The 57,671-nt window shown below is 39.9% G+C and carries 38 protein-coding genes and 1 pseudogene (1 of these 39 running past the window's edge); 30 read left to right on the top strand and 9 right to left on the bottom strand.

Annotated elements, in window-relative coordinates:
* A protein-coding gene (locus MTBBW1_RS25165; RefSeq protein ID WP_080809157.1) for a motility associated factor glycosyltransferase family protein crosses the window boundary here: on the bottom strand, positions 1 to 263 show its 5' portion. The gene continues 1,936 nt to the left of window position 1, outside the view; the window shows 263 of its 2,199 coding nt (coding positions 1–263); it begins with the start codon at positions 261 to 263; its stop codon lies off the left edge, out of view.
* 585 nt (positions 264 to 848) lie between these two features.
* Here MTBBW1_RS25165 and MTBBW1_RS25155 point away from each other — a divergent pair.
* From MTBBW1_RS25155 to MTBBW1_RS25120, 9 genes are all read left to right on the top strand, one after another.
* Positions 849 to 5,108 (top strand): glycosyltransferase, encoded by a 4,260-nt coding sequence (locus tag MTBBW1_RS25155; protein WP_080809153.1) that lies wholly within the window; start codon positions 849 to 851, stop codon positions 5,106 to 5,108.
* 8 nt (positions 5,109 to 5,116) lie between these two features.
* Entirely contained in the window at positions 5,117 to 6,124 is a 1,008-nt protein-coding gene (locus MTBBW1_RS25150) for an NAD-dependent epimerase/dehydratase family protein (protein ID WP_080809151.1), read from the top strand.
* Complete coding sequence (locus tag MTBBW1_RS25145; RefSeq protein ID WP_080809148.1) at positions 6,121 to 7,236, top strand: DegT/DnrJ/EryC1/StrS family aminotransferase; 1,116 nt, start codon at positions 6,121 to 6,123, stop codon at positions 7,234 to 7,236. The genes MTBBW1_RS25150 and MTBBW1_RS25145 overlap by 4 nt, the downstream gene beginning before the upstream one ends.
* A gap of 47 nt (positions 7,237 to 7,283) precedes the next feature.
* Positions 7,284 to 7,793 (top strand): asparagine synthetase B family protein, encoded by a 510-nt coding sequence (locus tag MTBBW1_RS29265; protein WP_222424167.1) that lies wholly within the window; start codon positions 7,284 to 7,286, stop codon positions 7,791 to 7,793.
* Positions 7,747 to 9,147: an asparagine synthetase B family protein gene (locus MTBBW1_RS25140; RefSeq protein WP_222424166.1), complete on the top strand. Its 1,401-nt coding sequence runs from the start codon at positions 7,747 to 7,749 to the stop codon at positions 9,145 to 9,147. Before MTBBW1_RS29265 ends, MTBBW1_RS25140 begins: the two co-directional genes overlap by 47 nt.
* A gap of 235 nt (positions 9,148 to 9,382) precedes the next feature.
* Positions 9,383 to 9,937: an acyltransferase gene (locus MTBBW1_RS25135; RefSeq protein ID WP_080809146.1), complete on the top strand. Its 555-nt coding sequence runs from the start codon at positions 9,383 to 9,385 to the stop codon at positions 9,935 to 9,937.
* Between the two features lie 315 nt (positions 9,938 to 10,252).
* Entirely contained in the window at positions 10,253 to 11,356 is a 1,104-nt protein-coding gene (locus tag MTBBW1_RS25130; protein WP_139786900.1) for a hypothetical protein, read from the top strand.
* A gap of 2 nt (positions 11,357 to 11,358) precedes the next feature.
* Complete coding sequence (locus MTBBW1_RS25125) at positions 11,359 to 11,925, top strand: Uma2 family endonuclease (protein WP_080809139.1); 567 nt, start codon at positions 11,359 to 11,361, stop codon at positions 11,923 to 11,925.
* A 25-nt stretch (positions 11,926 to 11,950) separates the two neighbouring features.
* On the top strand, positions 11,951 to 14,551 hold the full coding sequence (locus MTBBW1_RS25120) for a tetratricopeptide repeat protein (protein WP_342743971.1): 2,601 nt from the start codon (positions 11,951 to 11,953) through the stop codon (positions 14,549 to 14,551).
* A 151-nt stretch (positions 14,552 to 14,702) separates the two neighbouring features.
* On the opposite strand, the gene MTBBW1_RS25115 is transcribed toward MTBBW1_RS25120, so the two are convergent.
* The 4 genes from MTBBW1_RS25115 to MTBBW1_RS25100 all read right to left on the bottom strand — a co-directional run bounded on the left by MTBBW1_RS25115 (position 14,703) and on the right by MTBBW1_RS25100 (position 22,742).
* Entirely contained in the window at positions 14,703 to 18,035 is a 3,333-nt protein-coding gene (locus MTBBW1_RS25115; protein WP_139786899.1) for a coiled-coil domain-containing protein, read from the bottom strand.
* Positions 17,938 to 20,049 carry a hypothetical protein gene (locus MTBBW1_RS25110; RefSeq protein WP_080809131.1) on the bottom strand — a complete coding sequence of 704 codons (2,112 nt, stop codon included), beginning with the start codon at positions 20,047 to 20,049 and terminating at the stop codon, positions 17,938 to 17,940. The genes MTBBW1_RS25115 and MTBBW1_RS25110 overlap by 98 nt, the downstream gene beginning before the upstream one ends.
* Positions 20,050 to 20,055: 6 nt before the next feature.
* Positions 20,056 to 21,120 carry a hypothetical protein gene (locus MTBBW1_RS25105; protein WP_080809128.1) on the bottom strand — a complete coding sequence of 355 codons (1,065 nt, stop codon included), beginning with the start codon at positions 21,118 to 21,120 and terminating at the stop codon, positions 20,056 to 20,058.
* Positions 21,121 to 21,260: 140 nt separating this feature from the next.
* The gene (locus MTBBW1_RS25100) at positions 21,261 to 22,742 is read right to left on the bottom strand and encodes a hypothetical protein (RefSeq protein ID WP_080809125.1); all 1,482 of its coding nucleotides are present in this window, start codon (positions 22,740 to 22,742) and stop codon (positions 21,261 to 21,263) included.
* A 190-nt stretch (positions 22,743 to 22,932) separates the two neighbouring features.
* Between MTBBW1_RS25100 and MTBBW1_RS30245 the strand changes: the two are divergent.
* Positions 22,933 to 23,961, top strand: a pseudogene (locus MTBBW1_RS30245) (ABC transporter substrate-binding protein); the annotation flags it as partial.
* 152 nt (positions 23,962 to 24,113) lie between these two features.
* Positions 24,114 to 26,150, top strand: coding sequence for a PAS domain-containing hybrid sensor histidine kinase/response regulator (locus MTBBW1_RS25090; RefSeq protein ID WP_080809118.1), 2,037 nt, complete (start codon positions 24,114 to 24,116; stop codon positions 26,148 to 26,150).
* 322 nt (positions 26,151 to 26,472) lie between these two features.
* Here the strand turns inward: MTBBW1_RS25090 and recC are convergent, their stop codons facing one another.
* On the bottom strand, positions 26,473 to 30,261 hold the full coding sequence (gene recC / locus MTBBW1_RS25080; RefSeq protein ID WP_080809112.1) for an exodeoxyribonuclease V subunit gamma: 3,789 nt from the start codon (positions 30,259 to 30,261) through the stop codon (positions 26,473 to 26,475).
* 878 nt (positions 30,262 to 31,139) lie between these two features.
* Between recC and MTBBW1_RS25075 the strand changes: the two genes are divergently transcribed.
* Together MTBBW1_RS25075 and MTBBW1_RS25070 are read left to right on the top strand one after the other, a co-directional pair.
* Positions 31,140 to 31,406, top strand: coding sequence for a UPF0175 family protein (locus MTBBW1_RS25075; protein ID WP_080809109.1), 267 nt, complete (start codon positions 31,140 to 31,142; stop codon positions 31,404 to 31,406).
* A complete protein-coding gene (locus MTBBW1_RS25070; RefSeq protein WP_080809104.1) occupies positions 31,403 to 31,882 on the top strand; it encodes a PIN domain-containing protein in 480 nt (159 codons plus the stop codon). The genes MTBBW1_RS25075 and MTBBW1_RS25070 overlap by 4 nt, the downstream gene beginning before the upstream one ends.
* A gap of 387 nt (positions 31,883 to 32,269) precedes the next feature.
* Here the strand turns inward: MTBBW1_RS25070 and MTBBW1_RS25065 are convergent, their stop codons facing one another.
* Both MTBBW1_RS25065 and MTBBW1_RS25060 read right to left on the bottom strand, forming a co-directional pair.
* Positions 32,270 to 32,713 (bottom strand): ATP-binding protein, encoded by a 444-nt coding sequence (locus MTBBW1_RS25065; protein ID WP_080809101.1) that lies wholly within the window; start codon positions 32,711 to 32,713, stop codon positions 32,270 to 32,272.
* 2 nt (positions 32,714 to 32,715) lie between these two features.
* The gene (locus tag MTBBW1_RS25060) at positions 32,716 to 33,837 is read right to left on the bottom strand and encodes a PP2C family protein-serine/threonine phosphatase (protein WP_080809099.1); all 1,122 of its coding nucleotides are present in this window, start codon (positions 33,835 to 33,837) and stop codon (positions 32,716 to 32,718) included.
* Positions 33,838 to 34,640: 803 nt separating this feature from the next.
* Between MTBBW1_RS25060 and mraZ the strand changes: the two genes are divergently transcribed.
* The 15 genes from mraZ to MTBBW1_RS24985 all read left to right on the top strand — a co-directional run bounded on the left by mraZ (position 34,641) and on the right by MTBBW1_RS24985 (position 55,297).
* Positions 34,641 to 35,081 (top strand): division/cell wall cluster transcriptional repressor MraZ, encoded by a 441-nt coding sequence (mraZ, locus tag MTBBW1_RS25055; protein ID WP_080809096.1) that lies wholly within the window; start codon positions 34,641 to 34,643, stop codon positions 35,079 to 35,081.
* A 53-nt stretch (positions 35,082 to 35,134) separates the two neighbouring features.
* Positions 35,135 to 36,079 (top strand): 16S rRNA (cytosine(1402)-N(4))-methyltransferase RsmH, encoded by a 945-nt coding sequence (rsmH, locus tag MTBBW1_RS25050; RefSeq protein WP_080809092.1) that lies wholly within the window; start codon positions 35,135 to 35,137, stop codon positions 36,077 to 36,079.
* 122 nt (positions 36,080 to 36,201) lie between these two features.
* Positions 36,202 to 36,528 (top strand): FtsB/FtsL family cell division protein, encoded by a 327-nt coding sequence (locus tag MTBBW1_RS25045; RefSeq protein WP_080809087.1) that lies wholly within the window; start codon positions 36,202 to 36,204, stop codon positions 36,526 to 36,528.
* Positions 36,529 to 36,539: 11 nt separating this feature from the next.
* Positions 36,540 to 38,279: a peptidoglycan D,D-transpeptidase FtsI family protein gene (locus MTBBW1_RS25040; protein ID WP_080809084.1), complete on the top strand. Its 1,740-nt coding sequence runs from the start codon at positions 36,540 to 36,542 to the stop codon at positions 38,277 to 38,279.
* The gene (murF, locus tag MTBBW1_RS25035; RefSeq protein ID WP_080809081.1) at positions 38,276 to 41,668 is read left to right on the top strand and encodes a UDP-N-acetylmuramoyl-tripeptide--D-alanyl-D-alanine ligase; all 3,393 of its coding nucleotides are present in this window, start codon (positions 38,276 to 38,278) and stop codon (positions 41,666 to 41,668) included. Before MTBBW1_RS25040 ends, murF begins: the two co-directional genes overlap by 4 nt.
* Before the next feature lie 54 nt (positions 41,669 to 41,722).
* Entirely contained in the window at positions 41,723 to 42,799 is a 1,077-nt protein-coding gene (gene mraY / locus MTBBW1_RS25030) for a phospho-N-acetylmuramoyl-pentapeptide-transferase (RefSeq protein WP_080809079.1), read from the top strand.
* Between the two features lie 189 nt (positions 42,800 to 42,988).
* Positions 42,989 to 44,377, top strand: a complete 1,389-nt coding sequence (gene murD, locus MTBBW1_RS25025; RefSeq protein WP_080809076.1) for a UDP-N-acetylmuramoyl-L-alanine--D-glutamate ligase — start codon at positions 42,989 to 42,991, stop codon at positions 44,375 to 44,377.
* Position 44,378: 1 nt separating this feature from the next.
* Complete coding sequence (gene ftsW, locus MTBBW1_RS25020) at positions 44,379 to 45,500, top strand: putative lipid II flippase FtsW (RefSeq protein ID WP_080809073.1); 1,122 nt, start codon at positions 44,379 to 44,381, stop codon at positions 45,498 to 45,500.
* Positions 45,501 to 45,825: 325 nt separating this feature from the next.
* Positions 45,826 to 47,199, top strand: a complete 1,374-nt coding sequence (locus MTBBW1_RS25015) for a UDP-N-acetylglucosamine--N-acetylmuramyl-(pentapeptide) pyrophosphoryl-undecaprenol N-acetylglucosamine transferase (protein WP_186441705.1) — start codon at positions 45,826 to 45,828, stop codon at positions 47,197 to 47,199.
* A 20-nt stretch (positions 47,200 to 47,219) separates the two neighbouring features.
* A complete protein-coding gene (gene murC, locus MTBBW1_RS25010) occupies positions 47,220 to 48,659 on the top strand; it encodes a UDP-N-acetylmuramate--L-alanine ligase (RefSeq protein WP_080809068.1) in 1,440 nt (479 codons plus the stop codon).
* Positions 48,646 to 49,614, top strand: a complete 969-nt coding sequence (gene murB / locus MTBBW1_RS25005; protein WP_186441704.1) for a UDP-N-acetylmuramate dehydrogenase — start codon at positions 48,646 to 48,648, stop codon at positions 49,612 to 49,614. Before murC ends, murB begins: the two co-directional genes overlap by 14 nt.
* A 32-nt stretch (positions 49,615 to 49,646) precedes the next feature.
* Entirely contained in the window at positions 49,647 to 50,585 is a 939-nt protein-coding gene (locus MTBBW1_RS25000; protein ID WP_080809063.1) for a cell division protein FtsQ/DivIB, read from the top strand.
* A gap of 16 nt (positions 50,586 to 50,601) precedes the next feature.
* Complete coding sequence (ftsA, locus tag MTBBW1_RS24995; protein ID WP_080809060.1) at positions 50,602 to 51,828, top strand: cell division protein FtsA; 1,227 nt, start codon at positions 50,602 to 50,604, stop codon at positions 51,826 to 51,828.
* Positions 51,829 to 52,039: 211 nt separating this feature from the next.
* A complete protein-coding gene (gene ftsZ / locus MTBBW1_RS24990) occupies positions 52,040 to 53,257 on the top strand; it encodes a cell division protein FtsZ (protein ID WP_080809057.1) in 1,218 nt (405 codons plus the stop codon).
* 45 nt (positions 53,258 to 53,302) lie between these two features.
* Positions 53,303 to 55,297: a radical SAM protein gene (locus MTBBW1_RS24985; RefSeq protein ID WP_080809055.1), complete on the top strand. Its 1,995-nt coding sequence runs from the start codon at positions 53,303 to 53,305 to the stop codon at positions 55,295 to 55,297.
* A gap of 83 nt (positions 55,298 to 55,380) precedes the next feature.
* Here MTBBW1_RS24985 and MTBBW1_RS24980 read toward each other — a convergent pair whose 3' ends face one another.
* Positions 55,381 to 56,028, bottom strand: coding sequence for a hypothetical protein (locus MTBBW1_RS24980; RefSeq protein WP_186441703.1), 648 nt, complete (start codon positions 56,026 to 56,028; stop codon positions 55,381 to 55,383).
* 305 nt (positions 56,029 to 56,333) lie between these two features.
* On the opposite strand from MTBBW1_RS24980, the gene MTBBW1_RS24975 reads away from it, so the two are divergent.
* Positions 56,334 to 57,269 (top strand): FliH/SctL family protein, encoded by a 936-nt coding sequence (locus MTBBW1_RS24975; protein ID WP_139786897.1) that lies wholly within the window; start codon positions 56,334 to 56,336, stop codon positions 57,267 to 57,269.
* Positions 57,270 to 57,438: 169 nt separating this feature from the next.
* A partial coding sequence (locus MTBBW1_RS28010; RefSeq protein WP_222424165.1) for a hypothetical protein occupies positions 57,439 to 57,671 on the top strand: 233 nt, incomplete at its 3' end.

Below are 57,671 nucleotides of genomic sequence, written 5' to 3'. Positions count from 1 at the left end.
ATACCAGTGAAAATGCATACGGTCTCATTGAGATTATTTTTATTTTTAAGTACTGGAAGCTTTTGTTCAATATTACTTAAAGGATCAACAGGATCATATGCATAGGTATATTTTTTTCCAGGAGTTCTAAAACGAAGGGTAGGCAAAGTGGATGTTTCAATAATATCTCCGATATCAGAAGGAGTGAAAGAAAGTACACTATTACAAAGTTTTTGATCCTTTTGACGAAGAAGTTCAATGTTTTTATCCCAGAAATTATGCACTTTTTTCTCCTTATAACAAACTTTGATGGTCTCATAATGTTGTCCATACTGAATTAAAAAATTCAAATGGGCACTAAAAAAACTTTCAGAAAATAGAGTTAACCATTAAGCGGAAACATCCAAAACCGCTCCTCCATATTTAATAACAATCTTATCCACAGTGAGCAGGCTCATTCCTTCACTTTCAGCCTGGGCAATTAATATACGATCAAAGGGATCTTGATGGAGTTTTTATAATAATAACCAATAAATGCAAAATAACAGCAATATATGACCGAATTGATTCTGTGAGATCTTCACGGCGTACAAATTGCTTTCCCTTAAAAATAAATTCTGGTAAGTTATTGAAATCTTTGAGCAGCATATTCTCTCCTGTATCAGTGTTTTTTTTTGTATATTACAAAGATACATCAAAAGGGAATCTGCTCACAACTTTTTTTAAAAAAAAGTGGCCCTTGCCCCCAAAAAAAAATTTTATTTCAGCTAAGTGTCAACTGAAGAATGAAGGATGCCCAACATTGATGCAAAATTGCACCAACAAATAAAACGTCAAGCCTAACCTCATAAAATCATCGGAAAATATTTATGAAAAAAAAGAAAACAACAAATATAAAACTATCTGCCTGCATGATCGTAAAAAATGAGGAAGCAATGCTTGAGCGATGCCTCAACAGCATTAAACATCTTGTGGACGAGATTATCATTGTTGATACAGGATCAACAGACAGAACAGTTAAAATTGCACAATCTTTTAATACAAGAATATTCCACCATCCCTGGGAAGATGATTTCAGCAGACACAGAAATCAGTCGATCAGCTATGCAACCGGAGACTGGATACTTGTCATAGATGCTGATGAAGAACTGGATGCAACTGCTATTACAAAAAACAAATTAAAAGAGACATTAAAGAAAAAATCTAAAAATGAAAATGCATTGTTTATTCCTGTTCTGGAAAAAAACATAGCTGGTGAAGTTACCAATACAATCAAGCGTGTACGCTTTTTCAGAAATAATGCGGATTTTATTTACAGAGGAACTGTGCATAATACGCCTGAATACAAAGGGGGTGCTGGTGAACTTGATCTAAATCTTTTCCACTATGGATATGCACTGCCTGAAGAGAAGATGCAGGAGAGATATAAAAGGACATCCTATCTTCTGCATCGCAGAGTGGAACAAAATACTGATGATTATCATGCATATTTTTATCTGAGTCAGCTATGTATGCAGATGAACGAGGAGGATAAAGGCATTGAGTATGCAAAAAGATGTCTTGATTTGCTTAAAACCGTACAAGAGAAAGATGCCGATATCCATTTTTATTACTCAATCTATCACATACTGTCTATAACTTTAATAGATAAAGAAGATTATGATACTGCTCTTGAGATTGTACAGGAGGGACTTGAGAAACTTCCTGATGAAACAGATCTTCTTTATGATCTTGCCTGTACAGGATACTTCCTCAATCATCATAATATTGTCATTGAAGGCGGGGAAGCCTTTATCCGGTCTGTTGATCAACAGAAAAACAGATCCTCAGCTAAAGATTCTGTTTCTGAAAAGATTATACAGGTTAACAATACCTGTCTGGTCTCCACCACAACTTCCGATGCAGTATCTGCACTTGAATTCTGGCTAATGAGTGCCTACATAGCACTAAAAAGATTTGATGATTATGAAAAATTATGGAACAGGTGTCAGGAAGCGTTTCTCAAAAACACCGAACTTCACGAACCTCTTCTATCAGCTCTTGAGAGGGCAGATAGATGGGATCTTCTTGAAAAAGTAATCTATGCTCTTTCAAATCGCCAGAACACATACTCGGAAGAGTTTGAAACAGCAATGCTTGAATATAAAATTTTTCTGGAAAGAAAAAAAGATGCATTCCAATCCCTCGAAGCTGTTATTACAAAATTTCTGGATCTGACTAAAGATTACGAAACAATGAATCTTGCAACTCTTGTAATTATTGCCGAGTATATGCTCAAGGTAAACAATGGAAAATCATTTCTTCAAATAACAGCCGTCATATTGAACAATTATCTTGAGCATGAACTTGATAACGTAAAAAATACCAAAAAGCTGGCATTGGCATATAACATGGTCGCCCAGCAGCAAGAGAGCACAATAAAAGGCAACATTACAGCATTGGCCTGTCTGAATATTGCCTGGATTCTGTCTGATGACCAATGCTATCTTGATTCTATCAAAAACTTGAAAAAAGGCGGAATTTTCCAGCCTGGCAATATTGCAATATCCGAAAATATTACAATAAAAGAACCTGTCAACGAACCTGTTAAAGACTCCAATACCCATTCATTAAAGATACATATAGATAACATCAAAAGGCCAGTTGTATCTGAATCAGATTCTCCTGCCTGTTTCCACACTTCGTTTGGAGATTTCAATATAACACCAAAGGTATCAGATGAAAATCCGGTTTTTCTTCAGGGCATTATAGGAGAAGATAGAAAAGCAATTGGAGTGGGCTCTCCTCTGAGAATGCAGCTTCTTTTAATTGAAGATGAAAGCCAGACAAAAATCCTGTTTGTTGCAGCAGATATTTTTGGATTTGGCAGTGAAATGGTGGAAATTATCCGAAATACTGCTTCACAATGGGGAATATCATCAGAGAGAATTATCTTAAATGCATCTCACACCCATTACGGACCAGGAACATTGTCTCATACATTCAGGACGATGGGTCCATATTTTAAAGAGTATGCAACGGAAATTGCGGGTATTGTCGGAAATTCACTATCAATGCTTCATGATAACCTTGAAGAGTCACATATCTACTCAGGCAATACAGATGTCAGTATTGGAGTAAACGTACACGGCATACCTGGAAAAAACGAAAAAATAGAGTTCCAGCCTTATAAGACTGGAATTTATGATCAACACACCCCTTTTCTTCTGTTGGAACTAAAGAAGAGTAACAAGAAAATTATAATGGTCAATCACGGCTGCCAACCAACCGGGCTTGGAATGGAAAACAATATATCTGCTGATTTTCCGGGATATTTCAGGGAAGAGCTTTTAAAAACAGGTAAGGTTGACCATGTCATGTATCTTCAGGGGGCATCCGGTGACATAAAGGAGGCGTCAACACTCAATGGCAAGCAAGTCCTTTCCAGCACATCACAGGATGCCCAAAAAAATGGCAGGATCATGGCACAATGCATTGAAACTGCCCTTGATAATGCTCTATTGAAACCATTGACAGAATCAAGCATTTTCTGCACCAGTCAAACCATGTATTTACGGCTCAAAAAAGTTCCTGATATCAATCGAATTAATCAGCTTAAAAACGACCTGCTATCAGCCCCTGTTATAAGGGAGTGGGCAGCAAGATTATCTGCGACATATCCTTTAGGCGATTTTCCAAACGCTCTTGCTCTTGATGTGTTAGTCTCATCCATTGGAAATAATTCCACATTTATCTGTTTTCCTGCAGGGTCTGTAGCAGAATTGGGGATCAGCCTTAAAAACATTACCAGCTATCCAGAGAACACGTTTGTTCTTGGGTATACCAATGGGATGCTATGTTATCTTCTTGATGATAAAAGTATTGATCGTGGTGGATATGAATCCGAGATATCGCCTTATTACTATATGATTCCTTATCTTCTTGCACAGGGTACAGATGCAGAAATAATTCTAAATGTCAAAGAGTGTTACTCAAAAATCAATACTCTTATTGAAGAGGGCAGTTATCATAAAAAATCTCAATCATTAGAAAAAATTAAAGCGCAAAATAATGATAATGAGCAGAATGTTTTTTCTTCAACTCAAATCAATGATGTTTTTCTAAAACAGATTCCACCGGATCAGTGGCACTTAAAGACAGGCATGAATATATGTATTATTTCTGACTTTAACATAGCAGGCGGACTTACCGGGTTAATGAGAGGAATCAATAAATACTCAGAGCATAAAGCAAGATGTATTATTTGGCATGACGATCATTTTTCTTATGACAAAGATATTATTTTGGATGAATGTGGTAATGATTATGATGAGGCAATTGAAATTGTAAAAAATGCAGATTTTTACCATTTTGGACGATACATTTTTGATTTCCCAGGAATTAAGTTTGATAACTTTGTAACACCACGCAATTGTCTTGTAGCTTATTACGGCTCTGTCCTTAGAGAAAATGGAAAAAAATGCAATGCATGGCATAAAAAAACTGGCATTGCGGCATTGACCGCCAACGACTTTACGATCACTTCACTTCTTGACAAATCTTTTTATCATGTACACCACTACTATTTCAGTAAATATGGAGATATGGATGAAAAAGATATTCCCTGTGCTGAATATCCAGAAGGTATAGTTAAAATTGTAGCAGGCTCTGGAGGTTCCCCATTAAAGGGATATGATTTTTTACAAACTACTGTAAAAAAATTGCAAAAAAAAGGTCTTCCGGTTGATGTGGAAATAATTAAAGGTGTTTCTAATAATGAATGCCTCCATCGCAAACAAAAATGTCATATTACCTTTACTTCTCTACATGGAGGATGGGGATTGAGCGGAGTGGAAAGCATGTTTCTGGGTCACCCTGTGATGTGCTGTCTTGATCCTTTTGTATTATCTCTTTATCCGGATGCCCCCTCTATTGTTGTTGACAGGGAGAGCCTTGAGGCACAGATAATAGATCTTGTGGAAAATCGAGATAAACTTGTAAAAACAGGCATGGAAAGCAGAAAATTTGCACTAAAGTATTTTCGTATTAAGAATATTATAAAAAGCTGTTTGTATACATATGATTTGATAATGAATCATGAAAAGTATCAGCAAGGTAACACTAAAGCATCTAAAATATATACATTTTAAGGAACCCCATGGACATCAATGGAAAGAAATTTCTTGTTATTGGTGGAGCAGGATTTATTGGCTCTCATCTGGTTGACTTACTCACCAAAGAGGATGTTGCAGAAATTCGTATTTTTGACAATTTCACCAGAGGTAGTGAGGAGAACATTGCCCATGCATTAATGGATCCACGGGTAAAAGTCTTTGATCTTGGTGGAGAGTTGCTGCATAGAGACATTCTTGATTCAGCCATGAAAGGCATGGATGGAGTTTTTCATCTGGCTGCCCTGTGGCTGCTGCACTGCTATGATTTCCCACGCTCTGCTTTTGAAGTCAATATGGGAGGTACATTCAATGTCCTTGAAGCTATGCTCAATAATGGCATCAGACGTCTGGTGTACTCCTCCTCGGCAAGTGTTTATGGGGATGCTGTGGAAGAACCCATCACAGAAAATCATCCGTATAACAATACAAATTTTTATGGAGCTACCAAGATTGCAGGAGAGCAGATGTGTCGTGCACTGTATCATCGTTATAAAGATACGGAAAAATATTTCAACTATGCAGGATTACGTTATATGAATGTATACGGTTCAAGACAAGATTATCAGGGCACCTACATCGCAGTTATTATGAAAATTCTTGATAGACTTGATCAGGGTCTGCCACCGGTTGTTTACGGAGACGGTTCCCAGGCATATGATTTCATTTATGTCAAAGACTGTGCCCAGGCAAATATTGATGCTATGAAATCAGATGTAACAGACTCATTTTACAATGTGGGCACAGGAATTAAAACATCAATAAAAGAGCTGGCAGAACTAATTCTTGAAGTGACAAACTCAGATATGCAAATTGAGTATGCTCCCGGTGGATTAACCTTTGTAAAAAACCGTGTTGGCTCTCCTGACATGGCTAAAAAAGAGATCGGGTTTAAAGCAAAAATAGAGCTGAAACAAGGTTTAAAAGAATTGATTAAATGGAGAGACTCCCATAAGGATGCTGTGCAGAAAAGACGGTCAAAGGTGAAAGAATGAAAATTCCACTAATAAAACCTTATATTAATGAAAATATTAAAGAAGAGGTTTTAAAAGTTCTTGAAAGCGGATATTTAACCGAAGGCACTGTTACAAAAAAATTTGAAAGCACAATACAAAAATATCTTGAAGTCAAACATGTTTTAGCCGTATGTAATTGTACTGTAGGGCTTGAGACAGCACTGCGTTCTCTTAACATCACTTCTGGAGACGAAATAATTATACCAGATTATACTTATCCTGCAACGGCATCAGTGGTAAACATTGTCGGAGCAACTGCTGTCATTGTTGATATAGATCCACAAACAATGCTTATTGATAAAAGTGCCATTGAAAACGCAATTACTCCTCGAACAAAAGCAATTATGCCAGTTTCAATATTTGGCAACCCGTTAGATTATAATAGCCTTAATGTAATAAAAAACAGATACAACCTTCATATAATTGAAGATGCAGCCTGTTCATTAGGTTCTGAATATAATTCAGTCAAAACAGGGAATCAAGCAGATATCAGTGTATTCAGTCTTCATCCCAGAAAATTTATTACTACTGGAGAAGGGGGACTTATAACGACAAATAATGATCAGCTTGCACAATGGATGCAATCATATAAACATTTTGGTATGGACATACAAGAGTTAAGATCTACTGCCACTTTCGAACATATCGGAACCAATTATAAAATGAGCAATATTCAAGCAGCAGTGGGTCTGGGGCAGATGATTCATGTCAATGAACTTCTTGTCAGAAGAAGAAAACTTGCAGCACAATATTATGACGTTTTCAAAAAAGTTGATACCATAGGAATCCCAAAAACGCTGACAAATGGAAGACATTCATTTCAATCATGCTGTATTTTTGTGCAAAATAGAAACCAAATTATTTTAAAACTTGCAGAGAAAGGGATTGAAACGCAAATTGGAACATATGCACTGCACATGCATAAAGCATTTTATGACAATCCTCGATGCCGTATAGTTGGAGATATGGATGGTAGTAAATACGCCTATGAACACTGCCTGACTTTGCCAATGTATCACGATATGACTGAAAATGAACAAGCAGAGGTAATAAAAGAGATAAAAAAACTATGTGTGGAATATGTGGAATAATAAATATTACCAAAACAGAGCCGGTCTCGCAGGTCATCTTAAAAAGGATGACAGATGCTATTTCTCACAGAGGACCAGATGGTGAAGGTTTCTATATAGACCGCTTTGCAGGATTAGCTCATAGACGTCTTGCTATCATTGATCTTTCTTCTGCAGGTCATCAACCCATGATTTCAGAAAACGGTCAATTTATTCTTGTATTTAATGGTGAAATTTATAATTTCCAAGAGTTACGCTCTGAATTGGAGCAAGCCGGCCATAGATTTAATTCAAACACTGATTCCGAGGTAATTCTTATTTCATATATAGAGTGGGGTGAAGAATGTGTAATTAGGTTTAATGGTATGTTTGCTTTTGCAATATGGGATAGATTAAATGATACCATGTTTATTGCCAGAGATCGCTATGGAATAAAGCCACTTTATTATACATTAACACCCAAGCTCTTTATTTTTGCCTCCGAACAAAAAGCTATCCTTGAGCATCCAGATGTCAAAAGGAGTGTCGATTTTGAAGGGCTTATTGAATATTTTACCTTCCAGAATTTTTTTTACTGATAAAACTCTTATAAAAGGAATTAAGCTGTTTCCCGCAGCTCACTATGCAACAATAAAAACAAATACTCTTTCAAACAAAAATACGTCATTTTTAGATCTCCGTTATTACTGGGACTATAATTTCAGGGAACCAGATACTCCATCTGCTGACACTCAAGAATACGTTGAAGAGCTTGATCGCCTTTTTTATAAAGCAGTAAAACGTCAATTAGTGAGTGATGTTGAACTTGGAGCGTTCTTGAGTGGAGGCATGGATTCAGGTGCAATTACAGCCATTGCAGCACAACAGCTACCATACATTAAAACCTTTACCTGTGGTTTTGACCTCCACTCTGCTTCAGGCCTTGAACTTGCATTTGACGAACGGGTAATGTCAGAATACATGTCCTACATTTTTAAGACAGAACATTACGAAATGGTTCTTAAAGCGGGTGATATGGAAAGAGTTCTTCCCAAATTAGCCTGGCACCTTGAAGAACCGCGTGTAGGACAAAGTTACCCCAATTTTTATGCCACACAGTTGGCATCAAAATTTGTAAAAGTTGTTTTGTCAGGTACAGGAGGAGACGAATTGTTTGGAGGCTATCCTTGGCGTTACTATAGAGCGGTTGTAAACGACAGTTTTGAAGATTATGTGGATAAATATTATCTGTTCTGGCAACGTTTGATCCCAAATAAGGAGATAAAAAATATATTTTCACCCATCTGGAACAGATGCGGGAACGTCTGGACAAAAGACATTTTTAAGGATGTCTTCAAATACCACCAAAATGAACTCAGAAGACCGGAAGATTACGTTAACAGCTCATTGTATTTTGAAGCCAAGACTTTTTTACATGGTTTACTTCTGGTGGAAGACAAGCTTTCCATGGCACATGGCCTGGAAAGCAGAGTGCCATTTCTTGACAATGAACTGGTTGATTTTGCCATGCAGGTGCCCATCAGTATGAAACTTGGCAATCTTAAAAATGTTGTCAGGCTTGATGAAAATGAACCTGGCAAAACAAAACAATATTTTCAGAAGACCAGAGATGGAAAATTGATTTTAAGAAAAGCAATGCAAAGATACGTACCTAAAAAAATATATACAGCTATAAAGCAAGGGTTCTCAGCACCTGATGCATCCTGGTTTAAAGGTGAGAGTATAGACTATGTAAAAGAGCAACTCTTTAACTCAAAAGCTCGAATATATGATTATATGGATAAAAAAGCAGTTTTATCTCTTGTGAATGAACATTTGACAGGAAAAAAAAACAGGCGGTTGCTGATATGGTCTTTACTCAATTTTGAATGGTGGTTAAAAAATTATATGAATACGGGTAAAAACAATGGCTTTCCAGACAGTAACCAATAAGGTGATTTGCGTAAAACAAAATCCCAGATACCATACCCTGCTTCAAACTCCTGTTATTCAAGCCTTATCTCTTGATAAGTACCGAAACAAAATTAATCCGATAGTTTTTAGACTTTTTTCTATGATTATTTGTGGGTTGGTACTTAATCGGTACATCTATTCATGATAATCACCTAAAAGCTTCAAAGATGCTATCATTATCAACAAGATAAATTTTAATTTAAGTATAAAAATTATGGGTAAAAATAAAAAAAAACTCAATTCATTACACTCTAAAACAAATACTCTACTTAAGCAAATCAAGGCTTTATTAAATACATTAAGACGAAATAAAATGAGCCAATGGAAACGCTGCCTGCCTATAAATGAACTTTTTACGGATCGATGGGAAAAAGCTTCATATCTTGGTTTTGGCGAAGGGACAAGTATCTATGATAGTGCCATTGTTATTGGTGATGTTAAGGTAGGAAGCAATACTTGGATTGGACCATTTTCCTTATTGGATGGATCAGGTGGACTTATAATTGGAAATAATTGTTCTATATCTGCTGGCGTTCAAATATATACACATGATTCTGTTAGATGGGCTATTAGTGGAGGAAAAGATACAATAGAACATGCCCCAACGTCAATTGGCTCTCAATGTTATATTGGACCTAATGCGATCATTGCCAAAGGAGTGACTATTGGAGATAACTGTATAATAGGTGCAAATAGTCTTGTTGTTAATGATATCTCTTCAGGAAAAAAAGCCTTTGGGAATCCTGCAAAAATTATTGTTAATTCTTAAAATCAACCTGAGTTCAGAGATCGGCACATGAAATGTAACTACCTGAAATAGCAGGTGATCTACTTCTCAAAATTTCGTGTGCATTTAGACTTTTTTAAAACACAAGCACCTGATTTTGTTGAGTAAAAAATATTCAATTTAATTATTGTTTTTTAAAGCTTTGCTGTTATGATGAGAATCATGATAGCAAAGCAGATAAAAAAAATCGGTCATTTACGGATTGAGTCTAATCTTCATTTTACAAAAATAAACCATGCAAACAGATTACAATTTGATAATCTTGTTGCTGTGGTTGAAAAATAGTTGGTTTTTGAAATGGATACTATTTATAAAGAATATCATAAAAAAATTATAAAAAATATTATAAAACGATCTTGTCTGTTATCGCTCAAAAATTTTCATGATCCAATACCAATAAATCTTAATGATCAAGTACCAACCACTAATGGAGATAATAGCATAGTTGGGGCATTACCGACATCTGATATTGAAACAGAACCACTTCTTCTTGCAACTGAAAGATCCTCAGAGCAACAACCTTCCCAAATCTATTATTATACTATAGAGCAACAAAACATAGTTTCCAGATATCCTTTAAAGGCGGAAGATAAGAATAGATTACTGACAACTATATATGATACACAGACCACCCAACTTGATCTAAAGACAAAAAAATACAATACTGAAAAGAACAGCAAAACCTCTAATATTCCCGATATTAATTTTTATAGATTACATAAATATAAAGATATCTTTTGTACAATAATACAAAGCTCACTTATCTTTTTTAATAAAAAAATGGAGATAAAACAAACTTTTCAATGCAAATTTATCCAAAGCTGCCAGGATATTTTTATTTCAGGAACCAAAATTTTCATGGTGAGCACTTTATTTGATGCCATTATTGTTTTTGATCTTAAAAGCAATAAATTTATTGAAGGCTACCAGATCAACCACAACAAAACAGCTAACTGCATCTACATAGCTCCATTTGATCCTGTTTTAAATAATTCTGATACTGCTTCATATAATTATCCTCAACCTAACAATGAGATGGGATTATCATCAGCTTTTGTGAAAGGTGATTCTCTCTATTTTTACAGCAATAAATTTAACCTGCTTTTTTATGCCAAGGAGAATGGCTCACTGCATAAATCACTTTCCATTCCAGACGGAACCTGTTTTGTAAAAAATTATAAAAATGGCATTATTATGGAAAATATATCCAATAACTCCATTGAATATATTAATATGGAAGGAGAAATAGTTGAATCTTTTTCACTTGAACCTGCCTCTAAAAAAGAAATTAAGTTATTAAGCACAACTTCTGACGATTTAATTATTGCAGCTTCTTCCCTTTCCCATATATACATATACCAATCTGGAAACAATAAGCCTGTAAATCATTTTGAAGGATAAATATGGCACAACCATCATCTAAAATAATATCTCCTGAAGAGTATTTTTATTCAGAAGAAACATCAGATGTTAAAAATGAATATTTCCACGGTGAAATATTTGCAATGACTGGTGCATCCCTTGCACACAATATTATTGCTTCAAATACCATCATTGAGCTTGGCATGGCATTACAAGGTTCTGAATGCACCGTTTTCACAAGTGACATGAAGGTGGAAATTGATCCGGCACACCATTACACATATCCTGATATAAGTGTTGTCTGCGGTGGGATCAAACTTATACCAAACCGCAATGACGTGATTACAAACCCTGTTGTGATCATAGAAATTTTGTCACAATCCACAATGGATTATGACAGAGGTTCTAAATTCACTGCATATAGAAATATTGATACCTTAAGAGACTATATATTGATAAATCAATATAAATATCATGTTGAATATTTCTCTAAAAATGACTCCAATGCCAAATGGCATCTAAATGAATATAAACAAAAAGAAGATACAATAAACATACAATCAATAGATACCAGACTAACACTTAAACAAATATATAATAAGATATAAATAGCCAAATGAAAAAAAAACAAATATTTCCACCATTCTGCATGACGCAAATCAAGCTTATAAAAAATCAGACTACAAAAAAGCTTTGGAACTATACAGCCAGGCCCTTGAGATACAACCAGACAATGCTGATATAATGAATATGCTCAGTTGTATACTTCATGAGACGGGAAATCATGACGCCAGTATGGAGCTTATCAAAAAAGCCATTGATATCAATCCAGTTTCCCCCATGTACAGAAACAATCTTGGGAATTTTCTTTTCAGCATGGAAAAATATTGTGAAGCTCTTGAAGCTTTTAAAAAGGCAATTGAACTCAAACCATCTTTTATTGATGCCCATTATAACCTTGGACTTACAGCCATGAAACTTGGAGAGAACAATCTGGCTCTGAAAAGTTTTCAGCTATGCGTCAAAAAAAATCCTGATTTTTGCGATGCCCGCACCAACTTGGGTACAATCTATATGGGAATGGGAAAGCCTCAAAAAGCCTTCCAGCATTTTAAAAAAGCCATTGAGCTTAACCCATTGGATTTGGCAACTAACGTCAATTTCAGCATAGCACTTGAAAAGGATGGAAAACGTGACCATGCAAAGAAACTCCTTGAAAATGCACTCACTTTTCTTCCCGATCACCCTGAAATCCTTTTCAATCTTGGGAACTTGTACCAAAAAGATGAAAATATAGAAAAAGCTGTATTATGCTTTACAAAAGCCCTTGAAAAAGCCCCCGGTGACACAAGAATCTTATATAATATTGGCACAACACTTATGGAAGCAAGGGATAGAAAGGGTGCCATGCCATATTTCCAGAAATTACTTGCCATTCTCCCTGATGACCCCAGGGCAAATAACAACATGGGTCTTATACATTACCATATTGGGGAATACTGTAAATCAATGCCGTTTTTTGAAAGGGCAATAAAAAACAGACCAAATTTTTTTAAAGCTTACAACAATTTAGGGCTATCCTATAAATCCCTTGGAAAAATGGATGAAGCTCTTGAAAACTTCAAAGAAGCCACAAAAATCTCCCCGGATTTTGTGGAGGCACTTCACAACCTCGCTGAAAGTGAAAGGGAGGTTGGAGAATATGATTCTTCTGCAAAGCATTTTAGAAGGGCGCTTGACCTCCAGCCTGATCTTGCTGTGGCAAACACACGCTACGCATATCTTTTAAAATGGCAGTGCAACTGGAATGAATTTTCCCGTATATCAAAAAAAATGGACGCTATCATTGAAGGTCAGCTTGCAAAAGGTGACCTTGTGGGTGAAACCCCTTTTATGAATATAATAAGGGTACCAGATCCTGTTATGAACAAAAAAATCGCTGATTCCTTTACACTTATAACACTTGATAATGTAAAACATCTTGATATTAAATTTGATCATCATAAAAGAAAAAAAAATGGACAAAAGAGACAATATCCAATCACCATAGGGTATCTTTCAGCAAATTTTAAAGATCATCCCATGGCACATCTTCTTGCGGATCTATTTAAATTTCATAACAGAAACCAGTTTAGAATAAATGCCTATTCCCTGGGTGAGGATGATAAAAGTCCCTACAGAAAACGATTTATGGAACATGCTGACATATTCAGGGATATAAGGCATTTAAGCTATAGTGAAGCTTCCAGTTTAATATATGATGATGAAGTTGATATCCTTGTGGATTTAATGGGTTATACCCAGGGAGGCCGTCTGGAGATTGCAGCTCTTCGCCCGGCCCCTCTTCAGGTACGCTATATGGGACTTGCCGGTACAACAGGGGGAAATCTCTTTGACTACATCATAGTTGACGAGATTGTGGTGCCACGGGATCAGGAAGAAAATTACGCTGAAAAACCAATCTACATGCCCCACACCTACCAGATAAATGATCGCAACAAGGTTATATCAGACAAACCTGTCAATAGAAAAATGTTCAATCTTCCTGAAAACAGCTTTGTATTTTGTTCCTTTAATCAACCCTATAAAATAGATCCTGAAATTTTCTCAACCTGGCTCAATATCCTCAGAGAAGTTGAGAACAGTGTATTGTGGCTCATGCCGGGAAAAACAGGTGCAGGTGAAAATCTTGCACAATATGCAGAAAAACATGGTATTGACAGAGATCGCCTTGTATTTGCCACTAAATATCCCTTGGATGAACACCTTGCACGTCTCAAGCTGGCTGACTTAGCACTTGATACCCTTGAAATTGGAGGAGCTGCCACAACAAGTGATGCCCTTTATGCCGGAATTCCCGTCATTACCATCACCGGCAACAGATTTGCATCCAGAATGTCTGCAAGTATTCTTACTGCAATAGGTCTTGAAGAACTTGTTACAGACAATCTTGATTCATATTGTGATATTGCAATTAAAATAGCTAAAAATAAAGATTATATGAGAAGCCTGAAAAACAAACTTAAAAACAATACCCATAAAGAACCTCTTTTTGATACCCTTGGCTTTACACTTAATCTTGAAAGGGCATATATTAAAATCTTTGAACGCTATCTATCTGGTAAAACCCCGGAACTTATTGATCTAAAAGAAGATATGTGTAAGTTACACACTTCCCCAGCACTTTTCCCCCATCAATATGACAGTTCCATAAATCATATTGAAATGATGTAGCCCCCACTATTTTTGCGACCTGTAAGGATAGTACACTGTCAAGACTTAATTTTAGGGTTATATGCAACGTAGAGACAATGCATGCCTTGTCTCTACAATTAACCGGACCCTAATTTTTCGCTTTGAAAATGCACTTTCGATGCCAAACATATCACTCGTTCCTCCGGGTTACCATCACTTTCATGAACATCTGTCCCTGTGTCGTGCTCTGTTTTTCAAGTGAGACCCACTTCACTTTGCGTCCCCCTTCTATCTGCTGATGCTGCACTCCCTGAATGAGCACAGGAAAAACCTTGAAGTCATGCTGATGAACATATGTGGGGCTGTGTATAAAGCCAATTATCTGAAAATTTCCCTCTGTGTCCGGCAATGATTTCATGCTAAGGGAGATAAGATTTTCATCAGAAAGCTGGGAAAAAAGCCCGTCAATAAGAAGAAAACTTGAAACCCTGCTTCCATCCTGATGTCTTACACCACGACTGCGGTCTTCATGAAGCTTTCTCTGCACTGCAAAATCTGCAAGAGCCACCACCCACAAAAGAGCAAGGGCTGACTTCTGCCCATTGCTTATGGAGCCATCATTGACAAAAATTGTGGGAACACCATTGCGGATCTCGGGATGTATAAACCTGATCTCAGGATTAAGAAAAATCTGGCGGTAGCAGTCACGGCTTATAAGGGTACGAAGATCTCCGTAATACTCCCTGTCATCCCTCTTCAACCTGGAAGGGCTTTTTTTAATAACCTCACTGTCATTGGAAATATATAGCTCATGCCTTGATTTTATAGTTTTTATAAGCCCTTCAATGGCTTCTTCAATATTATCCCGACCGGCAATGGTTACCCTGACATCAAATGATGCGCCACTTGATTTTCTGTAGTGCTTCAGAATCTTTCTCAAAATAATAAAATTATCGTGTGCCTTATCTGTAAGACGGGTAAGATCCTTTGCAAGCCCCTGCCTTAATGCCTCTTCTGTTTTTGCCACCCTCTCGTAGTTTGCCTTTTCCCTGTTATAAATCTCCAAATATGTTTTTCTGATTTTCAAGAGATATTCAGGATGCTCCATTGTATCCTGAAGGTGCTCCTTCTCATAGTGTCTGAAAGGGATCTCAGGATCTGCAAGCCCTTTTTCAAGGGTTTCTCGATACTGTTTTCTAAAGGAGTCTATCTTTTTTGTCATATTTTTGATTTTGTCGGCAAATGATGCAATACCCACATTATCAAAATGATCATTGAGGGAGTCAATATCGGAAATTATCTCCTGGGTTGAAAAAGAAGAGAGCTTATCTCCTCTGCTTTTTTCAGAAACAATCTCGCCGATCCCACCAAGTTGATACAGCCTATCGACTTTTGTTGCAAGGGATTCCGGAAACTCAAAACCCTTTGGAACTGCCTTTTTATACTGGATGCCGGGTGTGTTAAAATGTGAAACAATGTGACATAAAATTCTGTCATACTGGGGAGAGGCAATGCTTAAGTCTGTCTGCTGGTCTATCAGAAACTGCTTCTTTTTATTGAGTTCATCCATCTTCATGCGGGACTTCTGAAGAAGATGATTTATCTCTTCAATACGCTCTTTTTCACCTGACTCACTTGTGGCAAGGTGATCCACAAAACGCTGTGCTTCATCAAGCCTGAAATTGAGCTTTTTGTTAATCGTGGCAATTTTTTCCCGTATCTTTTCAATCTTTTCTCCAGCTTTGCTCATGAATCCAAAATCATTGCTGTTAACAAAAAGAATAATCTCCTTTAAACTCTGCTTTACCGGGACATTGGCAGTCATGGTATCTGTAAAATGCTCTTCTGCAAGCTCTCTTTCCTTTGCAAGCCTGCCTTCTGTCTCCATCTCCCTGTCTCTTTCAGCCTCAAACTCTTCAAGCTCCATGGTTTTAAAGCGAACAGCTTCAAATAGCCTGGTATATTTTTCAGGGCCTCCGGAGCTGTTGAATTGAATAAGAGAGAGCAATTCACTCTTTTGTGTGTCATATTTGCCTTTATGATCATAAAAAAGACGTTTGGACTTTTTATGTTCATCTTCCATTCTTGCACTTCTGTCGGCAAGCTCCCTCTCATCTGCCTTGAGCTTTTCACGTTGTTCCCCAAGACTTTTTACTGACTCCTGAAGCTCTTCCCAGACCCTGATTCCCCCTTTTTTATGAAACTGTTCTGCTTCCCTGAAAATTGAATATGCTGACTCAGGGTACTTTTCCTCAAAAAGAGATTTTTGGGAAAGAAGGTCAGTTGCATCTTTTTTTGCAACTTCAATGGCCTCCCCTGCCCCCTTTTCAATTGACTCAATGGCCTGAAAAGCAAGGGTTATAACTTCACTGTCAGGCGCAATTTCATCAAGGCGAACCTGAATTGAAGATATTTCACCGCGGGTTAACTCTATTCGCTCCTGAATAGCAATACGCTTTCTGACAATTGCTTCAGGATCGAGAATGCATTCAATAATCTCGTTTTTTCTGCCTGTAAAAAGATGAGATACCACATGGGTTTTATCGCACACAAAAAGCTCTTCTGCCGGAGTGTCACGAAAAAAGGTTACAAGTTCATTTTCAAGAAAAACCGGAACCGGCAATGGCTCTCCATCATATCCGGCAGAACCGACTAAACGTCCTGGCTTGTCGATTGCGGTCACCTGCGCTCCATCATGTCCGGCGGACCCGACAGAAGTATTATCAGTGAAAGCCTTTTCAACAATGAAACCCTTTTCAAAAAGCTCAAGAAGCAAGGCAGCATCATTGGTTGAAGAGACAACAGGCGCAAATAAAAATGAGGAAAAAAGGGATAGATATCTCTCTGTTGTTTTATTATCAATATTATAGTCAATAATAAAAGAGTAGAGAGATTTCCATTTGATATCAGAGGGTATAAGCTCAAAGGCATCTCTAAATATCCTTGCAGGTGCAATTTTTCTGTTCAAAAGAAGCTCATGCTCAACCTCAAGGGATGCAAGGATTCTTGCAAGATCGCTTCGTCTGCTATAGAGTGCTTCCCGCTCTTTTTCAATATCATCAATCCATTTTTGGGGATGAAGTTCCGAAACATCTTTTTTAAAGATCAACTCCTTCTGGTAAAGATTTTCAAGCCTTGCAATCTCTGCATTTATTGACTTAAGTCTGCTTTCAAATGCTGAACGGCTGCCCCTTATCCTGTCCTCAAGCCCTGTGACTTCATCTTCCGGCCATGTTTTCACCATCTGTTCATATGCAGGGTAAAATTCAGACAGTGTCTGGAATTTGCGGTTAACACTTTCATATTCCCGTGAAACCTTTTGCAGGGATTTTTCAACTGCTATTTTCTCATACTTAAGTGTATGAAGGGTCTTTTTGCAATCCTCCATATCAGCCAGCAACGCTCTTTCCTGCTCTGTTATTATATCAAGGATTTTTTTCAGGAGCCTCTTCCGGCCACTTTTCCATGAATTTAAGTTGAATCTGATGCATAGGCTCAAGCCTGGCAAGGGAATTTCGCTCAATCTCAATCTCATCATTGAGTTCATGGATTGTTTTAACAGTATCTGCAATCCTTGACTTGACGGAAAGCGCCTGCTCCTTCAAACGGTTTCTTCGTGCCTTCAGGGCATCTTCCTCTTTTTCAATTCGGGCAAGTGCATCAACAGGGGATTCATGGGGAGAACTCTCCCTGAACCCCTGCCATTTTGCAAAAACAGCCCTGTGAAGGGCCTCACGGCTTACACTGTCTGACAGCTCTGTCTGAAGGCTCTCCTGCTCAACCTTGAGATTTGTCTTACAGGAACCAGGGTGTTCAAGCTCAAGGCTGGAAAAAAGTCCTGATTGTTCCAGATCCAGAAAACATCTCTGATCTGACCTGAAAGTCGCAAGATTGCTCTCTATATCCATCTTGCGTGCCTCATCCCTTCGTATCTGTTCAGCAAGATGCTCAGCAGAGACAGCAATCTCGGCAATCCTTCGCTGTATCTGCTTAAGGGATTTTCTGAAAAAACTTGTATCAACTTTGGATTCAAAATGGTCAAAGGCCCGCTCAACTGCTTTTTTCATTGAATCCCGAATCTCTTCAGACTCATTATCACTGCCGCAGAGAAACTTCATGGATGCACGCTCAAGCATGGCAAGGCAGTGATCAAGGGAGTAAAGCCTGCCCGGATATTTTTTATTTTTACCCCGGACCAAGTTTTTTACGCTCTCCATACCACCTGTAATTTCAAGAACCTGGGATGGCTGCGCACCGTTTATGCCACAACGCTGGGCAAGCTCGTTAACCCTTTTAACCGCCTGTCCTGTCAAGGTTTCTATACCTTTATCACGAATCATGAAGACAGGTTTCATGTTCGGGACAATAACCATCTCCCTGACAAGAGCATCAATGATCTCAACTCCGGTTTCCACGACAACAGGAATACCTGGCAGGGGATGATCATGGACAAGATATTTCATAAATGCGGCAGTCTCCTCAACCGCACTTCTAAGCTCCTCTCTGGAGGTCCCGGCATTAGAGATATCATCCACAACCCCTGCAAGTATGTTTAAAAGATCAATTGCTTTTTCCTGCTTGTGAAGCTCTGCTTTTTTATTCTGTGCCTGGATTTGGGTATTTATTATGCTCAGGGAGATATCAAGGATCTTTTCATCAAGAAAATACTCTCCATGCACCGCATCCTCTCCACCTATGTGGGCAGATTCCCTTAAATCAAGGGCAGAACCCATGGTAAGCTGAGGTGCTATATGTTCATAAAAAAATGTCTGATGGAAAGCCTCATGGGGAACCCTGCTGGTTTTGTACAGATCAGCTGATTTATCTCCGCCACCTGCTGTCTGGAAATGGCGATGCTGCTCCACCTGCTGGGGAGATATATGCTCGTGAATTGCCTGAAGCCACTCATCCCTTGGAATTGGTCTTCCTATTCTTGCCCTTGGAATAGATTTTATTTTTTCCCTGAATCTGGAATTGCTTATAAGGGTCAAAGAGTTATCAGAAGAGTATCTTCCATCATCACTGCCTGGGTTATCTTTTTTTTCCTCACTGTTTGCCCTGTCTGAATCATTTCCTTTTTCCGAACGAGTTCTTTGTTCAGAAGCATCTCCATTTTTCTGGACTACAGCGCTATCTTCAAGCACACCAGGATAGTAGTAATAGTAAAGCATTCCATTATCACCGGAATAGCCACATATTCCAAATACCCATTTTTCCCCTGTAATAACAGATGACAAGCCCGGAAGGCTGTTCTGGCGACTGCTCTCTTCATCCGGCACAATAAACTCAATACGAATATGAGAATAGACAGAGCCGGTTCCAGGAATGGCCATTAATGCCCTTGTTTTGCCTATCAGGGCATTGTTTCTGGACATCATACCCACAAGTGCATTGTTTATGGTTGTTTTTCCGCCACCATTGCCCATAACAACAGCCGTGGATTTACCTTCAAAATCAAAAATGGCATGACGGTAATGTGCTGTTCTTGATGCTCCAAGCAGAAAATTACTCAATTCAATCCGGTTAATCAGAGACATTAAATATTACTCCTCAACTACATTATCACTATCGAACAAATCTTTACCGCCCGAAGCCGCTGAATCCTCTTTGCCACCATTTCCTTCTGAATAGTCGGCAAAATAACGAGACTTGAACTCATTTTTGATACCCTGATTTATATCTATTTTCCCCTTTCCGGTACTCCCATCCAAATCACCACGGCTTCCATCCAAACCACCACTGCTTCCATACAAACCACCATGTCTTCCATCCAAACCACCATGGCTTCCGTCCAAATCACCATGGCTTCCATACAAACCACCACGGCTTCCATCCAAACCACCACGGGATGCAGTACCATCTGATTCCAACTCATTGACAAGATAGGCAAAACAGTCCGAATAGCCCGATGCAATCTCAGAGGCCATGACAAGGGTCTGGGTATAGATATTCTGCCCCTCAAACCTGTAACGCGAAAGATAAGAGATCCTGGTCATGAAATCCAGAAAACCTGTCACTCTTTTCCTGAGATCCCGGGGGTTGTCCGCCAGCAAAACCTCTCTTATGAAGGAATCACATGCATCAGCATCATCTTTCTGACGAACCTCAATCTCAATGAAATCTGTTATCTGCTTAATGAGAGTGTCATCGGAAAAACTCATCCGTCCTGAGTCACTTATGGCAGAAAGAGGCCGGTTTCCTTTATACAAAATGGAGAGCATGTTAAGCCATATAAAAAAGAACCACAGTCTCAACACCCTCTGGGTATTACTCTTATGACCCTTTCTTGCAATTACCACATCATAGATATCAGAGGGCTTTAACCACTGGGGAACATTTTCCATGCTGTTGCGTATCAGAACATAACATGTACTTCCCTGGGGAAGACCCGGATATGAAAAAGCATCGTATCTCACAAGTTTAAATCCGGAACCTGCCAGGAACTCCTCAAAGGCAATTTTGGAGTGTTTGTCAACGGATTTATATGCCTGGGCAAGCTCTTTTTCTTCAGGAAAAAATTTTTCATTATCCGCCACACGGGTTCTTAAAATCCTATGGGTGATAAGATATCCGTAAAGCTTGCCAAGAAGCTGTGGATCTTCAAACATTGAATATATTGTCCTTGTTGATTTGGGCATCCTTTATTTCATCCCAAAAGTGCTTTACGCTTTCTGGATTAAGAGTTCTGAAAAACGGGCATGGTTTGCCAGAAAGTGTAGCCGGTAAATGAAGGATGCCTTTAGTTATTTTATTTTTCAAAAAGATCAATCTGTTCAGGTGCACGCTGAAGTACAAGATCGTTAAATTTAATGTGCCATCCATTCATATCAAAAGAAGAAAGCTTTTCTGAATCAATTGCAATCACCATGGGAATATCAAGGGGCTGGGGGTTGATAAAAAGGCCCACAAGAGCTGTAAGATCCTCTATGTCATCATTTGCAAACAGGGGATCCTTAATAATCTCGGAAAGAGGAATCTGCTTTTCACTGTCAAGGCGCTCCACAATCATATCACGATTCTGATTTAAAAAGCGTTTCAGTCGAGTCACCACAACCTCGCCATCCTGCATGTCAAAAGTTAGCGGTATCTCTTCGGAAGGGCCAGCAGGCAGATCAATGGGTTTGTAGATATCAACCGGATTTGCAACACTGTTGGTGGGAATCCAGGCACCGTTAAGATCCAGTATGGACTCAATTTTTCTGTCTGAAATTCCAACTTTAAGAATGTTTTTTGCTATATTCATAAAATTAACGCTTGCAACAAATTCTTCTGTATGGAGAAGCAGTGATTTCAAAAGCTCTGAGAGATTGGCCTGAAAACCAAGAAGTGCCTCATTAATCCTTTCCAGCTTTGCATTAAGTGAATATACAAGATAGCTGTCTGCCTGGTTCTCTTCAATGAACTGCTCTATCTTGCTGATGGTTTTATCATCCCTTAGAGTGTCATGCAGCTCCTCTATGGTAAGGCGAACCTTCTCAAGGGTATCATTGTAAAATCCGTGTTTTCGTTCATATTCACGTCTTAGATCATCCCGTCCTGTGGTCTCCATCAGGATTCTTATCTCGTAGGATTTGGTAAAAAGCTCATGAACAAGCTTCTCGGAAAGAGCTGCAAAACCCTTGAAATCTGAAATTTCAATGGCCCTTATAAGCTTTCGTGCACTCTGTTCTGCGTAAAGAATCTCCTCAATGTTATAGGAGAGATTTACTGTTGTCCTTCCGTTGGCTGAAAGCCTGACCCTGTAGCCTGCCCTGGTCTTTTCCAGCAAAGGTGTCTCTGCCTTGATCAAACGGTTTTTCACACCTGTGGCACCACGGAAAGCCACATGTTCATTTTTTTGAATTGCGGTATGTTCATTTCCTTGGATTGCAGGTGCTGATAGATGCCCCGAATTTTCTGAAGGAGCAGTGTTTGATGCTTCCGGAAATTTAAGTTCTATTTCAGTGGATAGATAGTTGACAATAAACTTGATATCTGCAAGCGAAAACTGAGGGAAATCCTTGACCAGTTCATTATAAAATGGTGTTATGGAATGAAATCCCATGGGTGTTTCCATATCACGCTTCTGAAGATATTCAAGCAGGCGGCAGGATACCATATAGAACAGGCCAGTTGCATTATTAAATCGGCTCTCTTCTCCAACAGACGTGCTCTCTGACCCGGGTGTTCGGGCAAGCTCATAGACATGTCCAAGACGTATTGTTGACTTTAAAAGACTTACCCAGTCCAACGACATTCTCCAGATACTTTAATTGCTAAAAATAATCTTAAACAGCAGTTTGCAAAAATGGGGAAACTACCAATATCCGTGAGAATTGTAAAGATGAATATTGATGCAGTGCATCTGTGTAACATTTTAGTCTGAAAGCCATAATCTATTGAGTCAGTTAAAAAACTCATAAAATTGCACAGGAGACTCAATGACAAAAACGCCATCAGAAAGACGATGCAAACAGGCATACTCCATGAGAATTGCAATAATTAATGCCAAAACAACCATGGCTGCCCCCCTCTTTTGCGCCATTGCCCTTGCTTCTTTGTTTGTATGTCTCTTTTTCCCTGTCAATGTGTTTGCCAAAAATCCCCAAACAGTTCTCTTCATAAGCTCATACCATCCTCTATTTCCAACCTTCAATCAGCAGATTGAAGGTATCCAATCCATATTCCGGAACCATGATATTTTTATGGATATTGAATTTATGGATACCAAAAGATTTCCGGATGAAACCAACATTGAAAATTTTCAGAAATCACTTTCCTATAAAATCAACCATACAGCAAAATATGATGCTGTAATTGTTGCTGATGACAATGCATTCATGTTTGCAATCAGCCAGCAAAAAAAGATGTTTAAAGAAATTCCCATTGTTTTCCTTGGGGTCAACAATATTGATCTTGCACTGGAACAGAACAGCAACACCCAGATAACAGGCGTGATTGAATCTGTATCAATGAAGGAGACCATTGGATGCATGGTTAAACTTATACCCAATGCTACCAAAATTGTTGCACTTGTGGATAATACACCAAGCGGTCAGGCAGATTTGAAGCACTTCTACAGGTGTGCATCTTATTTTCCTTATCATGAGTTTTCAGAGCTTTCACTTGTATCCATGACATGGGAAGAGTATGAAAACGCACTTGCCGGCCTTGACAAAACAAACGTTGCAATACTCTTATCTACCTACAAGGACAAAAACGGTACAGTACTTGGTTTTGAAGAAGCTCTCTCCAGAATCAAACAAAAATTATCAATTCCTCTGTTTCATCTCTGGCACCATGGAATGGGCAAGGGGTTAATTGGCGGAAAAATCATCAACCATAAAGAACAGGGCAAAGAAGCTGCAAAAATTGTTCTGGAAATTCTACAAGGCAAACCTGTGAAGATGATTCCCGTTACAACTAAAAGCCCAAACACCTGGATTTTTGACTATCAGCAGTTAAAAGCCTTTAATATAAAAAGCGATCAACTTCCTGCAAAGTCAATAATCTTGAATGAGCCTTATGCATTTTACAAAGAAAACAGGCCATATATCCAAAGGCTTGTTGTTATCTTTATTTTGCTGTTAACCACAATTTTTCTGCTATCCTGGAATATATTATGCCAAAGAAGATCCAAAGAAAACTTAAAAAAGCGCATTATGAACTGCAAAAAAGCGAAGAAAAATTCCGGCTTGCCTTTCTTACAAGTCCTGATGCAATTAATATCAACAGACTTGAAGATGGCATATACCTTGATATCAATGAAGGTTTTACAAATCTTATGGGTTACACCCGTGAAGAGACAGTGGGACGATCATCCATTGAGCTTCAAATCTGGAACAATACCGAAGACAGAGCTATCCTGAGAAAAGAACTTGAAGAAAAAGGCTTTGTAGAAAATCTGGAAGCAAAGTTCAGGGCAAAAAATGGTGAGATAAAAATCGGACTTATGTCGGCACGCATACTGAATCTTAATGATGAGAATATTATTTTATCAATTACGAGAGATGTCACAGAAAGAGAGATGGCAAAAAAAGCTCTTGAAAGGCTTTTGACAGCCATTGAACACTCTGCCGAAACCATTGTTATCACTGACATTAATGGCAATATAGAGTATGTCAATCCGGTGTTTGAAAAACTAACAGGTTACTCCAGGGAAGAGGCCATGGGTCAAAATCCGAAAATTTTAAAGAGCGGACAACACGATAGAATTTTTTACCGTGACATGTGGCAAACCATTCTTTCAGGAAAGACATGGCAGGGCAGAATCATCAATCGCAAAAAAGATGGGACTCTTTTTACTGAAGAGGCAACCATCTCTCCTGTATTTGAAAATAACGGAGCCATAAGCAATTTTGTTGCAGTCAAAAGGGACATCACAGAAGAGCTTAGAATGGCCGAACAATATCAGCAGTCACAAAAAATGGAATCCATAGGCACCCTTGCAGGAGGTATTGCCCATGATTTTAACAATATTCTTTTCCCGATCATGGGTCATACAGAGATGCTGATGGATGATATCCCCCAGGAAAACCCTTTGAGAGAGAGCCTTGATCAGATATTTTCAGCCTCCATTCGGGCAAGGGATCTGGTAAAGCAGATACTGACTTTTTCACGTCAGGAGAGCAGCGAAGCCAAACTGATAAAAATACAGCACATTGCCAAAGAGGCTTTAAAACTTATCCGTAGTTCAATTCCTGCCACAATAGAGATAAAGCACAATATCAATTCCGATTGCAGGGCTGTTAAGGCTGATCCTACGCAGATTCACCAGATCATCATGAATCTTACCACAAATGCATTTCATGCAATGGAGGAGACAGGAGGAGAAATGACAGTTACACTTTCTGAGGTTCAACTGCATGGCTTCAAAAGCGATACTCCTCACCTTCAGAACGACTTCAAAAGCAATTCTCCTGACCTTCTGCACGATTTCAAAACCGATACTCCCGAGATTCTGCATGGCTTCAATATTAATGCTCCTGCCCTTCCCCCGGGACAATATGTCTGCCTTACGGTGTCAGACACAGGTGAAGGCATTCCTGAAGAGATAATTACAAAAATATTCGATCCCTTCTTTACAACCAAAAAAGAGGGTAAAGGCACAGGAATGGGCCTTTCAGTTGTACATGGTATTGTCAAAAACGCAGGTGGAGACATTCAGGTAGTGAGCAAACCAGGCAAAGGAACGGTATTTTCTATATATCTACCCATAGCAGAAAACTTTTCAGACACAAAAATAGAGAACAGCAAGAAAACGTTAAGATATGGCACAGAAAAGATACTGCTTCTTGATGATGAGGAGTCCATTATCAAAATGGAAAAACCAATTCTTGAAAAAATGGGATATCAAGTCACATCCCATACAAGTGTCTTTGAAGCACTTGACGATTTCAGGTCTGACAGTAAAAAATTTGACCTTATAATAACTGATATGGCAATGCCGAAATTGTCGGGTAAGCAACTTGCAATTGAGATGCTGAAAATCCGTCCTGACATCCCGATACTTATTTGTACCGGATTCAGTGATAATATATCAGAAGACGATGCCCTTTCCATTGGCATTAAAGCTTTTCTTATGAAGCCTTTTTCCATGAATGAGTTATCAGAAAAAATCAGAGATATCCTGGATAGGAGTGATATCCTGGACAGTTAATAAGATTTCGATTTTAAGAATACTCAAAGTCGTCATCTATGTTCCTGTAAGCCTTGTCAACACTGTCTGCATCAGGATTCCCAGGATTAACAAAGATAAGGTAGGATTATCTATCCTGAACATCCTATCCATCCTGGTTATCCTGGTTATCCTGGTTATCCTGGTTATCCTGATTCAGACAAATGCAATAAGTTCTGAAAAAGCAATAAGATGTCGATTTTGAGTATATCTGCCGTTTGAGTTTAAGGAAGCCCTATATGTAGTCATAAAGTAAAAGACTTCTGCCTCAATAGGATATTTGCAGTGCCCATTAAATAGCTGTTCAATGCAGTTGCAAATTTTTCAACAATGGCCTGTAAAGTTTTTCAGAAATAGCATCAAAACTGTTATCAAAGGCACTCCACAGAGACTCAAAATCGGGATAAACACGCTTCAGATATGGAGAAAATCCAAGCTCTCCTGAAGAGGCATAGCCATCTCCCTCATATTTTTTACGTACACTTTTCAATACCTTTGCATGTTTTTCAGGATCAAGATCATCACCCTGCCCTCCTGCAAAGGCCTGCTGCCACAACATGCCTGTCCTTGCAGTTACAGGAAGAGGCAACGACATTCCCTGCCACCACAATCCAATAATATCAAGAAGCCATTTTTTTGCCATTTCACTTTCAACGGGTAAAAATCCTGCCACAGCATCATGAGCAACAAGATAACTTTTCAATGGCAAACCGGATGCAGCACCTTCAAGGTGTTTGACCCATAACCCCACAAATGAGTATGGGCGGGTTATTTTCCCCCTGCCATCTGTAATATTACCATGATAGAACTCCCATCGCCCATATTTTTGTTCCTTGCAAAAAAGTCTGTCAAGCCAGTCTTCAAGGGTATCACAGCCACATCCATTAAATGAAAAAGGGAGTCGCACTTCCAGAGCATCACATGGTTGTGGCCAGTTAATGCAGAGTCTGTAATGATTTTCCAGCATGACGTTAACAGGTTCAACAAGCTGTTTTAACGCCCGAACTCCACCACTTTTCATTGGCAAACAGCCTGTGCGAAGAAGACTTTGTGCGCTACTGAGTATTGCCCTTTGAGCTGCCTTGATATCAGGATTAACAGGTGTACAGGCTTCAACCCCTTGTCCTAAAAGAATAGAACCCAGTTGAAACGGAGAGAGATTATCAAGCGCAAAAGGTTCATTCTCAATATCACTTGATCTGACATCATCAAAATAGATCTTTAGGCGTTGATTGAAAAAAAACTGCACAGGATTCTTCATAAATCTTATTAAGCCGGCAGCCTGGAGATCTCCTTCAAACTGTGGGTGAGGCAAAGATCTGTTTTTCATTCCACATCTTCTGGTTTCTTCAATCCCATTCAATATTGCACCGGAATCTTCTGTTTCTACTCCCCTGCCCGTCTCTGCTGATTCTCCCTTCCTGCCAGATTCCCCTGTTTCACCCTTACTGCCTGACTCCCCTATTCCATCGGATTCCAGAATGTCTCTCCATTCACGGGCATATGTAAAAAGAGAATCTGGTTTCTTGCTATTAAAATAAGCACGGCTGAAAGGCTGAAGAGGATGCTGACAGGAGATATGCTCCAGAACAGAGGCTGAAATCTTAATGTCGTCACTCAAGTCGCCTGCAGCTTCTGACCCAAAGCTCCATCCTGATTCCAGATAGTCCCGAAGCTGCCCCACCAGCACAGAGGGCATACGTTCACTGTTATCCTTAATGCTGCGTCCTATATAACTTATGTACAATGTTTCCCTTGCAGAAAGCAGAGCCTCAAGAAAAAGATAGCGGTCATCATCCCGCCTTGAACGATCTCCGGGACGAAAGCAGCCGGGAATGGCCATAAGATCAAAATCAAGGGGCGGATGTGATCGTGGAAAATCACCATCATTCATACCAAGGAGACAAACCACCTTAAAGGGTATTGCACGCATGGGCATCAAAGTACAAAAGTTCACCATTCCGGCAAGAAAACGCTGTGATATACTGTATTCTGTCATCTCACCCAGAATATACTCCCTTGCCACTGAGAGGGAGAGAGGCTCTTGAAAAGATGCATCCCTGCATGAAGATATCCACCTGTCCAGAATATCATTGAGCTGATTTACAACAAAGAGATCACGACTCTCAGAAGGCTCAAAACATTGCTTAACAAGTTCACGAATCCTCAATGCCCACAGTTCCGGAGTTGTCGGAGTTTGCAGCTCTTTCCACAACAGAACAAGCCTTTCAATCACCGATGCCAAATGACCTGCAAGAGCAGCCTCAAGCCCACCTATCTCATCATATGGCTCAATACCCCGCCATGACTCTCCTGCACCAGTTGCATAACCCAGAAGCATACGTCTGAGACCAAAAAGCCAGGTATTTTCTTCCAGACCACCAGGGAGATCAAAGTTCTGTCTGTGGTTACTGTCAAGTCCCCAGCAGATACCTGAATCAGCAAGCCACCTTTGCACAACAGGAAGATCGCCTGAGTTAATAGAAAACCTTTGCCTGAATGCCCTGACCTCAAGAAGCTCCATGAACTCTCCGGAAGTCATTCTGCAATCAGGCAATCCCAAAAGCCTCTCTAATGCAAGAAGAAAAGGCACAACCCTGCTCTCAGGATTATCAGCTATGGAAAATGGTATATAGCGATTGTCCTCCTTTAAGATATTTCCAAAAACACCTGAAATATAAGGGGCATAGGCATCAATATCCGGAGTCATTACAATTATATCCCTTGGAGTAAGTTCCGGATTACATTCAAACATTTTTAAAAGATTGTCCTGAAGAACCTCAACTTCCCTCTGGCGGCTGTGTGTCAACTGAAACATGACAGATCTGTCACGCTTTGATATCTTTTTTTTTGATTTTTTATCAGGCAGAGGTTCAAGATCCAGCACAGACTGCTGAACCTGCTGAAGAAGTGTCGGGGTTTTATCATCTATAACAGCACCTCCATCGGCTGAGAGTCCCGCTCCCATCAAAGGCGTTGGGGTTTCACCATGTTCAACAACATCCTTAAAGATATCAATTGCAGCAAATGATCCCTGATATGCTTCAGGAGTATCATATCCATAAAGAAGACCAATATAATCACGCCCCTGACGTCCCCATGAGGCAAGAAGAGGATTTACGTGATGGTGCATAATATCAGGATCAAGATCATCCGGTCTCTTTTCTTTTCTTCTATGGCGTGCGCGCCTGATTTTGAGAAGATCAATATTTTCAATAATGTCAGCCCAGTAATGTCGGCAGGGATTATTGACAAAAAGCAGCACCTGACAGTGCAATGAAAGTGAATGAAGCAGCTCCAGAACCTGAACAGGTAATGAAGAAATACCAAACACAATGACCCGCCTTGGCAACTTCAGTGGCCTTGATGAAAGTTTTTTTACTGCATTCATAAATTTTTTATGTACTTCGGAACGACTTGTATGACGCAGATGATTTGGCATATCCTCCCTGATTCTGCTCCACATACGCGCCTGCCACAACTGCTCTTCAGGAAGCGCAAATCTTTCACCTCTGCTGTTTGTAAGATACTCATCTCCATCAGCCCATGCTTCAAGCCAATCCGAACGATAGACCTGATATTGATCAAAAAGATCAGCAAGTTTTCTCGACAACTGATATCGTTTACGTATGACACTTTCATTTAATAAATCTTTTGCAGATTGAAGCGCCTCATCTTCAATATCCGAAAATTCCAAGAATCTACGCAATGGAGCAAAGCAGGTTTCAGAAAGAAGTTCGGGCATAAGTCTCATCAAACGCCAGACAAGAGGCTCTTTTTCAAAGGCTGAAGATAAAGGTATCTCATCATCCCCCAGGACAGCACGGTATGCCTGCCACATGAATCTGCCGGGAAGCTGAATATCCAGAGCAGCACTGATTCCGCAACCAGCATCAGCGGCAAATCCAAGCTTCAGCCATTGTGCCATTCCATTACTCTGCACAAGAAATATTTCATTCTCAAGTGGAGTCAAGGGGTGGGTTCTTATCCACTCAACCATTACGTCTCTCAAAGTCTCAAGATGATTGGAGTGGATGATGGAAAAACCGGAAGGAAGGTCGTTTTGATGTTCAGCAAATCCAACATTCGTCATTCTGATACTCCATGGTATTGAAAATTTATTTTGCCTGATTTTAAAAACGCAAGTAGGGCAGAATTCATTTCTGCACCAGTTAAAGGCGGATATGGAAAGTCCCCCCCCCTTCGTTTCAATGTTCGTTGTGACAGATGGGGGCTGAGATGGCCGTTTATTAGCAAGTTTCCGTAACTAACTGTTTTTTAAAACGCTATTCATTCATTAGATTGTGCCTGTGAGCAGGCACGTTCGTTATATGCAATTTAACGGCACTGTTTTCATTATACTCAATGAATTCAAAAGAGTAAACAGGTTCACATGCTTTAATTATGATGCCGTATTCTCAAATATCTCTCTTTGTGCAGCCTGGTTGAGAGTCTCTCACAACTTTACACTTTCCGGATTAAGGTTCCCCCAAAATGGGTATGCTTGCGCCGGAAAATGACAGTCATTTTCACGGTAAACAGGCTTGATTAATTACGTATCAATTGCCCCCCAAATATAAAAATAATAGTCATTTTCACGGTAAACGGGCATGATTGATTGCGTATCAATCACCCCCAAACATAAAAATGATAATCATTTTCACGGTAAAAAATTATCGGTTCGGGAAATAGAAGATATATAATTCATCGGATTGACTACATTAACTATTTGTTCTATATCTCTCCAAGAGAGCGATTGACCATTTTATGGAAATATCTAAGGGTGTATTATTGAATTATACTTCCCCGACCACATGAAATAACGAAAAATAGATATCCTGAAATTTGTAGGAAAAGAGATTCAAGAGCTTGTGCAGGCCAAAGATTTTGAATCCTTAAACAACACCCGAAAAGAAAGGTTGTATTTTGATAAGTCTGTGCTGTTTGCCAGAGAATATAGGATGGAATAAAATGAATATGACAGAATTGAAATTAAATATACCACAAGACATACTATACACATTAAATGAGACAAAAAGTGATTTTATAAAAAAGATGAAGTTGTATGCGGCAATGGAACTTTACAGAATGCAAAAGTTGTCAATGGGTAAAGCATCAGAGCTTGCAGAGATGAACAAAATTGATTTTATGTTTGAGCTTGGAAAATATGAGATACCAGCAATAAACTATGATACTGATGATTTCATTGAGGAAGCAGAAAGGATAATGGAAAAATGATTGTCATTGCAGATTCTTCACCGCTCATAGCTCTTGCAATTATAGAAAAATTGGCAATCCTCGAAAAAATGTATAAAAAGGTTTATGCTCCGACCGCAGTGTTTCAAGAAGTTGTGAGGACAGATAAACCGTTTGCAAATGAGCTTGAACTGTTTTTGCACGTTAGAACTAAAAACGTGAAGAACAAAATGGCGGTCAGAATTCTGTCATCAGATATAGGAGCGGGAGAGGCTGAAACAATCGTTTTAGCATTGGAGAATCTTCCTGCTGTTGCTCTAATTGATGACTTGAAAGCAAGAAGATTCGCAAAAATGAATGAAATTGAAGTAATAGGGACAATGGGAATATTGTTAAAAGGCAAAAAAGAGGGGCTAATAAAAGAGGTAAAGCCTTTAATAGCCAAGTTGTTGCAGCATGATATAAGAATAAGCACGAGAATAATAGAAATCACATTACAGGCGGCACAGGAGTTGTAATTATATTGTACTTCCTCAAAATCGACATCTTATTGCTTTTTCAGAAGTTATTGCAGTTGTCTGAACCAGGATGGATAGGATGCTCAGGATAGATAATCCTGCCTTATCTTGTTAATCTTGGGAATCCTGATTCAGACAGTGTTGACAAGGCTTAAAAGATCATATGTCTCGACTTTGAGTACTTCCCTTATGGCAAAGCCCTTACAAATGGAGATTCAGCCTTTTTTAGCAGCGCTGTTTCTTTGTGCTAAAAACCGCTTGTATTTATAAAAAATAGCATATTATTTCAATGCGTTAAATCAGGTCAACACTTGTAGCCTTATCCAAAAGTTCCCAAATGGGAGAGTTGTCCACAAAAGTGTAATAAAACACCAAATAACGGGCAAACTATTTCATATCAATCTGCTTTTCCAGCACAAGACGGTTGCCCCTGTCATTATACCAGTAACGTGAAAAATATTGTGACATGATCACAAGGCCTCTGCCATGGTCAGCTTCATCATCCATCTGGCGAACCTGTTCACTGCGCCAGTTAAAGCCGTCCCCCTGATCCTCTATCTCCATACGTATAAATTGATCTGGCAGAACTTTCAGCGAACATTTAACGATTTTACCGGCATCCAATTGGTTGCCATGACGCACAGCATTGGTCAATCCTTCACGCATAACAAGTTGAATTGCAAAAAGATGTTCTGAAATCCCTTTGATGCATCTCGTCAAAAAACGGGCAGACTCATCACATGTACGATCAATATTAACCATTGTTGAACTGAATACAATTTTAAGGGAGTCATTGCTTTCAATAATTTCAAACATGTTGGCTTCTGGCATAATCACACCTCCACACACAGCACAACAATGTCATCTTCAGGAACTTCTTGGGTTCCAAAAAGTTTTTCCATAAGTTTCATGGGAACATCCTCAATGGAAAAGGTTGAAACACTTGTAAAATCCGCAAGGAATCTCTTTGCACCTGTGGCCCATGTAATGTTGTTTTCCGCAGACTCCACAAGGCCGTCACTGAACATGAATATCCGATCACCTGGTGATACATCTATACGGGTAATACCAAACTGTGCATCCTTAAACATACCAAGCACATCTCCGTCCGAACTAAGCAGAACAGGTTCCCCTTTAAGAGGAACATGTACCACAGGTGGATGTCCTGCATTGATCAGTGTCAATTTTCTTGTACCTCTGTTAAGCCTGGCATATACAGCAGTCAGATATTTTCCATCAGGCAGTATTTCAACAAGAACATCATTAATCATCTTCATACTCTCTGCCGGAGAATATACAGGTGTGCAGTTCTGAGCAAGAAGAGCTTTGACAGAAGCTGTCATGTAACTTGTCTTGATATCATGCCCTGAAAAATCAGCAACAAAATATCCTGTTATCTGATCAGAAATTTCAAGAATATCATAAAAATCTCCACCTGCCTCCTCAAGTGCTCTGTAATATACTCCGAACCTTGCATCCGGATAGTGTTCAGGCAACGGAAGCATTGACTCCTGAGCTTCGGCAACCTGACGGAGTTTATGTGCCTGCTCTGCAATAAGAGAATTGGTTGCAATGGAGAGTTTCAGGTGGATACGAACCCTGGCAATTACTTCAAGATTGTGAAATGGCTTGGTTATGTAATCCACAGCTCCAAGATCAAACCCCTTTAGTTTGGAGTGCACCTCACTGACGCCTGTGAGAAAAATCACCGGAATTGATGCCGTTGCAGGGTTATCCTTTAGAAATCGTATGACAGCAAAGCCATCTTCTCCTGGCATCTGAATATCCAGAAGAATCAGATCCGGTAGTTCAGTAATGGCAAGTTCTCTTGCCTTTGGCCCATCCGGAGCGCACAATACCCGATAACCTTCCTTGGAAAGAGATTTTTCAATCAGCTTAAGATTCATCAGATGATCATCTACTGCAAGAATTGTAAAAGGTTGTTTGATATCCATTTTTAACACCATTATACCCGCAAGCTATAGCTTTCCAGAAAATTTATATGAAAGTCTCTGTAACAGCCTGTTTTAAAAACGACTTTCACTCCTTAGATTGTGGAAGGTATCCGCCATGTACGTTATTTTATTTTTTGGTAAATAAATTAGTAAATAAATTATTAATACAGATAACAGATAGTTAGACTTTTTCATTATCAATTTAATTATCTGGAATACTATAATAATTTTTTAATAGATATTCCTGCTCCAAATACAAGGGAGAGGTACTCCACAAAGCCCCACAGATCACTCCACTTATAACCACTTGTTTTTATTTTTTATTCTTAGCACAACAGACAAGAAAACACAATAATTAAACACAAGCTTGCCAAAAGTCTTTCAAAACACCCCCCACATTACTCCACTTTACTCCAAAGCCTTTTATCTGTAAGCATCTAAAGGTTGTCCGAAAAACATACAGCCAAAACAGCCACAAAGCACAAAAATAATATAACTATCTGTTATTATATCAAAAAACCACATGCCAACAGAAGCATTAATCAGAAGTGCTATAGGTGGAGGAAAAAGATTAAACAAACATGAAAATGACAATTTTTTTCTTGACATACACTTTTTTTTCAGCAAGATTAATCAAAAAAGTGGAGTTTTGTGGAGTAAAAAGTTCCCGCTAATTTCAGGAGAAAAAAAAGGGGCTTGATTCAATTTTGCAGCCATCCGTAGAGACAAGGCATGCCTTGTCTCTCTACCCTACGGCCATGATAGCTTAAAACAGCCATTTACGGAGACCTTCATATAAAAACATGTTCAGGTCAAGCTCATTTCATACCATTGACCCAAAGAGTCGCCTTATAATTCCTGCAAGATTCAGGGATTATATAAGGGCAAGTGGTGGAAATGGAGTCATGCTGACAAACATGGATAACTGTCTTTATGGTTATACATTTAATGACTGGAAAGAGATAGAAAAAAAGATAATTTCTGCAAAAAATATGCACATGCGTCATTTCAAGCGTTTTTTTCTTGGAAATGCATGTGAATGCATGTGTGATAAACAAGACCGAATACTCATTCCACCGACATTAAGGGAATATGCTGACCTTGACAAGGACATTGTCCTTGTTGGAATCCTTGACCACTTTGAGATATGGTCACGGGACAGATGGGAAAATGAAAACAAGCGGATAGAAAAAGAGCTTGAAAAACCGGAAGTCAAGGAAGAGATTGCTTCTCTTGGTTTGTAGATTGCAGATCAATTCAGGCGTTTTTACGGGATACCCCCCATGGATAAATGCTCATGATATTTACACACAAGTCTGTACTCCCCAAGGAGACATGTCATCATCTTAATTTGAAACAAAATGGCATTTATGTGGATGGAACCCTTGGCGGATGCGGCCATTCCCGCAGAATACTTGAAAAAACAGCACCTTCTGGAATACTCATCGGAATTGATCAGGATGCAGATGCCATTGAAAATGCCAGAAAAGAGCTGATGCCTTTCCATGGGAGAGTTTTCCTCTTCCATGACAATTTCTCATCCCTGCCAGATATACTGAACAAACTTGAAATAAAAGCTGTTGACGGAATTCTTGTTGATCTTGGGCTCTCCTTTCATCAGCTTATGGAAAGCAACAGAGGGTTTAGTTTTAAAAAAGATGAGTTTCTTGATATGCGAATGGATACAAGAAACAACCTTACAGCAGCAGACATTATAGAAAATTATTCTGAAAAAGAGCTGACAGATATTTTTTTCCGTTATGGTGAAGAGCGAATGTCACGGAAAATTTCCCGAAAAATTGTAGAACAAAGAAGAGTTGCACCCATAAAAACCACGGCTCAACTTGCAGCTCTTATAAGGGAGACCATGCCTGCAAAACTTATACATACCCAAAAGACAGATCCTGCCACAAGGGTATTTCAGGCATTGAGAATTGCCGTGAACAAGGAGCTTGAACAACTTGAAATATTCATGAACAAAGCTCCTGAAATGCTCAAAAGCTCAGGAAGGCTATGTGTCATATCATTTCACTCCCTTGAAGACAGGATTGTAAAACAGGCCATCCGTTCAAGGGAAGAGGGTTACGGGTGCAGTTGTCCAAGGGATTTTCCAAGATGCACCTGCGGATTTGTCCCTGATCTGAAATCAATCACCAGAAAACCTGTAATACCCGGCAATGACGAAATCCATGAAAACCCCCTCTCAAGAAGTGCAAAGATGAGGGTTGCAGAAAAACTGTAAACAGGCTCCTCTTCTTTCAAGCTTTGATCGACGGGCAGCCAATGCCTTTAACCTTTGAATTATATAAAAAACAACCCCACACGTTAAACTTGAAGAAGCCCTCGCCGGAAAGGATGAGAAAAATGCACAAGACAATCCAGAGAGCAGACAGCACCATGAAAAAAGAGCAGATAATGCAAAAAAAAAAGATGCTTGGCAAATGGATGATTGTGCTTGCCTTCTTTCTTGCGGAGCTGTTTCTCTATACAATGTGCAGGGTTAACTATACGGAAACCGGTTTTAGGATATCCCTTGAAAAACAGAATCAGAAGCGTCTGAAAGCATACAGGGAATCCCTGGCCATTGAATATGAACGACTTCTCTCTCCGGAAAGAATTGCACACATTGCAAGAACAAAACTGAAACTTAAAATTCCCGAACCTGAGCAGGTCATCTACATGGAGATGTGAGGAGATAGTGCATGGCACCAGGAAAGAAACCAGACTCCAAAGCAAAAACCAACCAGGGAATCAATGCCAGAATTACATTTCTGCAATGGGCTCTTGTTTTTGTCATGCTGCTTCTTGCAATGAAAGCTGTTGATATTCAGATATTTCAATCCTCGGAGCTTACACAAAAGGCTGAAAAAGAGTATATCCGCCAGATAACTGTCAATGGCAAGCGCGGAGATATTGTGGATCGAAACATGAAAAAGCTCTGCATAACAATAGACACCCTGTCGGTTGCAGCTAATCCCCGCATGGTTGTTGATGCTTCCGCTACAGCCAAAAAGCTTGCAGAAATTCTCGGTGTTAACCGTAAAAAACTTCAGAAAAACTTAGAGAGCAAAAAGAGCTTTGTCTGGATAAAACGCAAAATATCCCCATCAGAATCTGAAAAAATCAAAAAATACAACTTTAAAGGAATATTTTTTAAGGATGATCTTATCCGCTTTCACCCTCAAAAAGAGCTTGCAGCACAGGTTACCGGAATTACAGGTTCAGACGGCAAAGGGCTTGAAGGTATTGAATTCCAGTACAACAAGATACTCAATGGAGAGAGCCGACGTATAACCATAGAAAAAGATGCAGCCGGCAGATACTACAGCGAGGAGAAAGATCTTAGAGACAAATTAAAAGGTGACACAATTGTGCTTACCATTGACAGCACAATACAGTTTATTGCTGAAAAAGCTCTGGAACAGGCAGTCACCGAGCATAAAGCCAAATCAGGCATGGCCATTGTGATGATTCCATCCACAGGGGAGATACTTGCCATGGCACATGCTCCCGCCTTTAATCCAAACTCTTTCACGGATTTTGAAAGAGACAGATGGAGAAACAGAAGTGTAACAGATCCCTTTGAGCCAGGCTCCACCATGAAGGTTTTTGTGGCAGCAGCAGCCATGGAGCTTGAGATTGCAACCCCCATGTCCATATTTTTTTGTGAAAACGGCAAATACAGGGTCGGGCGTTCAACTGTCCATGATACACACGAGTATGAATGGCTCACACTTAAGCAGATAATCAAATATTCAAGCAACATAGGGGCAATAAAATTATCTGAAATCATGGGAAAAAAACAACTTTACAACACACTTTTATCATTTGGTTTTGGAAAAGAGAGCGGTATTGAGTGTCCCGGGGATTCCCCAGGTCTTCTAAGCCATTACGACAGATGGTCAGCAATTGATACAGCCGCAATTTCCTTTGGCCAGGGAATCTCTGTCTCTGCTGTACAGCTTATCAACGCTATAAGTGCAATTGCCAATGGTGGAACTCTTATGAGACCCCGTATTATAAAAGAGATAAAAGATAGCAACGGTGAGATCAGGCAGCCATTTGTTCCAGAGAGCATAAAACGGGTTATCTCAAAGAGTACCGCCATTAAGGTAAAGGATATGATGCGTGCCGTGGTTGAGGAGGGAGGAACAGCAACCCAGGCTGATCTCAACGGTTACAGTGTCTGCGGGAAAACAGGAACCGCACAAAAGGTGTCAAAAAGTGGAGGCTATTCCAAAAGCAGATATACTGCACTTTTTGCAGCATTTGCTCCCATGGAAAACCCTGAACTTGCGGTGCTTGTGGTTGTTGATGAACCGCCCAAATCCCACTACGGAGGAGTTGTTGCAGCTCCTGCTGTAAAAAAAATCTTCAGTGAAAGTTTCCACTATCTCAAAATTCCACCTGACATAAATACAAAAACGGAGCATAACCAGTGAAACTCTCCTATCTTATAAAAGAGTGTACTCCTGTCTGGACACGTTCAATTGACCCTGCGTCAGATCCAGACACAGATCCTGAGATAACATCAATTCATGCATCTGCCCAGGATGTAATAAAAGGAGGGCTTTTCATTGCCATAAAAGGATTTCAACATGACGGTCATGACTACATTGACAGGGCAGTTGCCAATGGAGCTTCCGCCATTATTACAGATACAAAAAGAGACATACAACTTACCATAAAAGATCCTTTGGCAACAAAATACCCTGTAGTAGCTCAGGTAAAGGATACACGAAAGGCAATGTCATCAATTGCATCCCGTTTTTACGGCAATCCTTCAGGCAGTATGGTGCTAACAGGCATAACCGGAACAAATGGCAAAACCACTACTGCCTGGCTGCTTGAAAACATCTTTAATGAGGCAGGTTTTGAGACAGGAGTTATAGGCACTCTCAATTACAGATATAAAGGCCAGACATTTGATAATCCCGTTACTACTCCTGAATCAATTGATCTGCACAGAATTCTCTCTGATATGAAAAACCAAGGTGTAACCCATGTAATAATGGAGGTATCTTCCCATGCCATTGATCTTCACAGGGTCAGAGAGTGTGCTTTTGACGTTGCCATATTCACCAATCTTACCCGTGATCACCTTGATTACCACAAAAACATGGGAGCATACTTTGCCTGCAAGAAAAGGCTTTTTACAAAACTGCTGAAACGAGGTGGCAAGAATGGAAAATCTGTCATCAATATTGAAGATGACTATGGCAAAGAGCTTTCTTCCCTGCTTCCGGCAGACTCCACCACAGTAACCTGCCTTAAAGCAGACAATCACCTTTGCGCCACACTAAACGGCCTTAACACAAAAAACCACCTTTGCACAGAAGCCCGCCAGCATAAAAGAGATAATTTTTCTGGGAAAAAAGAGCCTACAGCAACCCCTTCAATGGTTTCGGCAACCCCCTCAATGGTTTCTGCAACCTCCTCAATGGTTTCTGCAACCCCCTCAATGGTTTCGGCAAGTGATATTGAAGATGATATAAAGGGACTTAAAGGAAATATACACATTGATCGCTGTTCATTCTCTTTTTCATCGAATCTTGCAGGGGATTTTAACCTTGAAAATATTTTGTGTGCAGCAGGTGCTGCCCATGCCCTTGGAGTTGACACAAATTTCATAAAGTCAGGTATTGAGTCGTGTCATGGGGTACCAGGCCGTCTTGAAAGGGTTGAAAACAGAGGTAATCGCCACATTTTTGTAGATTATGCCCACACTCCGGATGCCCTTGAATCCATCCTGAAAACCCTGAAAATGAGAGCGCCTGCACGACTTATCACAATTTGTGGATGCGGAGGAGACAGGGACAGAACAAAGCGCCCCATAATGGGAGAGATTGCTGCAAGATACAGCGACATACTGATTGTAACATCAGACAATCCAAGAACCGAAGATCCAGATTCAATAATAGCGGATATCATGGATGGAGTTAACAAAGTAACACCATCCATAAAAAAGTCCACTGCTGAAACATCTACCCTTTCTGAAAATAAGAGCATTGGTGAAGATAAAACTTATTCTGCAAAAGAGCTAATTATTGAACCTGACCGACAAAAGGCCCTTGAAATGTCAGTGGCCTTATCAAAACCAGGAGACATCATAATAGCTGCCGGCAAGGGTCATGAAACCTATCAGATTATCAAAAGTGGAAAAATTGATTTTGATGACCGCCTGATATTAAGGCAGGCAGCCACAATATTTGATGCAAAACCTTTTTGCCAATCTTCTTCTAACAGAAAAGAGAAATCATCTTCTAACAGAAAAGAGAAATACACTGACTGTGATTTTTCACCAATAGCCTGGTCTTTTTACGATATTTCACAGGCTCTGGATTTTACAGATCAGGTCAATATGGAGAATGAAAGTGAGAATAAAAACTTCATATTTCAAAGCGCCTCCAGGACAAAAGATGCTTTAAAAAACAAGATACCCTGCTTTAAAGGAGTATCAACTGACTCAAGAATCACAGAAAAAGATGATATTTTCCTTGCACTAAAAGGTGAAAATTTCGATGCCCACGATTTTATTCCTGATCTTGTCAAAAAAGGGGTTAAGGCATTTATAGTTGACAAAACTTTCCTGAGACTCAAAGGAGATGCCATTTTTTTTAGGGTCAATAACACCCTTGAAGCACTTGGCATGCTTGCAAGATATCAGAGGATAAGATCAGGCGTTCAAGTCCTTGCCATTACAGGCTCAAACGGGAAAACAACCACAAGAAAAATGGCAGCGTCCATATTCAGTCAGAAATTTAGAACCCTTTCCACATCCGGAAATTTCAACAATGAAGTAGGTCTGCCTCTCACACTTCTTAAACTATCCGGTCACCATGAATGGGCAGTTGTGGAAATGGGAATGAATCATCCTGGTGAAATATCAAGACTTTCAAAAATTGCCATGCCTGACATTGCAATCATAACAAATACAGCAGATGCACACCTTGAAGGCATGGGAAATAGAGATAATGTCGCAATGGCAAAGGCAGAAATATCAGAAGGAATGAAAGATAAAAGCACCCTTATAATAAATGGAAATGATCCGAGCAAACAGATTATTCTTAAAAAACGAGCTAATAATCCCCGTGTAAGCAATACTATCTTTTTTGGCACGCAATTAAAAGAGGTGCCGGACATTGAAATTAAAGGGGAGAATAATATCTTTTTTGTCACTGAAGAAAAAAAAGAGTTCACAGGTAACGGAATCTCATTCACTATTTCCACATCCTTGAGCGGTTACAGATTCAAGAATGAAACTCTTTTCATAAACTCCCCAGCAACTTTCATGCTCGACAACGCACTTGCAGCCTGCTCTGCTGCACTTGCTGCCGGAATATCCATAAGTGAAATCAAAGATGGATTGTCAATTTTCCAGCCCGTCAAAGGCAGGATGAACATAATAAAAAAAGGGCATCTGACTCTGATTGACGACACCTACAATGCAAACCCTGCGTCTGTCAAAGGTGCTATTGCCACATTGCAGAAGCTCAGCTCAGGCAAAGAGGCCATTGCTGTACTTGGAGATATGCTGGAGCTTGGAGAACAAAGCCCAGCTCTTCATTTCAGCGTAGGGGAAGCGGCTGCAAATGCTTCAATATCAAGACTTTATACATCTGGAGAAAGATCTGAAGATATTATAAAAGGTGCCCTGCATGCAGGTCTTGCCAGGGATGTTCTATTCAATGGCACAAAAAGTGAAATAACCAAAAGTCTTACAGAATACATTGAAAAGAGCAAAAAAGAAAATGCCAAAGAGATCTGTATATTAATTAAAGGCTCAAGAGGCATGAAAATGGAAGAGATCCTCAATACACTTTTATCTTGACTTACGCTACTTGCGTCAAACAGCCACTGAAACCCCAGAACAAACGGATAGAACATGCTATACGAACTTCATAATTTCCATAACGTACTCTCTTTTCTCAATATTTTCCGTTATATCACCTTCCGTACCATATACGGTGGGCTGACGGCATTTCTTATCTGCTTTATTCTGGGGCCTTATGTAATAAAAAGGCTCTCAAGAATGCAGATCGGCCAGTTCATTCAGGCTGACGGCCCCAAAAGTCACCTTGAAAAAGAGGGAACCCCTACAATGGGGGGAATTCTCATTCTTTTTTCAATAATTTCATCCATACTTTTATGGGCAAGACTTGACAACTACTATGTCACAATAATTCTGCTCTCTATCCTCTCGTTTGGCATGATAGGCTTCATTGATGACTACATGATGCTCATAAAAAAAAGGAACATGGGACTTACTGCAAAGGGGAAATTTATGCTTCAGGTGGCAGTTGCGGGCGGCATAAGCTGGCTTATATACAATTGTCCTGATTTCAGCACAAGAATTACCATTCCTTTCCTGAAAACACTTTCACCTGATCTTGGTATGTGGTATATCCCGTTTGCAACATTAATCATTGTGGGAACATCCAATGCTGTTAACCTCACAGACGGGCTTGACGGGCTTGCAATAGGACCAATTATCATTGCGGCTGTGACATACATGCTGTTTGCCTATGTTGCAAGTCATATAAATATAGCAAAATATCTACAGGTACAGCACATTGCTTCATGTGGGGAGATAACCATCATATGCGGAATTCTTGCCGGAGCAGGGCTTGGCTTTTTGTGGTTCAATGCCCATCCTGCACAGGTTTTTATGGGTGATACCGGTTCTATTCCACTTGGTGCAATACTTGGAACCATTGCAGTTGTAACCAAACAGGAGATAATTCTGCTTGTTGTAGGAGGTCTTTTTGTAATTGAAGCCCTATCCGTAATTATCCAGGTTGCCTACTTCAAAATGAGCAATGGAAAAAGAATTTTTAGAATGGCTCCGCTTCACCACCACTTTGAGCTTAAGGGTTGGCCGGAGTGCAAGGTAATTGTAAGGTTCTGGATCATTGCCATCACACTGGCACTGGTATCCTTAAGTACCCTTAAGATAAGATAAAGAACTTAGCCCACTTGAGACGGGCTTTTCCATAACATCTTGCTTTTGCAGAAGATATGATAAAAATTTTTTATACTATAGTATTCCAGATAATTAAATTGATAATGGAAATGTCTAACTATCTGTTATCTGGTTTAATTTTTTTGACCAAAATTAAATTTTTTTCTGGAAAGCTATATCAAGGTAAAAATGAACTCTATTTCAGCGGGAAAAAAAATTGTAGTTGCAGGTCTTGGCAAGTCAGGGGTTGCTGCATCAAAATTCCTTGCTCAACAGGGTTATGATGTTACGGCAACCGATATTGATCCTGCAAGGCAGGATGTAGCACCGCTACTTGAATCCTTTGGTATAAAAACAGAGATTGGTTTTCACAACCTCGGCACCTTTGAGAGTGCAGATCTTGTTGTGGCAAGCCCTGGAATTCCACTTAACAGTGAACCCTTTCAGATGGCACGCAGTAAAGGAATTCCCATAAGGGGTGAGATGGACATTGCCTGTGAGTTAATAAAAAAGCCTGTTGTTGCAATAACAGGAACCAATGGCAAAACCACAGTCACAACAATGGTAAGCAAGATGCTGGAGTCATCCGGAAAAAAGGTCTTTACAGGCGGCAATATTGGCACTCCTCTTATATCTTGCCTTGAAAAAGATATAAGAGGTAAATTTGATGTACCTGCGGATGTTGTTGTTGTGGAGGTGAGCAGCTTTCAACTGGATACAGCCACAAATTTTGCTCCTGATGTGGCAGTACTTCTGAACATTACAGAAGATCATCTTAACCGATACCCTGGTTTTAAGGCATATGAAGAATCAAAATGGAGCATCTTCAAAAACCAGAAAAAGGATGGGTATGCAATAATAAACAGTACCATAACAGACGCAGAAGCCCGTATTTCTGGTATTGAATCCCTTATTTGCCTGTTTAATGCCTCTGCTAACCCGTTAATCAGCAACTTTAATTCAATCACAAACCTTAATATATTGAATGATTTTAAAATAGATATGTCGGCATCAACTCTTCTGGGAAAACACAACCGTGAAAATATGGAAGCAGCAATAATGGCATCCATCTTTGCTGGCGGAACCCATGAAGGCATAAAAAAAATACTTGCTGATTTTAAGGGGCTTCCACACAGAACAGAGTATGTGGAGACCATTAATGGAGTTAATTTTTACGATGATTCCAAGGCAACCAACACAGATGCAGTAATAAGAGCCATTGAAGCTTTTGAAAGCAATATCATACTGATCATGGGCGGAGAGGAAAAATCCACTGATTTTTCAGTTTTAAAGCCATTCATTACACCAAAAGTAAAACAAATTGTTGCAATGGGACAAGCAAGGAGTAAATTAAAGGATGCCCTTTATGATGCAGGGGCAAATTTCAATATGGCACTATCCATGGAAGATGCTGTAAGAGTTGCTTTTGAAAGCGCATCATATGGTGATACCATTTTACTTTCCCCTGCATGTGCAAGCTTTGATATGTATAAAAGTTATGCACACAGAGGAGAGGATTTTGTGCAAAAGGTGGCTGGCTTAAAGCTAAAATATAACGAAAAAGCATGTAATAGTTGATATGGCACAAAACAAAACAAAAAAAGATATACACCCATTCCTCAATGAACTTGCCATACTGTTTCCGGTTGCAATTCTGGCAGGACTTGGGCTTATCATGATACACAGTGCAAGTGCATCAATAAGTTTTTCCGAGCACGGCACAGCATTTCACTATGTTCAGAAACAGCTTGTATTCTGTGCATTGGGTTTTCTGGTCATGTTTATTGCAGCTTCTGTACCCTACAAAATACTCAATCCACTGGCATATATTATTCTTGTATCTGCATTTATTTTTCTTGCTGCTGTAAAAATTCCAGGGCTGGGAGTTAAGGCAGGGGGAGCATACAGATGGCTAAAACTTGGCGGAATGTCGTTTCAGCCTTCAGAGTTTACAAAACTTGCAATGGTGATTTTTCTTGCTTATTCACTTAATAAAAAACAGGAACAGATACATCGTTTTTTTGTGGGTTTTTTCCCCCATCTGATACTGCTTGGACTTTTATCGTTGCTGATACTCAGTCAGCCTGATCTTGGCAGTGTTGTTATACTTGGAGCTATAACATGGGGAATGATGTTTGTTGCCGGAGTCAGACTCCTGCATCTGGCAAGCCTTATCCCCATTATTATACCACTTGTCTATTTTCAGGTGTACAAGATTCCCTACAGAATGGAAAGGCTCTTTGCATATCTCTATGCATGGGATGATCCCCAGGATACAGGGTACCAGATTACTCACTCCCTCAAGGCATTTGGTTCAGGAGGACTTTTTGGAAAAGGGATAGGTCTTGGCATGCAGAAACTGCACTACCTGCCGGAACCACATACAGATTTTATACTCTCAATAATTGGAGAAGAGCTTGGACTTTTTGGAGTACTTATCATTCTTGTACTTTATGGGATAATACTTATGAGAGGAGCGCGCATTGCAAAGGAGGCAGATACCCTTTTCGGAACATTAACAGCAGCCGGCCTCACCATTGCACTGGCACTACAGGTGACAATAAACACAGGGGTTACCATGGGACTTCTGCCAACAAAAGGTCTGACACTGCCCTTTTTAAGTTATGGCGGCACTTCCCTTTTAATAAGCATGGCAGGCATGGGCATATTAATGAACATAGGTTCCCATAAAAAGTCATAGAAAATCAGTCATGCTTAGTAATTGGGTTTAATTAACTTACCCAAACTCCCCCTCCCAAGTCTGTAAAATGTGTCTGGGGGCGAGGTGAATGGGCAAGTTTTATATGAAAGTCTCGGTAACAGGCTGTTTTTAAAACAACTTTCATCTCTTCGATTGTGGCGGTCATCAGCCATGTACGTTATATGAAAGTCTCTGTAACAGGCTGTTTTAAAATGACTTTCATCTCTTCGATTGTGGCGGTGAACCGCCATGTTGGTTATTAAAAATCAATTCCTTAATGCTCACTTTACGCTTTTTTCTTTAAGGCAAAACATTGAAAAAAAGATTGAAATTTATAATCGCAGGGGGAAAAACAGGGGGGCATCTCTTCCCGGGGATTGCTATTGCCCAGGCTATTTTACGCCTTGAACAGGAGAGCCAAATACTCTTTGTGGGGACAGGCGCACCGTTTGAGACTAAGACCCTTGACAACTACGGATTTAAACATAAAAAAATTATCTCAAGCGGAATAAAAGGAAAAGGTATATTCCAAAAAATAACAGCCCTTTTACAGATACCAGTTTCCGTTCTGCAAGCCATAAAGATAATAATAAATTTCAAACCAGATATGGTTATTGGTGTCGGAGGATTCTCTTCAGGATCTGTGCTTTTAGGAGCAAAATTATGTGGAATCAAAACGGCCATACACGAACAGAACAGCATTGCAGGAATTACCAACAGGATATTGTCCAGAGTTGTTGATATTATATTTACATCATTTCAAAATACAAAGGGTTTTGAGCATAAAAAATCAACTCTGCACACAGGCAATCCCATCAGACAAAGTGTAAACATAAGCAAACATCTAAATAGATGTCAGAGTAATTCCGGTAAAACTGGAACATCTGAAGATCAACACAAAAACATCTACTGCAAAAAATTCACAATCCTCGTTACTGGAGGCAGTCAGGGAGCAAAGTCTATTAACAGTGCTTTTGTGGATGCCGTTACAAAGATAAACTTTATCAACAATACAAACTTTAATAGAAAAGTGTACTCGTCTAAAACTTCATGGCAAAATCCCTCCTTTACTTCTGACCCAAAAAACAAAGAAGATTTTAACGGTAAAGGCAAATACAAAGAAATAGAAATAGAAAAGCAAAAGAACAGAAATAATTGTAATGAAAATTCCCTAAGCTGCGCAGTAAAAGGATATCACATTATACATCAGACAGGCTCACTTGACGAAGAGCGTATAATTAAAGAGTATGAAAAATTTTTCTCTTCAGAAATGTCTGAAACAGCATCAGAGAGGAAAACGGACAACTTCCACAACAAAATAACAGCAAAAGCATTTTTCCATGATATGCCTCAAATTATGGCCATCTCTGATCTTGTAATATGCCGGTCAGGTGCTGGGACACTTTCGGAGATAACAGCACTTGGCAAGCCTTCTTTGCTGGTTCCATATCCCCATGCAGCAGATGATCACCAGACTTTTAATGCTCTTTCCCTTGTTAATAATGAAGCTGCCTGGATGATTAATGACAGGGAACTTTCACCTGATGACATTATAGAAAAGATAACCCTTGCATATGAAAATCCTGAATTAATGAAAAATATGTCAGCAAATGCTTTAAAACTTGGGCATCCCCATGCAGATGAAACAATTGCCCAAATATGCATTAACGTGGCAAATGATAAAAAGCTGCTTTTTTAGGGGCTTGAAAAGGAACCTTGATGTATCAAAAAAATTATCACATACACTTCACTGGCATAGGTGGAATAGGGATGAGCGGCATTGCAGAGCTTCTGCTCACCCTCGGCTATAATGTATCCGGCTCTGATATCAGGATATCTCCCATAACTGACCGTCTTGAATCCCTTGGGGCAACAATCTGCAAGGGTCATAATGAGAACAATATCAAAAATGCAAATGTAATTGTCACATCAACAGCCATTGCCCATGACAATCCGGAAGTCACAGCAGCCAGAAATAACGGAATTCCCATTATACCAAGGGCGGAGATGCTTGCAGAGCTTATGCGTATCAAATATGCCATTGCTGTATCAGGGGCACACGGCAAGACCTCAACAACAGCCATGATTGCACATATTCTCAACAGTGCAGGCCTTGATCCAACAGTTGTTATAGGAGGACTGCTCAAAAGCCTTGGCACCAATGCACTCCACGGCAAAGGTGAGTATATTGTGGCAGAGGCAGATGAAAGTGACGGATCTTTTCTCAAATATGCCCCTGCAATTGCCGCTGTAACCAATATTGACCTTGAACATCTTGATTTTTATAAAGATATTGAAGATATAAAAGAGAAATTCATACAATTTATAAACTCTGTACCTTTCTATGGCCTTGCTGTACTGTGCCTTGACAATGAGCATATACAGGACATTCTTCCGAAAATTCATGTTCGCCACACAACATTTGGATTGACAGCCCAGGCAGATCTCCAGGCAAGGGATATCTCTTTTAAGGACAACAACGGAATTTTCCAGGTTGTCCACCACGGCGAAACCCTTGGAAATGTTACTCTAAGCCTTGCAGGCAGGCACAACATATCAAATGCACTTGCGGCCATTGCAGTTGCTCTTGAACTGAATGTCCCCTTTGAAACAATTAAATGTGCACTTGAAAAAATAGAGGGTGTTAAACGCCGTATGGAGGTGAAGGGGTACATTGATCTTAAATATATTGATCTTAAATATAATGAACACACTTCGGGAGAAAAAATATTTACCGATGAAAACTCCTCTGATGTAATTGTAATGGACGATTATGGCCACCATCCCACAGAAATAGCAACAACACTCCAGGCAATAAGGGAGAGCAGGCCGAACAGAAGGATGGTTGTGGTGTTTCAGCCCCACAGATACACAAGAACCAGGGCGCTTTTTGATGATTTTACAAGAGCTTTCAACCACTCTGACATTCTTATATCCCTGCCCATATATGCAGCAAGTGAAGCTCCCATTGAAGGAGTAAACTCAGAGTCCCTGTGTCAGGCCATCCGTGACCACGGCCATAAAGATGTGTTGTTTGTCCCTGACACCGAAAGTTGTCTTACAGTGCTCAAAAAGAGAATATCTTCCGGAGATCTTGTTTTAACACTTGGTGCCGGTAATGTTTACAGAGTTGGAGAAAAGCTTCTTGAAATCATGTAATGATAAAAAGCTGGAAAAAGATATCAAATTTCCTCTGAACCTGCCTGTTGGCAAAAATGTAATGATGAAATCCTGCACTTCATTCAAAATTGGAGGGCCTGCCGACTATTTTGCACGGCCTGCAAATTCGGATGAACTTAAACAGATCCTTGAAATTGCAGGAGAAAATTTTCTTCAATGCACAATAATGGGCAGTGGCACAAATATTCTTGTAAGGGATAAAGGGATCAGGGGGCTTGTGCTCTCCCTTGCAGGGATGAAAGATGAAATTGAAATCAATGACAGGGATGGAGATGAATTTATTGTCTCAACATCAGCGGGCACAAGACTTTCCACCCTTTGCAAAAGAACCATGGCCTGGGGACTTGGGGATTTAAGTTTTGCAGCAGGTATTCCAGGAACAGTTGGCGGAGCTGTTATGATGAATGCTGGAACAGGTATGGGAACAATGTCCGACTATCTTTACTCCATTGATATGCTAAAAGATGATGGAACAGTTGAGAAGCTTCACAGATCACAACTTGTATTTTCGCATCGTAAAACCCAATTCCCTTCCCTGGAATGTGATTGTGCTTCAAAGAATTCACCCCGTTCTCCAATGATGCTCAAAGCATCATTTTTGATGAAAAAAGAAGAAAAGAGCAAAATCATAGCATCCTGGCAAACCCTGATGGAAAAACGGAAGCATTCACAGCCGCATGGAGTGCCATCTGCCGGCTGCTTTTACAAAAATCCACAAACAGGAGAGAGTGCAGGTGCACTCATTGACAAGGCAGGCCTAAAAAAACATCGAGTAGGCGATGCCATGATATCTGATATCCATGCCAATTTCATAGTTAATATGGGCAATGCAACTGCAAAGGATATTTTAAGCCTCAATGAGATTGTAAAAGCCAAAATCAAGGATAAATTCGGTATTACCCTTTATGAAGAAGTTATTCTTAAAGGGGAATGAAAATAAAACAGCCTGAGAGACAATAGAAGGCCATGAACAAAAAGAAAAAAGAGAACAGATACCGCCCACGTAAAAATGATGTTGCGGTTGCTCCCTTTGATTTTATGGGACACATTGAAGTAGGGCTTAAAGTGATAACAATTATTATTGTAATCACACTTACAACCCTTTTTTTCATTTTTGTGGAAAATGCTGCAACACAGTCAAAGCTGTTCTCTCTTGTAAATATATCTGTTTCCGGCAATCAAAAACTTACAAAAGATTCAATAATTGAATATTCAGGAATTACAGAAAGGATAAATATCCTTGACCTGAACCTTGGTCATTTAAAAAAAAGGCTAATTTCTCATCCCTGGATTGATGATGCTTCGGTAACCAGGATAATGCCGTCAGGCCTTGAAATAAAAATAAAAGAGCAGCAACCCCTTGCCGTGGTAAGGATAGATGACAAGGCTGATATTATTATAAATACAAAAGGAGAACCCTTTGTTGAAAATGATGGAATAGGCAATGAGGTTTACAATAAAAACAACAATAAAGAGAAGAGTAAAAGCATCAAAACTAAGGAGCTTAATAATACTATAAAGCCTCTTCCTGTGATTCACGGCCTTAAGCTTTCAATGGATGAAAATAACCACTACCACTTTTCAGGAAAACTGCATGAGTGTGTCATGCAACTGCTGAAAATGGAAAAAAAGGAGGTGATACAAAGCATATCTGCTGATAATGAAACCGGTATAGAAATACTTACAATGCTCAACCAGAATCACATTTCCCTGCAACCAGACCAAACACCGGTGAAAATCAAGCTCGGATTTGATAATTTCAAGGAAAAATTTAAAAAAATTAGACATTTAGTAAAATATATGCAAAAAAACAATTTCAATAAACTGATCTGTTCAATTGATTTAATAAACCCCGAAAATATTGTCATTCAAGTCAAAAACGGGGATGCTCTGCCGGAGAGCTAACAAGGAGGAGTTTGATTTGCAGGGAGAAGAAAATATCATCGTAGGCTTAGACATCGGCACAACAAAAATATGCGCTGTTGTGGGGGAACTCGTTGACGGTTCAATCAATATTATCGGAATGGGTTCACATCCATCAATCGGTTTGAGAAAAGGAGCTGTCGTAAACATTGACTCAACAGTTGAGTCAATCAAAAAGGCTGTGCAGGAGGCGGAATTCATGGCAGGGTGCGAAATATCCTCTGTCTATGTTGGAATTGCCGGAGGGCACATCAAGGGATTTAACAGCCACGGTATTATTGCAATTAAGGGAGGAGAGATAACCCAGTTAGATATTGACAGGGTGATTGAAGCTGCAAGTGCCGTTGCCATACCAATGGACAGGGAGACCATACACATCATTCCCCAGGAGTTCATTGTGGATGATCAGGAGTCAATCCAGAATCCGCTTGGCATGACAGGAGTTCGTCTGGAAACAAAGATTCACATTGTCACAGGAGCCGTCTCTTCTGCAAGAAACATCATTAAGTGCTGTAATATGGCAAACCTTGAAGTTTGTGACATTGTCCTGGAGTCCCTTGCTTCAGGTGAAGCTGTCCTTAACAGGGAAGAAAAAGACCTTGGATGTGCCCTGGCCGATATTGGCGGCGGTACAACGGATCTTGCTCTCTTCAAGGGTAACCACATCAAGCATACATTTGAGCTTACCCTTGGCGGACATAACATGACCAATGATTTATCCATAGGGTTGAGAACACCGCTTGCTGAAGCAGAAAAGATAAAGCTTGCCCACGGCACCTGTATTGCAAGCCACATAAAACCTGGAGAAACCATTGAGGTCAAAACAGTTGGTGCCAAAGAGTCAAAAACTGTTGCAAGAAGTATCATGGCTGAAATCCTGGAACCCAGGGTTGAGGAGATGTTTTCAATACTTAAAAGCGAGATTTACAGTAACGGACTTGAAAACTCTTTTCCATCGGGCATTGTTTTAACCGGTGGAAGCTCAATGCTGGATGGGATTGCAGAGGTTGTGGAGTCTGTGTTTGCTGTACCTGTGCGCATAGGACAGCCTGAAAATATTGGGGGGCTTAAAGATGTTGTCAAAAATCCTGCATTTGCAACAGGTGTAGGACTTGTTATCTATGGCAGCAAGAATAGCAGTACAATACCTTTGAAAAAAGATAACAGCGTAAGTTTTTCAAAATTGCTGGAACGCATGAAGCAATGGTTTAAGGATATTCTGTAATAAACAGGCATGATTGATTACGTATCAATCACCCCCAAATATAAAAATGATAGTCATTTTCACGGTAAACGGGCATGATTGATTGCGTATCAATCACCCCCAAATATAAAAATGATAGTCATTTTCACGGTAAAAAAACAACTAAACCAACATTAGATATCTTATACAAACAATCTAACCTTTAACTTTACAATCTTGACAGGGGATATTTATGAATTTTTCTTACATGGAAAATGAGAGCCCGACCAGAATAAAGGTCATTGGTGTGGGAGGAGCCGGAGGTAACGCAGTTAACAACATGATTGACTCCGAGCTAAAGGGGGTTAAATTTATTGTTGCCAACACAGATGCACAGGCACTTGACATATCAAAGGCAGAACACAAAATTCAACTTGGGGCAAAGCTTACACAGGGTTTGGGTGCAGGTGCAAACCCCAACACAGGAAGGGAAGCTGCCCTTGAAAATACTGATGAGATAAGAGAAGCGTTGCAGGACAGTCATATGGTCTTTATTACAGCAGGCTTTGGCGGTGGAACAGGTACAGGTGCTGCCCCTGTAATTGCTGAAATCTGCAAAGATCTTGGTATTCTCACTGTTGCTGTTGTTTCCAAGCCATTCTCCTTTGAGGGGAAAAAAAGGGCGCAGCAGGCAGAAGAGGGAATCAACAATCTTCGTGATATAACTGACACTGTTATTACCATCCCCAATGATCGCCTAAGAGGACTTGCAGGCCAGGGAACCAAACTTGTTGACATGTTTCTCAAAGCCGACGAAATCCTGCACCACTCTGTAAAGGGTATCACAGATCTTATCATGCTTACAGGTCTTGTTAATCTTGATTTTGCTGATGTCAAGACAACAATGTCCAAAGCGGGCATGGCTCTCATGGGAATTGGTATTGCAAGCGGCGATAACCGAGCCATTGAAGCTGCTGAAAAAGCAATCTCCCATCCACTGCTTGAAGATATCTCCATTGCAGGTGCAAGGGGAGTACTCATGAATATTACATGCAGCACAGACATTACAATGGAGGAGATGACAGAGGCTTCAGATCGTATCCATCAGGAAGTTGGAGATGACGCAGAGATCATATGGGGCCAGACCTTTGACGAGAGCCTTGGCGATGAAATGAGGGTAACTGTAATTGCAACCGGTATAGGTCAGGAAGAGATAACAGCACCCAATGTTCTCTCCATAAACAAACCCCGAAACAAAAAGCCAGCAAAACCAGAAACACCTGAAGTGGAATCCCATGACAAACTCCGAAGTCCCACCCAGGAAGAACTTGCAACATGGGATGAAGAAGCCCCTGTGGTAAGAAGGGTTGTCAAAAGAGCTGCCAATGAAGATGGAAGAAACATCAACCGTCATTTTGGAGATTCTGAAAACCTTGAGATCCCGACATTTTTACGCAGAAAGGCCGACTGAATCACCGAGGGCTGTCACGTAAAGAAAGATATCACTGGAATCCGAATGGGAAAAAAAAAATTGATGTCTGGAAAGCCTCCTGTTCATCACGAACAGGGGGCAGTGACACTAAAAAAAAGCGGAGTATTAAATATTGCGATTGTCTATCCCAACACATACCATGCAGGAATGTCAAACCTTGGTTTTCAATCTGTTTATTCACTGTTTAATGCCCATGACAATGTAGCCTGCCACCGTTTTTTTCTTCCGGAAACATCAAGAGAACAAAAATGCCATCAATTTAAACCCTTTGGCAACGAAACACCAGATCATATAGGAACAACTCATAATAATCCTGCCGGAAACGCAACTCCCCAAAGCATTGAGACCGGAATGGATCTCTCCTCATATGATATAATTGCATTTTCCCTCTCCTTTGAGAATGATTACCTGAATATTCTTCACATCCTTAAGGCAGCAAACATTCCCTTAAGATCCGGGGAGAGAGAAAATTCCATCCACGCCCTACCCTTGGTTATTGCCGGGGGAGTTGCATCTTTTCTCAATCCTGAGCCAGTTGCTCCTTTTATCGACTGTTTTCTTATGGGTGAGGCCGAAGAGTTGATTGATCCTTTCATCAATATTCTCTTTACCTATTATACCCAACAATTAGATAAAGACAACTCCCATGCTCTGAAACAAAATCCCCCAATATTAAACACCAAAACAAAACACAACCGCAAAGAACAACCCTATTGGAGACAACCAGAAAAGCATGATCTTTTAAAAAAACTTGCAACAACAATGAAAGGGGTATATGTACCTGCACTCTACAATCCGGAATACCGCATCAAAAACGGCATAGAGACCTTTACAGACATAAAACCCTGTTACCCGGATATACCCAAAAGAGTAACTGTTCAACGATCCCCTGACCTTAAAAATATATCCACCACCACCCAGATTCTCACCAATGACACAGCATTCAACAATACCTTTTTAATTGAAACCGGAAGGGGTTGCCCCCATGGTTGCAGATTTTGCAGTGCAGGATTTATCTACCGCCCCCCCCGCTTCTATCCGGATCAGATCATTATAGATGCCATGAACAAAGCGTCCTTGATGACTGATAAGATCGGCCTTGTCAGTGCAGCAGTATCAGACCATCCGGGCATCAACAGCATCTGTGCAGCAGGAATTGCCAACAATCAGAAAATATCCTTTAGCTCATTAAGACTTGACAATCTTACAGATGAAACCATCCAGACCCTTGTGGATTCTTCGGTAAAGACAGCAACCATTGCACCAGAGGCCGGTTCCGAAAGAATGCGCCGCATAATTAACAAAAAAATCACAGAGGCCCAGATCCTATCTGCTGTTCAACGCATTGTTGCCCATGGCATCCTTAATATAAAGCTCTACTTCATGACAGGGCTTCCCTTTGAGACAGATGTGGATATCCAGGATATTGTCTCATTAACTCTTAAAATCAAGCAAACCTTTCTTGAGGCCAGCAGGAAAAACAGAAAAATTGGTACAATCACCCTGAGTATAAACCCCTTTATTCCCAAACCCTTCACTCCCTTCCAATGGGCTGCAATGGATACTCCATCCACTTTTAAAAAAAAGATAAAAATAATCAGGGAAGGGCTAAAGCGGGAAGGAAATATCACCATTAACAGTGAATCTCCAAGAATGGCAGCAGTTAACGCACTCTTGTCGCGGGGGGACAGGCGTATGGCCGACCTTCTGGAAGCAGCAGAAAAGAAGGGGTGGTCACAGGCCATCAAGAACTCCGGGATTGAATCCACAATTTTCAATCCTTTGGATATGGATGCTACCCTGCCATGGGATATTCTGGATGCAGGCATTAAAAAGTCTTTTTTAAAAAAGGAATATCAAAAGGCATCCATGGAAAAAATATCAAAAGACTGTCCCATGAAAACATGCAGCGAGTGTGGAATATGCAGAGATTTTGGACCGACACCCCCGACCAATGGGAATGGAATGTCCTCGTTTCGGTGTCAAAAAGTTCGATATAAGCCCTTTATGTTGAGGTAAATAGAGGGATTTATCAATTATTATAACTTGTTGTGATGGCCCGACCACGGATCGGCAAGCATTATGTACCTGTCCCCTTTTTCCTATAACAATGCCTCCCCCTGCATGATTTCAGCAAATTCCGAATTCTTTGCTGCAAATTTCTTCATTACGTTTAACTGCCTTCTCAACAGGGAGCCTTCCGCATGATTCAAATCCAGATCGCTTATCACCTCATGCTCAAACCGATGAAGCTTCTCCGCAACCGGTTTCATCATGGTGCGGCGATCCCAGAGGATATAGCCGAAAAGGGCAACGATCAATGCGATAAGGGAGGTGAAGAGAACCAACATGGTCGCATTGGTGTCGGCTTGCCTTGCACTTAAGTCATCCATTCTTTTGCCAATGGCTTCCAGCCCTGTTTTCATCTCCGCCCTCAAAGCTTCCTGGCTCGATTTCATCTCCGCCCTCAAAGCTTCCTGGCTCGATTTCATCTCCGCCCTCAAAGCTTCCTGGCTCGATTTCATCTCCGCCCTCAAATCAGAAATCCTCACTGAAAGTGCCTCCTGGCCTGATTTCATCTCTGACCGCAGTGCATCCTGTCCCACCTCCAGTCGGGTCAGTTTATCCGTAATTTCACGATCCGTTATCCGTGGTGCGATCTCCACGGCATACAGCGTGACCGGTATTACCGTCTGAGTTATCAGCCATAAACCCATTGTCCATTTTAATATTAATACACTCAATTTCATCTCATTCACCTCCATCGTTTTTTCTCTCTTATTAACATGAGTATAACCATCAAGGCGTAAAATGGCAATCTCAAAATAAAACGGGGACAGCACATGCATTATGTACCTGTCCCCCTTTTCCTGTCCCTCTTTTCCCCTGCATGAAACATTGGTTCAGAGGGAATTCTGTCAAGCAGTACAACAAAAACGGCACTCTCATCCGTACCTAAACCACAATCAACAGTCCCAAATCGCAGGGACCCAAGAAGAAACCTGTACAGTATTTAAAAACTTGCAAAAACCAACCACTCTGATTATATTAATTTATGGAAAATAACACGGAAACTAAAAATGAAGAGAGAACCGGTTGGCATCGACTGCTCGGCTTAATGATGACCCCTCTGTTTGAAAAACTCGGGTGTGAGGTCACGGTTGAAGTGGATTTATCCTTAAAAAAACAGCTTCTCGATGTGGTCGTTGTCAGAAAACACTCATCTGTCCTGTTTGATGACCTTAATCCTGATTACTATGAGGGATTTGAAAATCTTAATGAACACAATCTTATATCCTTCAAATCCTTTCGGGAAGTCTTCAATATGGATGCACTTGAAGAGCTTTACGGGCACTTTACAAACTATAAAAAAATGAAAAACCTTAAAGAAGAAAACAATATCAACCTCTATGCAGTAACAAACCATTTTCCTGAAACTCTGTTCAATAGATTTAAAGAGACCAAACTTATTGAAGCTATTGAAAAAAATAAAGTTTATGATTTAAAAGTTTTAACTCCGGTACGCTTCATCATTACAAAAGACTCCAATCATCCAATACTTGGTCTTTTTTCTAATAATATCAAGCAGATTATATTGAGTAGAGAAAGACTGCAACATGATGGGTGGCTGCTTCAACATACAAGCACATATCTGAACAAACTATATGATCACTATAATCTACAGGGGGTTGACATGCCTTATACAAGAGAAATGTTTGTTAAAGAAAATTATCCAGAACACTATGGACAATTTCTACTTGGAAAACAGGAAGGATGGCAAGGTGGGCTCCAAAAAGGACGGCAGGAAGGACGGCAGGAAGGATGGCAGAAAGGAATGCAGAAAGGGGAATTGACAGGAAAAATCCAGTTACTTCAACAGATTCTGAAACAACCTGTCTCTCCAAAAGAAGCGTTGCTTGCAAAAAATATTGATGAGCTGCAAAATATCTACATTATTCTGGAAAAAGAGTGGAAACAGGTTCAAAACTGAAAATGAAATCCTAATAGACTGATTCCAGGCTCTCCCCATTTTCTACATCCCCTTTCCTGAAAATAAACGTAAACAAAAAAAGGGCAGGCATTGTGTACCTGTCCCCAATCTCTTCCCATTTCTTCTCCTAAAACTTGCAAAAACCAACCACTCTGATTATATTAATTTTATGGAAAATAACACGGAAACTAAAAATGAAGACAGAACCGGTTGGCATCGACTGCTCGGCTTAATGATGACCCCTCTGTTTGAAAAACTCGGGTGTGAGGTCACGGTTGAAGTGGATTTATCCTTAAAAAAACAGCTTCTCGATGTGGTCGTTGTCAGAAAACACTCATCTGTCCTGTTTGATGACCTTAATCCTGATTACTATGAGGGATTTGAAAATCTTAATGAACACAA

The sequence above is a fragment of the Desulfamplus magnetovallimortis genome (assembly GCF_900170035.1).
Lineage (GTDB): Bacteria > Desulfobacterota > Desulfobacteria > Desulfobacterales > Desulfobacteraceae > Desulfamplus > Desulfamplus magnetovallimortis.
The sequence above is the reverse complement of the archived record's forward strand: the minus strand, read 5'-3'. Positions and strand labels throughout refer to the sequence as shown.

Excerpts from the sequence above, each read along its gene's own strand:
- MTBBW1_RS25155 (WP_080809153.1), top strand. The coding sequence starts at position 849 with ATGAAAAAAAAGAAAACAACAAATATAAAACTATCTGCCTGCATGATC.
- MTBBW1_RS25150 (WP_080809151.1), top strand. The coding sequence starts at position 5,117 with ATGGACATCAATGGAAAGAAATTTCTTGTTATTGGTGGAGCAGGATTT.
- MTBBW1_RS25145 (WP_080809148.1), top strand. The coding sequence starts at position 6,121 with ATGAAAATTCCACTAATAAAACCTTATATTAATGAAAATATTAAAGAA.
- MTBBW1_RS29265 (WP_222424167.1), top strand. The coding sequence starts at position 7,284 with ATGACAGATGCTATTTCTCACAGAGGACCAGATGGTGAAGGTTTCTAT.
- MTBBW1_RS25135 (WP_080809146.1), top strand. The coding sequence starts at position 9,383 with ATGGGTAAAAATAAAAAAAAACTCAATTCATTACACTCTAAAACAAAT.
- MTBBW1_RS25130 (WP_139786900.1), top strand. The coding sequence starts at position 10,253 with ATGGATACTATTTATAAAGAATATCATAAAAAAATTATAAAAAATATT.
- MTBBW1_RS25125 (WP_080809139.1), top strand. The coding sequence starts at position 11,359 with ATGGCACAACCATCATCTAAAATAATATCTCCTGAAGAGTATTTTTAT.
- MTBBW1_RS25110 (WP_080809131.1), bottom strand. The coding sequence starts at position 20,049 with ATGTCTCTGATTAACCGGATTGAATTGAGTAATTTTCTGCTTGGAGCA.
- MTBBW1_RS25105 (WP_080809128.1), bottom strand. The coding sequence starts at position 21,120 with ATGTTTGAAGATCCACAGCTTCTTGGCAAGCTTTACGGATATCTTATC.
- MTBBW1_RS25090 (WP_080809118.1), top strand. The coding sequence starts at position 24,114 with ATGCCAAAGAAGATCCAAAGAAAACTTAAAAAAGCGCATTATGAACTG.
- recC (WP_080809112.1), bottom strand. The coding sequence starts at position 30,261 with ATGACGAATGTTGGATTTGCTGAACATCAAAACGACCTTCCTTCCGGT.
- MTBBW1_RS25075 (WP_080809109.1), top strand. The coding sequence starts at position 31,140 with ATGAATATGACAGAATTGAAATTAAATATACCACAAGACATACTATAC.
- MTBBW1_RS25070 (WP_080809104.1), top strand. The coding sequence starts at position 31,403 with ATGATTGTCATTGCAGATTCTTCACCGCTCATAGCTCTTGCAATTATA.
- MTBBW1_RS25065 (WP_080809101.1), bottom strand. The coding sequence starts at position 32,713 with ATGCCAGAAGCCAACATGTTTGAAATTATTGAAAGCAATGACTCCCTT.
- MTBBW1_RS25060 (WP_080809099.1), bottom strand. The coding sequence starts at position 33,837 with ATGGATATCAAACAACCTTTTACAATTCTTGCAGTAGATGATCATCTG.
- mraZ (WP_080809096.1), top strand. The coding sequence starts at position 34,641 with ATGTTCAGGTCAAGCTCATTTCATACCATTGACCCAAAGAGTCGCCTT.
- rsmH (WP_080809092.1), top strand. The coding sequence starts at position 35,135 with ATGATATTTACACACAAGTCTGTACTCCCCAAGGAGACATGTCATCAT.
- MTBBW1_RS25045 (WP_080809087.1), top strand. The coding sequence starts at position 36,202 with ATGCACAAGACAATCCAGAGAGCAGACAGCACCATGAAAAAAGAGCAG.
- MTBBW1_RS25040 (WP_080809084.1), top strand. The coding sequence starts at position 36,540 with ATGGCACCAGGAAAGAAACCAGACTCCAAAGCAAAAACCAACCAGGGA.
- mraY (WP_080809079.1), top strand. The coding sequence starts at position 41,723 with ATGCTATACGAACTTCATAATTTCCATAACGTACTCTCTTTTCTCAAT.
- murD (WP_080809076.1), top strand. The coding sequence starts at position 42,989 with ATGAACTCTATTTCAGCGGGAAAAAAAATTGTAGTTGCAGGTCTTGGC.
- ftsW (WP_080809073.1), top strand. The coding sequence starts at position 44,379 with ATGGCACAAAACAAAACAAAAAAAGATATACACCCATTCCTCAATGAA.
- murC (WP_080809068.1), top strand. The coding sequence starts at position 47,220 with ATGTATCAAAAAAATTATCACATACACTTCACTGGCATAGGTGGAATA.
- MTBBW1_RS25000 (WP_080809063.1), top strand. The coding sequence starts at position 49,647 with ATGAACAAAAAGAAAAAAGAGAACAGATACCGCCCACGTAAAAATGAT.
- ftsZ (WP_080809057.1), top strand. The coding sequence starts at position 52,040 with ATGAATTTTTCTTACATGGAAAATGAGAGCCCGACCAGAATAAAGGTC.
- MTBBW1_RS24985 (WP_080809055.1), top strand. The coding sequence starts at position 53,303 with ATGGGAAAAAAAAAATTGATGTCTGGAAAGCCTCCTGTTCATCACGAA.
- MTBBW1_RS24980 (WP_186441703.1), bottom strand. The coding sequence starts at position 56,028 with ATGAAATTGAGTGTATTAATATTAAAATGGACAATGGGTTTATGGCTG.
- MTBBW1_RS24975 (WP_139786897.1), top strand. The coding sequence starts at position 56,334 with ATGGAAAATAACACGGAAACTAAAAATGAAGAGAGAACCGGTTGGCAT.